Raw genomic sequence first — 56131 nt, forward strand, 5'->3', positions numbered from 1 at the left:
AGAAAGAAGACGTCGCGGCCGTCGAGGCGCTGGAAGCGCGCCAGCGCGTCGGTGGCGATCAGCTCATAGGCATGGCCGATATGCGGCTTGCCGTTGGGATAAGCGATCGCGGTGGTGATGTAGAACGGAGTTTTTTCGGTCATGTCGGGCAGTGGTCCGCTTTTACTGTTGCGTCTCTGTTATTCTTGGCTCCGCTCGCTTTAGCGCATGTTTGCCGGGAGCGAAACACCAAGTTTCGCGCCCGCAGCATTCGGAAGTTGGGGATGGCGCCTTGCTTGACTTGGCCCCGCCTCGCCTTTACCCCTTCGCAAGACTGGAACGCAGGACTGAGACGGCCGTGAATTTCATTGCTTTATGTATTGGTCTGCCCAACTGCTTCAAGGGCTTGTGAATTTGAGTTTGATCGGTTCCTTTCAGCCGCTTTATTCCTTTTCCGGCTTTTTCGTCGGCATGCTGGTCGGCATAACCGGCGTCGGTGGCGGCTCTTTGATGACGCCCCTCCTCGTCCTGCTTTTCGGCGTGCACCCGGCGACGGCCGTCGGCACCGACCTCCTTTATGCCGCAATCACCAAGACAGCGGGAACGGCCGTGCACGGCATGCATGGGCGGGTCAATTGGAAGGTCGTGAGCCTTCTGGCGTCAGGCAGCGTGCCGGCGGCGCTCGCCATGCTCTGGATCATGGCCGGCGTCAATCGCGAGAGCCCCGCCGTTGCTCATGCCATCACCCTGTCCCTGGGATGTCTCCTGCTTTTGACGGCGCTGATGCTGATCTTCCGTGGCCAGATTCTTCAGGCCATCCGCAAATGGCGCGGCGAACGCGGTACCATATCGCCACGCAACATCGCCCTGCTGACGGTCATCCTCGGCCTCATGCTCGGCACTCTCGTCACCATGACATCGGTCGGCGCCGGCGCGCTCGGTGTCACCGTCCTGCTGGTGCTTTATCCGCAGACGGACGTGCGCGAAATCGTTGGCTCGGATATCGTCCATGCCGTGCCGCTGACCCTGATCGGCGGCATGGGCTATTGGTTCATCGGCGAGATCAACTGGACGATGCTGTTCGCCCTGCTGGTGGGCTCGATCCCGGGCATCGTTGCCGGCAGCCTGCTGGCGCCGCGCCTGCACGAGCGGTCCGTCCGCATCATCCTTGCCGTTACACTGGCTATCGTCGCCTGCAAGCTACTCTTTCCCTGATACGATTCAGAGGAGGCTCCGTGGTGGCTGCCGTTGGGAATTGTGGCCTGTCTATGCCGAAAGCTGTTGCTTGAGCTCGCCGAGGATGGCGATGAGCGTTTGCTTGCGATCGAGATTATAGGCTTGCGACACGTTCAGCCGCTCGGTGGTCTCGGAATGCAGGCGGGCCAGTCTTTCGGCGGCGGCAACGGAACCGTGGAGCGCGGCGGCGCGGGCGCGATCGATGATGTCGTCGCCGATATGAGCGACGAAGAAACCGAAGATCGTGTCGCTATCCTTGGCCGAAAGCGCATCGGCGAGGCGGTGCATCGCCTTGCGGGCCGCGGGTCCATCCGCCGAAAGCACCTGCCTGTAAGCCTCGATGATGTCACCGCCGCCGTAATTCAGGAGCTTGAGCGCCTCGCTGACGCTGCCCTTGGCTGCGGAGAGCAATTCGCTCCCCTGCCCGGCCGGCACGCCCAGATTTTCGAGCGCCATACGCAAGGCATCATCGGGAAGCGGCGCGAGCTTCAAGGGCAGGCAACGTGAGCGGATCGTCGGCAGAAGCCGACCCGGTGCATGCGAAAGCACGAGGAACAAAGCGCGCTTCGGCGGTTCCTCGAGGATCTTCAGAATGGCGTTGGCCGCACTGCGGTTGAGATCGTCTGCGGGGTCGATGACGACGATCCGCCAATTGCCGGTGCCGGAGGTCTGCGAAAAGAATTTTCCGGCGCGGCGCACCTCGTCCACGGTGATTGCGGACTTCACCTTGCCGGTCTTGTCGTCGACCGGCCGGCTTAGATGCAGCAGATTGTGGGAGGCGCCAGCGGAAATCTGGCGGCTGACGGCGGATGCCGGGTCGGGATCGCCGATCGTCTCGGGTGCGGATGCGGGATCGGGATGGGAGAGGACATGATTGGCGAAACGAAAGGCAAGGGTTGCCTTACCAATGCCTTCAGGCCCCTCGATCAGCATGGCGTGATGCCCCTTGCCGGAGCGATAGGATTGGGCGAGGAAGGCTTCCGCCTCCTCATGGCCGAAGAGCCTCGTATTGTCTTGAGGAGGAATGGCGCCGTCGAGGACGCCCGGCCGGTCGTCACTCATTGTGCCGCTTCCGATCCCGAGGCGATATTGGCGGCGCCAAGTCGCTTGTCCACGATCCCGGCTATTTCCGCCGCGATATCGTCTTCGGACCGCTGTGCGTCGATGACGTGGCAGCGATCGGGTTCGCGAGCGGCGATATCGAGAAAGGCCTCGCGGCGTTTCTCATGGGTCTGCATCTCTTCCTTCTCGAATCGATCGGGCGCGGCGACGCCCGAGGCCCGCTTGCGTGCACGCTCCAGGCCCATTTCGGCCGGAATATCGAGAATCAGCGTGCAGTCCGGCACGACACCATTGACGGCGACCCTTTGCAGGGCCTCGATATAGTCGGGCTCGAGATTGCCCGTCACGCCCTGATAGACGCGTGAGGAATCCATGAAGCGATCGCAAAGGACGATGGTGCCGCGCGAAAGCGCGGGGCGAATGACTTCCTCGACATGATCGTTGCGCGCGGCGGCAAAGAGAATGGCCTCCATGCGCGTGCCGAACATTTCCGCAGCACCTGAAAGCAGGACGTGCCGCACAGCCTCGGCCCCCGGTGACCCACCAGGTTCGCGCGTCACCAGAACCTCATGGCCACGCTCGCGCAACCGTTCAGCCAGCCGGCGGATCTGGGTGGATTTGCCGGCCCCTTCCCCGCCTTCGAAGCTTACGAATAATCCGTTTGCATCAGCCAATGATCATGTCCTGCACTTTTCGCGTGCCATCCGTCTGGCATGCGATACGCACCCTGTTTAACCCAAGACATGCCTCGGTGGAACCATGCATGTCTCGATGTGCGTGACTCTATATGGGGTGTGAACAGAGATTTCGCGAGCCGTACGGCCCTCTCAACTCGGCAAAGGCTTGTCCCACAGCCAGGAGAACAGCAGCGACTCGGTCAACTCCATCAGAGCATCGAATGCGCGGCGGCCCAATGTGCCCTGCCCGACCGATTCCTTCGTGTAAAGCGGCAGCTCTCGTAACAGACGTGCGCCCAGGAAGACGCGGAGAGTTCCCGCTTCGTAATCCGCAGCAACCGGCGCCGTCAGCGGCCAGCGATAGACGATGCGGGCGGATAGCCGATCCGGCGTGTCCACAGGGACGTAGACGTCGACTGGTATCTTAGCCCGCAGGCCGACGGTCGATGCGGCGCCGCCATAGACGCTGGCATCGCCGATCACCTCGCCATCGGCAAAGATGCGCTGGCTCTTGAAGTTGCTGAGGCCCCATTCAAGCACGCGTCGCGTCTCCTCAATGCGTTCCTTGTCGCTCTTCAGTCCGCCAAGCGCCAGAAACAGCCGGCGACCATCGCGCTGAATGGAGGCGACGATCGAAAAACCCTCGCCTTCGGCAAAACCGAGCCCCAGGCCATCCACGCCGATATTGAGCAGAAGCATCGGGTTCTTGTTGCGCTGATAGATCTTGTTCCAGGTGAAGTCGGCCTGGCCGAAATACTTATAGAGGTCCGGGTACTTCTGTTGCAGATCCTGTGCCAGCAGAACCATCTCGCGCGCGGAGACCTTGCCGCCGCCATTGGGATCGTTGGCATCGGGAAGTCCGGTGGAATTGGTGAAGGTCGCCCGCGGCATGCCGATCTCGCGCGCCCGTGCCGTCATGCGCCGGGCGAATTCGCGCTCGCTGACGGACATGCCTTCCGCTAGAACGATGCAGGCGTCATTCGCCTGCTGCACGGCAATACCCTGGATCAGATCGCCGACGCGGATGCGCGATTTCAGGGCTGCGAACATCGTCGACGCACGCGAGGGAGCGCCGCCCGTCCGCCAGGCATTTTCCGAGACGGGATATTCCGTATCGAGGCTGATCTGCCCTCGCCCGATCGCGTCGAAAACGACATCCAGCGTCATCAGTTTCGCAAGTGACGCCGGCGAAATCAGCTGGTCCTCGTTCTTGGCAAGCAGGATGGTGCCGGTCGAGGCTTCGATCATGAATGCCTGCGCGGCTTTCGTATCGAAAGTACCGGGTGCCGCCTGCGCAAAGGCGGGGGCGTTGCCGAGCCCGAGGACAAAAAGGAACAAAAGAATCAAACTCTTTGGCATATCGTCCCCTTCATCCGATTACCGGCACGATTATTTTAGTGACGGGTTGAGATTCAGGCAATGATACCGATCAGTCCGCCTGCGTCGTACCCTGATGCTGGCGGCGATAGGACGAAAGGATCGATTCCTGCGTCAGCCCGTCATTGCGAACCATGACGGCATCGAAGGCGAGGTTCACATACGCGGTCTTGACGGGAGCCTCCTGGTAGGCGGCAACGGTCGAGCCCAGGGTTCCATCCGTCAGGCTCGCAAGGCGCCGCGGGAAGTCCGGCCGCTCGTAGGGGATCGGGCCAATTCTCGGCAGAACGACCATGGACGGCTCCGCCGGCTCTGCGGCCGGCATGGCGCCGCCATTCCATTCCATCGGGGGCAGATTGTTGCGCTTGCTGCCATCGTAACCGGCGTCGGGCGTAGAACCGGCGAAAGCCGTCGTCGCATAAGGCGACTGGCGCGGAATGGGAGCGATCGCCGGCGCGGCCTCATAGCTGCGCTGCTGGCGGCTAGCGCGGAAGGGAGTATCCGTTTCGGGCAACTGATCCGCCGTCATGCGGCCGGCGGAAGCAACCATCACACCGGTTGCGATCTGGCCGCCAGGATTGATACTGGGCAGGCGCGAACCCTTCGGAATGTAGGAGGCCATCAGATAAGGCTCGTCATGACCGTCCATGCGGGCGCGGCCGACATATTGCACGCGCACGTCGCCGGTGCCGCTGTGCTGCAGGTCGAGCATCTGCGCGGTCTTGTTGGAAAGGTCGATGATGCGGCCGGGATGGTATGGGCCGCGATCGTTGACACGCACGATGATGGAGGAACCGTTTTCGATATTGGTAACGCGGGCGTAGCTCGGCAGCGGGAAGGTCGGATGCGCGGCGGTCAATGCCTGCTGATCGTAGACTTCGCCATTGGCCGTCAGGCGGCCGTGGAAGGCCGAGCCGTACCAGGAAGCGATACCGACCTTGCTGTAGCTGTAATCTTCCTTGGGGTAATACCACTTACCCTTCACCTGGTAAGGATTTCCGACCATGAAGCGGCCGCCACCCTTCGGCACGGGGCCGTTATTGACGACGCGAGGGCTCGCCTTCACGCCATATTCCTTCTCGGAGAAATATTCCTTGCCGTGCTTGCGCGTCGAAGCAACCTTCTGAGACGTTCCGCACGCCGTGATGGTTGCGCACATCAGGGAAAGAGCAAACCAACGCATACCCGCTGCGCATGTCACCGCACGATTTTCTGATGTCATCTGTCCCAAGCCGCTACTCATTACTCTGACGGAGGTCTGATACCGGTACATCCCTCATTCCGGTATCCTGCTACGCTCCAATCACCTAACGGTGCTTTAATCATGATTGCAGTTTGGCGTTTTTGCGATGCAAATTGAGCTCACTGAAGAAATTCTGAAAGTCATGGTTAATGCATGGTAAAGCGGCGTCGGCTTGAAGTAGTGACGGCAACAATACGCACGCTGAGACACAGGCTCGTCCGCAGATCGTCATCAGCCGTCCAGCTCTGTGACAAACGAGAGCGAGTCGCCACTGGACTCGGGATTTTTTGGATAAATTCGAACAGTGCTTTCAGGCACTTGTATCAAGGCGCATCAGTATCTCGTCGTGATAGACTTCGCCGACCTTCTACGCTTCGGTGTCGACCGCTTTCGTATCTCTCTCTTCGCGCCGTCAATCGTCAATGCGGCAAAGCCTTGATAACGTGCTGCAGCTTGTCCGGATTGCGGGTGCAATAGATGGCGACGACCTTTTCCTGCTCGATCTGCAGCGCGGTCGTCTGCGCGACATTGCCGCCCTCTATCGTCACGAAACCCGGCAGGCCGTCGATGGCGGCATAATGGACCAGCTGGGAGGGCTGCGCGCGGAAAATTCGTGCCAGCTGCTCATGAAGGAGCATGACGGCGGAAAGCCCGACATGCGGCCGCAGCGAGGTCGGTACCTTGCCGCCGCCATCGGCATAGACAACGACATCTTCGGAAAGCAGAGCGCGAAGAGCGGCCATGTCTCCCGTTCTCGACGCCGTGAAGAAGGCGGTGGCGAATTTGAGCCCCTGCTCTTTGCCGATGGCAAAACGCGGCCGCGCTTCGGTGACATGCGCCCTCGCCCGGCTGGCAAGCTTGCGGCAGGCAGCAGCCTCGCGACCGATCGCGAGCGCAACATCGTCGAAATCCATGCCGAACACGTCATGCAGGAGAAAGGCTGCACGCTCCAGCGGCGACAGGCGCTCCAGCGCCAGCATCAACGGCAGCGTGATGTCGTCGGCCGCATCGCCATCGTCCGGATCGAAGATCGGCTCGGGCAGCCAGGAGCCCACATAGGTCTCCCGGCGACGGCGTGCCGATTTCAGCTCGTTCAGGCAAAGCCGGGTGACGATAGTCCGCAGAAACGCGGCAGGCGTGCGAATCGTGGCACGATCGGCCGCCAGCCAGCGCAGCCAGGTATCCTGCACGACGTCTTCGGCATCCGCGACCGACCCGAGCATCCTGTAGGCGAGCCTGACGAGGCGCGGGCGCAGCTCGGAAAAGATCGGGTCGGACGGCATTTCACACATGGACCGCAAGTTCATGTGCGAACGGATTGACGTCGCGACCGCAGACGAACTGCAGCGTCGTCAGCGCCACCCGTCGCCCAAGATGGCGGGCGGTGGCGAGATCGGAAGCAGGCGGTGCGGTCTCCGGCCCTTCATCCGTATTCGCCTGCGCCGCCGCGCCAAGCCAGAAGCCGAGGCGGTTCAGATCCTCTTCCGAGCCCGTTGAAGAACAATTTGCCGGAGGAAGATCGAGGCCGACCCAATGCATTCCGTGCTGGGCTGCGAAAATCACCATCTGCATCAGCGTCGAAAGCTTGTCACCGGATCGTGACCCCGAAGTGGTGAAGCCCGCCGCAATCTTGTCCTTCCACAGATAGCCCCTGGCGAGAACGGCATGCGATGTTGCCTCCTGAAATGCTTTGAACGATGCGGAGACCGAGCCCATATAGGTCGGCGATCCGAAGATGATGGCCTGCGCCGCGTTGAGATCATCCCAGTGGCGCTCCACCTTGTCCACCGTCAACAGCATAGCCTCGACGCCATCCACCTCCTCAACCCCCGCCCTCACGGCTTCCGCCTGACGGCCCGTATGGCCATAGCCGCTGTGATAAACGATTGCGATGCCCTGCCGGATCATTGCCATCTCCTTCGAAATTGGTGTTGCGAAGGACATGACAAGGCATGGGGGAAGGATTGTGACATGCCGGGATTTTACGGGAAGGTGAAAATGGGGGGAGCCTATCGGCTGTATAATCCAGCGATGTCTGGTCTGAGATTGTGAGGGCGGAAAAGGCCGTACGAAGTCGAGTGGGGCCAATCCTGCTGTCTATCGCTGGTCTGGAAGAAAGATCGCGGTTGTCATTCGCCGCATGCTTAGGCGGATTCAAGGCAGCAGGAGCGTCGTCATAGTGCCGCCAAGGGCGGGACGTGGGACCGATCGGCTCCGCCGAAGCATTCCGTTCGTCAGTTCTGCTCGGTTGGCCTGTGTTGTTCTTGCCGCAATACCGTGATGGAGAGCAGCGCGACTATCGAAAGTCCACCCAAGGTCGCCGTGATGCCGAGAGATGACGGTATGCCGATGTTCTCCATCGAGAAGGCAAGCACGAATGGCGCAAGCGCTGAAAGGATCAGGCGCGCTGCCATCATCTTCCCCTGCAGCCTGCCATAGCCCTCACTTCCAAAGAGATGCAGAGGCAGCGTTCCGGTCACGATGCTCAACAGGCCATTGCCCATGCCGAAGATGATTGCGAAGGCCATGGCACCCAGCACGGATGGCGCTGAGAACAGAAGCACAAGGACGCCGCTGGGGATGAGCACTGCTGCGATCATTGCTAGATGGAGCGCGGACAAGTTCTTCCCGAAGACCATGTTGACGAGCCGACTGCTGACCTGCGAGGGGCCAAAAAGCGCTCCAACGAGGGCGGACGTCGCACCGAGTCCAAGACCGGACAGCAATGGGACAAGATGTACCAAAACAGCCGAACTAATGAGCGACATCAAGGAGAAGCCGGTGACCATGACCGCGAAGCCGATACGGCGTCGTGCGGGTGGGAGCATGCCCTCGACAACGGGTGCAGCGGTGGAGGCCTTCACGCGGTTCGAAGCTCCTTCGCGAGACAGCCAAGTGTGAATCGGCATGCAGACGAATAGGTTCAGCGCTGCGAAGACTAGATAGACCTTCTGCCAGCTCAGATGCGCATGGAGCGCGGTTGTGATCGGCCAGAAGATTGTCGAGGCGAACCCGGCGATCAATGTCAGATAGGTAATGCTGCGGGAAGCGACGTGAGGATGGATTTGGACGAGCAACGCGAAGGCGGCGCCATACTGGACCAGATTGGCCGAAACTTCGACAGCAATGAGTGCGGTGACATAGGCCGCCTTGTTAGGCGTGAGGGCACAAACGGTCAGAGCCGCAGCAGCCACGAAGGATCCGATCGTCATCACACGGGCGGCACCGATCCTATCGAATAAGATACCCAGCCATGGGGCAGTCAGCCCGCCGACCAGTAGCGCGACGGACAGTGCGCCGAATACCCATTCGCTGGACCAAGAGAACTGCGCTGCCATGTCCGGTGCAAGGATGCTGAAGGAATAGTAGAGCGTGCCGTAACCGATGATCTGTGTCAGACCGAGCGCAAGCACGGCAAGAACGGGCACTCGCTCAGACAAGGCGCTTCCCATCAGCGTCGAGAATCTTTTCGCCGTCTTCCTTGCTGAACGGTCCTTTATGAGTGTCAGGAAGGATGTCGAGGACGACTTCCGAAGGCCGAGCAAGGCGGGTCCCCAAGGGCGTGATGACGAACGGCCTGTTGATCAGAATCGGATCTTTTATCATCGCATCCAAGAGCTGCGCGCCTGTCAGGTCGGCATTGTCGAGACCCAGCTCCGCATAGGGCGTGCCCTTCTCGCGGATAGCTTCACGGACAGTTAATCCGGCGTCGGCAATCAGTTTCACGAGCTGGGCGCGCGTGGGCGGGTTCTTCAGGTATTCGATAACGGTCGGTTCGATCCCGGCATTGCGGATCATGGCCAGCGTGTTGCGGGACGTGCCGCAATCCGGATTGTGGTAGATGGTGACGTTCATGATGCTGTCTCCACGGTTGGGGTCGGCCGAAGCAGCCAAGTGACCAGAACGAAGGCGCATAGCGCCCCGATGAACTCCGCCGTAACGAATCCCGGAAGATCGGCGGGCCGAATTCCAGAGAAGGTGTTCGTGAAGGCGCGCGCGACCGCGACGGCGGGATTGGCGAATGATGTAGAGGACGTGAACCAATAGGCCGCCGTGATGTACAGGCCGACCAACCAAGGGATTGCCCCTCGATCGAAGCGGATGCCGAGAAGAATGACCGATACGAGCCCAAAAGTGGCAACCCATTCCGCCGACCATTGGCTCTCTCCAGAGCGCTCTTTCAAGGACCATTCGAGGATGGGGTGTGCGAACATCATATGAGCCGCCATCGTACCCGAGACGCCGCCAGCGATCTGAACGATGATGTAGGCAGCTAGGTCGCGCCTAGGCAGCACACGCGACAGGGCGAACACCAGCGACACGGCGGGATTGAAATGCGCTCCCGATATCGGGCCGAGCACCGTGACGAGCACCGCCAGCATCGCGCCCGTCGCCAACGTATTCCCAAGCAGGGCGAGCGCTGTGTCCTGCGTCAGGGAGGATGCCATAATGCCGGAACCGACGACGGTCGCGACCAGCAAGGCGGTTCCGATGGCTTCTGCAGCCAGCCGCCGATGAAGATCGAACTCTTGCATCAGTTCGCCTTCTTCGACATCGACGTCGCCCCGTCCGCGCAACATGCGGCCACGGCTACAGCCGGAGCGCAGATTTCAGGATGTCCGGCGCAGCAGTCTTCCATCAGGAACCGAACAAGTCCCCCAAGAGCATCGTAGGCCGCTGAATAAATGATCGAGCGGGACTCCCGCTGCTGGTTGATGAGACCTGCTCGCTCCAGTTCCTTGAGGTGAAACGAGACGTTCGACGGAGAGACTTCCGCGTTCTCGGCGATCGCGCCTGCGGACATGCCATCGGGTCCGGCGACCACAAGCATTCGGATGATCTGTAGACGCGTCTCCTGCGACAGGGCGCCGAACGACGCCAGGGCTTGACGTTGATCCATATTTCAATAATCCTTGAATTGTTGAAACAAGGATTACCGGAAATGAATGCCATCGACAACAGCAAAATACAGACGGACGACATTAGCCTGGGCGCCCTCGTCTCAATTCTTTCCAGAGCGAAGGATTCTCCTCTGGTGTTCTACTATGACGGACATCCGGTGAAGTCCGGTTATCACGTCACAGAGGTCAAGGCCGGACAGTTCTCGGCTCTCGACTGCGGTGCCAATCCGGAGGCCTGGTCAGAGATATTCATCCAGCTCTGGGACATCGATGAAGCCGATCGCACGCACATGGCTGTGGGCAAGTTCCACTCGATTATCCGAAAGGTGACCGAGCACGTGCAGCTCGACGGATCGGCGAAGCTAACCTTCGAAGTCAGCGACGGCGTGCGACCGATGCAGCTCTACTGCGCATCTTTACCGACACTCCGGGGCGGAGCTGTCCATGTCGAACTCCTGCCGCGCCCGGCGAGCTGCAAGCCACGTGACCGCTGGTTGGTCGAGAACGCAAAGGGGGGCGCTGCCTGCTGCGGACTAACCGCCTCCCAAAGCGGTTGCTGCGCCTAGTCTCGAAAACGAAGAAAAAGGACATGGGAGGGGCGGATTCTGCCGCCTCTTATCAAGCTGCCCGCTGCAACCGAATCGGGCGCTCCTGCAACACGTATGCAGTTACGGCATTGTTGCAGCTAGCTGTTGACAATGTTGCAGATCAGCCTCGATCAACACTCACTATGCCAACAAAATTTGCCAAAAATATCAATGACTTATGGCGGAAGAGGTGGGATTCGAACCCACGGTACGGTTTCCCGCACGCCGGTTTTCAAGACCGGTTCCTTAAACCACTCGGACACTCTTCCAAGCAATTGAAAAGGCTGAAAAATCCATGCAGTACTGATTTTTCGGAACCGGGTGGTGCTACCGGTTTTCTACCCAATCACTCGACGGCTGGCTTTTTAGCAGCTTTGGTCGCCGCGTCAACTTGTTCCGCCGCGCTCTCCCGCATTCTCGATATCAGATGGAATTGTGGTTGAGGGATATCGGCCGAGTGCGCGGCAGCATGCGCGATTCGTTTCGCCAAAGTGCCGGAAATAAGGTGGTACGGCCGATGGAGACGGCCGGGCCACCTTCGCCTGGTCAGGGGTCAAATCTGACTGAAGCAAGTTATTAATAAGCTAAGCTTATAATTTGTCAATTATCGACATCGGCTGTGAAGGTCTTGCTTTGCGAACGTCGTGTTGATGGCTTCGACTATCCGGGATAGTTTCCTCGCCATGACTTCTGATGATCATTCCCTGTCGCTCGGCACCAAGCCCCTCGCCGGCCCTGCCCTCACCGCCTTTTTCAGCCGCGATGCCGTCGTGGTCGCGTCCGACCTGATCGGGGCGCGTTTCACGGTCGCCGGCATAGGCGGTCGCATCGTCGAGACGGAGGCCTATCTACCCGATGACGAGGCTTCTCATGCATATCGGGGACCGACGCCGCGCAATACGGCCATGTTCGGACCGGCCGGCCACGTCTATGTCTACCGCTCCTACGGTATTCACTGGTGCCTGAATTTCGTTTGCACCAAGGGAAGCGCTGTGCTCATCCGGGCGATCGAGCCGGAAAACGGCATCGAGGAGATGATACGGCGGCGCGGACTTGCCGATATCGCCTCGCTCTGCAACGGGCCGGGCAAGCTGTCGCAGGCGCTTGCTATCGATATAAGCCTCGACGGCCGCTCGCTGGATGCGGCGCCGTTTTCGGTGTCTCGGGCGGAACCGGTGCCGGTCGTCTCCGGCAAGCGCATCGGCATCACGAAGAATGTCGATCCGCTCTGGCGTTTCGGAGCTGCCGGCTCGCGCTTTGTCAGCCGCCGTTTTCCGTGATTGAACAAAAACGGCCACCGGGGTGGTGCCCGGCAGCCGCTGAGCCACGCAGTGAAACTGGAAAGGCTGCGTGGCAAGCATTTTCGCTTCTCTTCGAATCGCGAAACGCTTGTCTTATGATTTCTCAATGCATTCCGGACGGAAAACCGCTTCGCACTTTTCCTGGAAATGCTCTATTCCATCGCGACGCTGTGGTCGACCGCCGGCGGCGCCTTCGGCTTGCGGAGCAGCACCAATAGCGGCATGGCGAAGATCGACATCAGCATCAGCAGTTTGAAGTCGTCGATATAGGCGATGACGGTTGCCTGGGTGGTGATCATGCCGTCGAGCGTCGCGCGTCCCACAGCCGTCAAGGGGCTCACGCCCTGTGCGGCCGCCGCATCGAAATAGCGGTTGAACGGCGTCACATAGGCGGCAATGTTGGCATGATTGACCTGCGTGTTCTCGGTGATCAGCATCGAAACGACGGAAATGCCGACGCTGGAGCCGATATTGCGCGAGAGGTTGTAGAGGCCGGTCCCTTCACCGCGCATCTGTGCCGGCAGCGTCGCAAAGGCGATCGTCGTCAGCGGCACGAAGAGGAAGCCGAGGCCTGCGCCCTGGACGAAGCCGACCGATATCAGCGTCCATTGCGAAACATCCGGTGTCCAGCCGGTCATGTCGTACATGGCCCAGGCCGTCAGCGCGAGGCCGATGAACAGCAGCCAGCGCGTGTCGACCTTGCCGATCAGGCGTCCCACCAGGAACATGCAGAACATGGTGCCGAGGCCGCGCGGTCCCATGACGATGCCCGCGGTCACGACCGGATAGCCCATCAGCGTCTGCAGATAGGGTGTCATCAGCGCCAGCGAAGCCAGATAGGTCACGCCGACGATGAAGATGAACAGGATGCTGACGGCAAAGTTCTGGTCCATGAACAGGCGTGGATTGACGAAACTCCGCTCGGCCGTGAACATGTGCACGAGGAAGAGATAGAAGGCGCTGACGCAGACGAGCGCCTCGATGATGATCTCGCTCGAGTAGAACCAGTCGAGCTGCTCGCCGCGGTCGAGAAAGAGCTGCAGCGCCGCAATCGCGATCGAAAGCATGCTGAAGCCGAACCAGTCGAGCTTCGCCAGCGCATCGAGCTTCGTTTCCGTCACATAGACGACAATGCCGAAGAAGGCGAGCGCCCCGATCGGCACGTTGATGTAGAACACCCAGCGCCAGCTGATATTGTCGGTCAACCAGCCGCCGATGACGGGTCCCAGCACCGGACCGACCATGACCGAGACGCCGAACAGCGCCATGGCGCGGCCGCGCTCCTCGATATTGTAGATATCGAGCAGAATGCCCTGCGACAGCGGCACCAGCGAGGCGCCGAACAATCCCTGCAGCAGGCGGAATCCGACGATCTGCACCAATGATTCCGACAGGCCGCAGAGGACGGAAGCGGCGACGAAGCCGGCGATCGCGACCAGCAACACTCGCTTGCGGCCGAATTTTGCCGAGAGGAAACCCGAGGGTGGCGTCATGATGGCGGCCGCGACGATGTAGGACGTCAGCACCCAGTTGATCTGGTCGGCGCTCGCGGAAACGTCGCCCTGGATATGCGGCAGCGCGACGTTGGCGATGGTCGTGTCCAGCGCCTGCATGATCACGGACAGGATGACGCAGGCGGTGATCGCACCGCGATTGGCGACGGGTGCCGCCGGCGAAGAATTGGTCGCGCTACTCATGATCCTGACCGCGGGAATGGCCGAGCAGGTTGGTGATGAAATCAGGCAGGCCGCGGGCATGGCCGGTCTCGACATCGGCGACGACGCTCATTCCGACGCGCAGCGGCGGTTTGCCCTGCATGTCGTCGATGCTGATGATCATCGGAATGCGCTGTACGACCTTGACCCAGTTGCCGGTCGTGTTCTGGGCCGGCAGCAGCGAGAAGCTGGAGCCCGATGCCGGCGAGATGCTGGCGACCGTACCCTTCCACGTCACGCCCGGATAGGCATCGACCGAAATGTCGACCTTCTGGCCGGGACGCACATAGGTAAGCTCGGTTTCCTTCGGGCTCGCATTGATCCACACATGGCTCGTGGAAACCAGCGAGAATCCCTGCTGCGCGGCCGTCAGGTAGGCACCGACCTGAAGCGAGGGCACGTTCGCGGTGATGCCGTCGAACGGCGCGCGCACCACGGTATCGTCGAGCTCGCGCTGTGCGTTGTCGACCGCGGCCTTGGCCTGGAGATAGAGCGGATTTTGCTCGACGGGCAGATCGGCGGCACCCTCGCCGCCCAACTGCGCAAGGGTCGTTGCCGCCTGGGCCTGTGCGACCGATACCTTCTGCTGCGCGGCTTCCAGATTGTGCTTGGCCTGATCGAATGCCGCCTTGGAGGCAACCGAGCTGTTGATCAGGTTCTGCTGGCGCGTGAATTCCGTCTGGTAATAGGGAATGTCGGCCTGTGCCTGGGCGATTTCGGCTAAGGCCTGTTTGTAGCTCGCCTGCAGGTTCAGGATCTGGTTCCTGGCGTTGCCGAGCTGTGCTTTGGCACCGTCCAGCGCGATCCGGAAGGAGTCGGGCTTCAGGCGAAAGAGCACCTGGCCTTTCTTCACCACCTCGTTTTCATGCACATCCACCGAGATCACCGTGCCGGATACGTCGGTCGAAACACCCACCATGTCGGCCTGGATATAGGCATTGTCAGTGAACATGATCTGTCCGCCGGTGACGTAGTAATAGCCGCCGATGACGAGCGCGACAGGCAGTAGTGCAAACAGCACCGGTCGCGTCAGGTTGCGGCGTTTGCGCGGCGTTTCCGGGGGTGCGACCGGGGCCGCCGCTGCAGCTGCTGCGGGCTGCGGTGGGGGATTGGAGGACGGGGCCTCGGCCACCGGGGCCTCGGTCTGTTCAGCGGAATTTGCGTTTGCAGGCACGCGGAGTGAGGAAGATGCATCAGCCATGTTGTAACTCTTTGTCGACCGCCTTTGAACGGCAGGCGCTAAGCAGGTTCGATTTCATGAGGGTAAGCAATTCGTAGAGGCGCTCTTGATCCTCCTGCGAGGTTCCTTCGAGCGCTTCCTTACGTGTCTGGTCGCCCATGTTGCGCATGGTCTCGATCAGCGGACGGGCTTCCTCGCGCATGTAAAGAAGCCAGCTTCGTCGATCGCTCGGATGCTGCCGGCGCTCCACCAGACCGCGTTCGCTCAGCTTGTCGAGGATGCGGACCAGCGTAATCGGCTCGATCTCCAGCATTTCCGCGAGACCGGCCTGATGGATACCTTCATTGTTCGCGAGGTAGGCGAGCGTCTGCCATTGCGAACGCGTCAGGCCCAAATCCTTTGCGCGCTGCTCGAACCGCTTGCGAAACAGCCTGGCAACGTCATGAAGGAGAAAGCCGAGAGTGGGTGTCGAATTCATGGTATGAAAAGCCTGCTATTGATAAGCAACCTTATAATGATTAACACATATAGTAAGCGCCCATGCGATACAAGAGGCGGGCAATCAAGAAATGGCAGTTGTCGAAGATGTCGCAGGGCTGTCACAAAGATGCCGCAGTGGCGAGTTGCCGATCGCCAATTGAAAAGGCGCGGGCCGATTCGCCCGCGCCTTTTCGGCAGTTTCGCAGCAGAGGTGGTACGTAGGGGGCGTCCCACCCGTCAGAGTTCGACCTGAAGCTAGCGTCGGCTGAGAAGACCGATGAGATAGCCGATGCCAGCTGCGGCAGCGACCATGAAGATCGGCTCCTCGCGAACTCTTTCGCGCAACTGCTCGGTGATCTCCTGGGCTTCTTCCGCGACGACAGATTTCGCTCCCTGCCCCACGGCTGCCATGCTCTGCGACAACCTCGACAGATCTTCGCGCAATGCGGCGACCTGCGCGGCAAGGTCCTCCATTGCCATTTCGGTCTGTGCTCGCGCGGAAGAAGATTGGGCGGAAGCTGATTTCGTTTCTGCCATCGTATGCTCCTTTGTCTTCTGGTTCCTAGAACGCCGCTGCCTGTCAAAGGTTCCGGCGTCTTTGCCCGCCGTCCGGCGATTTCCCCAGTGGCTCTTCAATTCCGGTTCGGATTGTTCTAAGGAACTCCGATTGTTTCGCCCGCGTGCGAAGACTTGATGATGACGAGGTTTGCTTTCCGATGTTCGACGTGCTGAGAAAAATCGCCCAGACCTGGCTTGCCAAGGGCCTGTTGCTTCTTCTTGCGGCAGCCTTCGGTGTATGGGGTGTCGAGCGGTCCCTCATCACCGGCGGCAGCAGCAATACGGTTGTCACGGTTGGCGATCAGCACATCGATACCAATGAATTCCGTCTTGCCTACCGTCGCCAGATCCAGGCGATCAGCCAGCAACTGCGCATGCAGATCACGCCTGAGCAGGCCCGTGCGTTCGGGATCGGACAGCAAACGGTGGCGCAGCTCGTCGCCGGCGCCTCGCTTGACCAGCTTGCCGCCGATATGGGCCTCGGTCTTTCGCAGGACCGGCTGGCCAAGCTGATCGGCGACGATCCGGCCTTCAAGGCGACGAACGGTGCTTTCGACCGCCAGAAATTCGACTTGCTGCTGCGCAACAGCAACATTTCGCCTGACGATTACATCAAGGAGCGCAGCAAGGTTGCGATCCGCGGCCAGATCGTCGAGGCGGTATCGAACGGCTTTACTGCGCCGCAGGTCCTGGTCGACGCCGTCAAGCAATATCACGACCAGACCCGCAGCATCGATTATCTGCTGCTGACCAATGCCAATATCGATCCGGTCAAAGCGCCGGCCGACGATGTCTTGCAGAAGTGGTTCGACGGCGTGAAGTCGAAGTATCGCGCTCCGGAATATCGCAAGTTCGGCTATGTCAAACTGCAGGCCGAGGATATCGCCGATCCGGCGAGCGTGTCCGACGACGAGGTGCGCGCGCAGTTCGACAAGCGCAAGGACAGCTTCACGACGCCGGCGACGCGCACGATCGAGCAGCTGACCTTCCCCAACAAGGATCTCGCCAACGCCGCAGCCGATGCGCTGAAGACGGGAACCACCTTCGATCAGCTCGTCTCCGACCAGGGCAAGAAGCCTTCCGATGTGCTGCTCGGCACCTTCACCAAGGACCAGGTTCCGGACAAGACCGTCGCCGAAGCCGCGTTTGCCGTCGCCAAGGAAGGCGGCACGAGCCCTGTCGTCGACGGTTCGTTCGGCCCGGTCATCCTGCGCGTGACCAACGTGAAGAATGAGACTGCGAAGAATTTCGACGAGGTCAAGGAAGATATCCGCAAGCAGATTGCGCTCAGCAATGCCGCCAGCGAAATCACCAGCGTCCACGACAAGTTCGAGGACCTGCGCGGTTCCGGCGCCTCGCTGCAGGAAGCCGCCTCGCAGCTGAAGCTGAAACTGGTCACCGTCGATGCCATCGATCAGACCGGCCTCGACCAGAATGGCAATGAGATCAAGGATCTGCCGGCGCGCCAGCAGCTGCTTTCGGAAGTCTTCAAGGCCGACCAGGGTGGCAACCCTGCTCCACTGACGGTCGGCAATGACGGCTATATCTGGTACGACGTCATGAACATCACGCCCGATCACGACCGGCCGCTTGCGGAAGTGCGCGAAAAGGCCGTTGCCGATTGGACTGCCGAGCAGCAGAGGATCGCGCTTGCCGCCAAGGCGACCGAGCTGAAGCAGGAAGCACAGAAGGGCAAGTCGCTTGCCGATATCGCCGCGCCGCTCGGCATTGCCGTTGAAAACAAGACGAGCATCATGCGCTCGACCGATGATCCGGTTCTGGGTCGTGGCGGCGTCGCAGCCGCCTTCTCCGGCCCGGTCGATGCGGTCGCCACTGCCGTCGGCGCCGATGATACGACGCAGATCCTGCTCAAGGTCACCGATGTCAACGACAATCCGACGACGGACGCGCTGAGCAATGATGATCAGCAGGTTGCCCAGATTGCCAATGCCGCCGGCGACGATATCCTCGATCAGATGGTGAGCCAGTTGCAGGGCAAATATGCCGTCACGGTCAACCAGAGCCTCGCCGAACAGGCGATGTCTCGCTAGGCCCGGTCGGGAGGATGGATAGTCGATGAGCGAATTGAAGCCTTTCCTCGCCAAGGTCGCCAATCGCGAGGCATTGACGCGGGATGAGGCCCGGCAGGCATTCGAAATCCTGATGTCGGGTGAGGCCACGCCATCTCAGATCGGCGCGTTCCTGATGGCTCTGCGGGTGCGCGGCGAAACCGTCGATGAAATCGTCGGCGCCGTGACCACGATGCGCGCCAAGATGCTGCCGGTGAAAGCCCCGGCGGATGCCATCGATATTGTCGGCACGGGCGGCGATGGCGTCGGCACATACAATATCTCGACGCTGGCGGCATTCATCGTTGCCGGCGCGGGCGTGCCGGTTGCCAAGCACGGCAACCGCGCTCAAAGCTCCAAGGCCGGGACCGCCGATACGCAATCCGTGCTGGGCATCAAGCTCGACATCGGACCGGAGACGATCGCCCGCTGCATTCGCGAGGCCGGCATCGGTTTCATGTTCGCGCAGCTGCATCATTCTTCCATGCGCCATGTTGGCCCCTCCCGCGTCGAGCTCGGTACGCGGACGATCTTCAATCTCCTTGGGCCTCTATCCAACCCAGCCGGCGCGCGCCGGCAGCTGCTGGGCGTCTTTGCGGCGCAATGGGTATTGCCGTTGGCCGAGGTGCTGAGGGATCTGAACGCTGAGAGCGTCTGGGTTGTGCACGGCGACGGTCTGGACGAGATCACGACGACCGGCAAGACCTCCGTCGCAGCGCTCGAGAATGGCAATATCCGCACCTTTGAACTGACGCCGGCCGACTTCGGCCTGCAGCATGCCGACCTCGCCGACCTCAAGGGTGGCGATGGCATTGCCAATGCGGCGGCGCTCCGCGGCGTGCTCGGCGGCGCAAAGAATGCCTATCGCGATATTGCCCTCGCCAATGCTGCTGCCTCGCTGGTCATTGCCGGTAAGGCGGAAACGCTCCATGATGGCATGAAGCTCGCCGCTCATTCGCTCGATAGCGGCGCCACGGCCGTTGCTTTGGAAAAGCTTATCGCCGTTTCCAATGAGGAAGAACAGGACTAGGACGTCATGACCGATATCCTCCAAAAGATCGAGGCCTACAAGCGCGAGGAAATTGCCGCCGCCAAGGCCAAGCTCTCTCTTGCCGATCTCAAGGCCATGCAGGCCGGACAGTCCGCGCCGCGCGGCTTCCACAAGGCGCTGCTCGCCAAGAAGGATGGCGGCGCTTTCGGCCTGATTGCCGAGATCAAGAAGGCAAGTCCGTCAAAGGGACTCATCCGCCCTGATTTCGACCCGCCTGCCCTCGCCAAGGCCTATGAAGCCGGGGGAGCAGCCTGCCTTTCGGTGCTGACCGATACGCCGAGCTTTCAGGGCGCTCCGGAGTTCTTGACGGCGGCCCGCGCCACCTGCTCGCTGCCGGCGCTGCGCAAGGATTTCATGTTCGATACCTATCAGGTGCAGGAAGCCCGCGCCTGGGGTGCCGACTGCATCCTGCTCATCATGGCGTCGCTCTCCGATGACGATGCCAAGCGCCTCCAGGATGAAGCGTTCGGCCTCGGCATGGATGTACTGGTGGAAGTCCACGACGCCGAAGAGATGGATCGCGCCCTAAAACTCTCCTCCCCGCTAATCGGCATCAACAACCGCAATCTCCGCACCTTCGAAGTAAGCTTGACGGTCAGCGAGAAGCTGGCGCCCATGGTGCCGGAGGACCGGTTGCTGGTTGGCGAAAGCGGCGTCTTCACACACGCCGACTGTAAGCGCCTTGAGGCCGTCGGCATCAGCACCTTCCTTGTCGGCGAGAGCCTCATGCGCAAGGACGACGTGACGGCGGCGACGAAACTGCTGCTGAACGGCGAAACCGGCATTCTGGCGGCCGAGTGAAATGAGCATCGAGAAGGCCGGCCTGACCCATATCGACGCTTCGGGCGAAGCGCATATGGTCGATGTTGGTGACAAGGCAGAGACGGCACGCAGCGCTACCGCGACCGGTTACGTCAAGATGAAGCCTGAGACCTTGACGCTAATTCGCGAAGGCAACGCCAAGAAGGGCGACGTCATCGGCACAGCGCGGCTTGCCGGCATCATGGCTGCCAAGCAGACGAGCAGTCTCATTCCGCTCTGCCATCCCCTCATGCTGACCAAGGTTGCCGTCGATATCGCGGAGGATGCCGCCCTGCCCGGCCTGCGCGTGACGGCGACGGCGAAGCTGACCGGCCGCACCGGCGTCGAGATGGAAGCGCTGACGGCGGTTTCCGTCGCCTGTCTGACGATCTATGACATGGCCAAGGCCGCCGATCGCGGCATGGAAATCGGTGGCATCACTCTATTGGAGAAATCCGGCGGCAAATCGGGGGATTTCCGCCATCCGGGGGCCTGATCTATGAGCCTATTGCCCGTTGCCGAAGCGCAGGCACGCCTGTTGGACAGTGCCGCGCCGATCCATCGTGTTGAAAGCGTTCCGCTCGATATGGCCGAAGGCAGGGTTCTGGCCAAGGATCTTGCCGCCCGCCTGACCCAACCGCCCTTCGACGCCTCGGCGATGGACGGTTACGCGCTGCGCTTCGAGGATGCTGCAACGCCTGGCTCGGAGCTGCAGGTCATCGGTGCCTCCGCAGCGGGTCATGCCTTTGAGGGAGCCGTCGGCAAGGGAGAAGCGGTTCGCATCTTCACCGGTGCACCCGTTCCGGCCGGCGCCGATTCGGTACTCCTGCAGGAGGACGCGGAGCGCCTGGAGAGTGATCGCATCCGCACGACCTACCCCTTGCGCAAGGGGCAGCATATACGCCCGCGCGGACAGGATTTCCTGGAAGGCGAATCGGTGCTTTCCGCCGGCATCGTCATGGATTTTTCGCGGCTCACCGTCGCTGCCGCCATGAATCATCCGGCCTTGGCTGTCTATCGGCGGCCGCTGGTGGCGATTCTCGCGACCGGCGACGAGCTCGTGGCGCCTGGCAATGAACCGGGGCCATCGCAAATCATCGCCTCGAACACGTTCGGCATTGCTGCACTGGCCCGCAACGCCGGCGCCCATGTGCTCGATCTCGGTATCGTTTCCGACGACAGCGACGAGATTACCGCCGCCATCGGCCGTGCGCAGGTGGCCAAGGCCGACATCATCGTCACGCTCGGCGGCGCCTCTGTCGGTGATCACGACCTGGTGCAGGCGACAATGGTGGCTGCAGGCATGAAGCTGGATTTCTGGCGCATCGCCATGCGTCCCGGTAAGCCGCTGATGGTCGGCAGCCTCGGCGAGATGCATGTCCTCGGCCTCCCCGGCAATCCCGTCTCCAGCCTCGTTTGCGGACTGCTCTTTCTCGAGCCATTGATAAGAAAGCTCGCATCCCTGCCTCCGGTAAAGCGTGAAGGCATTGCGCGTGCTGCCGTGCCCTTTGCTGCAAACGATCAGCGGCAGGATTACGTCCGCGCGACACTGACGAAAGCTGCCGACGGCGGCTGGCTCGCCGAGCCCTTCTCGAAGCAGGATTCGTCGATGATGAAGGTCTTTTCGCGCGCCGACTGCCTTGTCGTTCGCCCGCCGCATGCCTCGCAGCTGGAAGTCGGTTCGCCCACTCCGGTCATATTCTTACGGCCCGATCTGCTGGGCTGAAGGTGCCCCGGAAGGGTGAACGGGGTTTCCGGCTCAACTCAGGGGGACGATCAAAGCGGGCAAGCAAAAGCCGGGAGGTTTGACCCACCCGGCTCGCGATCATTACATCGACAGAGCGAAATTTATTTCGCCGGCTTCTCATGGTGGCCGCCGAAGCCGGCGCGCATGGCAGAGAGAACCTTGTTGGCGTAATCGTCATTCCCGCGCGAAGCGAAACGGCCATAAAGCGCAGCGCTCAGCACCGGCGTTGGAACGCCTTCGTCGATCGCCGCCGAGATCGTCCAGCGGCCTTCACCCGAGTCGGAAACGCGGCCGGCATATTGCGAAAGGGCTGCGTCGCCATGCAGCGCGTCGGCCGTGAGGTCGAGCAGCCAGGAGGTGATCACGCTGCCGCGGCGCCAGACTTCCGAGATTTCAGCGATGTCGAGATCATACTGGTAATATTGCGGATGGGAGAGCGGCGCGGTTTCGGCATCCTTCTCCGCGTCCTGCTTGCCGATGTTGGCATGGCGCAGAACGTTGAAGCCCTCGGCATAGGCAGCCATCAGGCCATATTCGATGCCGTTATGGACCATCTTGACGAAATGGCCGGCGCCGGATGGGCCGCAATGCAGATAGCCCTGCTCTGCCGTGCTCTTCTTGGCAGCCTCTTCCGAGCGCATTGCCGACGGAGCGACGTCGCCGACGCCGGGGGCAAGCGTTGCGAAGATCGGCGACAGATGCTGTACGGTTTCCTTCTCGCCACCGATCATCAGGCAATAGCCGCGCTCCAGACCGAAAACGCCGCCGCTGGTGCCGACGTCGACATAGTGGATGCCCTTCGGCTTCAGCTCTTCGGCACGGCGGATATCGTCGTGATAATAGGAATTGCCGCCATCGATGACGATGTCGCCCTCTTCCAGCAGTGGGACGATCGCCGCCAGTTCCTGATCGACGATTGCCGCCGGCAACATAAGCCAGACGACGCGGGGCTTAGCGAGCTTCGATACGAAATCCGCGAGAGACTTGCTGCCGGTGGCGCCGAGCTGCTCAAGCCCGGCGATGCTTTCCGGACGCGCATCGAAAACAACCGCGCTGTGACCGCCTCTCATCAGGCGCTGCACCATGTTGTTGCCCATACGGCCAAGGCCAATCATTCCGATTTGCATATTTCAGTCTCCTAGGACGGTTTTAATCGTTTGAATGTTCAATAGAGACATTTCGCAGCATTTTCCAATGAACAAATGACGGGCGAGCTATGCATAAGCCGGTCAGCGAAGGAAAATTCGCCCGTTCACGCATCTGTGATGTCGCCTGGTCAGACCTCCCGCTTTTCGCCATGATCGCGCTTTGCCGGTTTCGAGGAAAGCTGTATTTTGCGCTTCATTCATGTTGATGGACTTAGCATCGATCTCGGGTTCTTTGCATCATTCTCTTTCGGGCGGCGCTCACAGAGGGCGTCAAAAGGAGGCATATGGCCGCGTCTTTGAAACTGCCGCTGATTCCAGCTTCTTTTTTCGGGGTGGTTCTGGGGCTTTCCGGTCTCGCCAATGCCTGGCGCGTGGGTGCCCGCATCTGGCATCTGCCGGTACTGATCGGTGAAGTTCTGACCTTTATTGCACTGGCCGTCTGGTTGGTGCTGATCGTGCTCTACGCTTTGAAATGGATGCTAGTGCGCGAGGAGTCCTTGAAGGAGGCGGCGCACCCAGTCCAGTGCTGCTTCATCGGCCTCATCGGTGTCGCAACCATGCTGGTGGCCGGTGGCCTCTTGCCTTATTCGCGTATCGGTGCCGAAACCATATTCCTGATCGGCGCCGTCTATACCCTGGCATTCTCCGTCTGGCGCACCGGAGGGCTCTGGCAGGGTGAACGCGATATCGCCACGACGACAGCCGTGCTCTATCTGCCAAGCGTCGCCGGCAGCTTCGTGACTGCTATCGTCGGCGCGGCGCTTGGCTTTCCGCAATGGGCGCAGCTTTTCTTCGGCGCCGGCTTCTTCGCCTGGCTTGCCATCGAATCCGCCCTGCTGCATCGCCTGCTGACGGGGCCTGCGCTGGCACCGCCACTAAGGCCGACCCTTGGAATTCAGCTGGCTCCCCCGGTCGTTGGTGCGCTTGCCTATATCAGCGTCACGCAAGGCCCTCCTGACATGCTCGTCCATGCAATGATCGGCTACGGCTTGCTGCAGGCCCTGATCATGTTGCGCCTCCTGCCCTGGATCATGAAAGAAGGCTTCAGCCCCGCTTATTGGGCCTTCACCTTCGGTGCGACTGCACTGGCAACGGCCCCGATGCGCCTTGTCGAACGCGGCGATGTCGGCCCAGTGACGCAACTTGCTCCCATTCTCTTCGTCACCGCCAATATCGTTGTGGGTTTGATCGCGCTGGTGACGATCTGGCTGATTGCCAACCGCAAACTCGTTATTGGCTGGGTCGAGCTTGCCGACCGAGACGCTGGTGCCGTTGGCCAGCGATAATAGAGTTCGATCCTACTTTTGGAGGGTGATATGCTGGATCATGTCACGATCGGGGTTTGCGATCTCGAGCGATCGAAGGTCTTCTACGACACGATATTGCGCTCCATAGGCATAGAACGCCTTTATGCCGAAGGCGAAAGATTTGCGGGTTACGGCATTGGACAGAAGGCTTTCTTCTGGATCGGTCAGCGCGATGCTTTGCAAACAGGCACGCATATCGCCTTTGCCACTCCAAACAGGGAACTCGTCGATAATTTCCATCGGGTCGGGATCATTGCCGGGGGCACCGACAACGGTGCTCCAGGTCTGCGCCCTCATTATCATCCGAACTACTATGGCGCTTTCATTCTCGATCCTGATGGCCACAATATCGAAGCCGTTTGTCACCTACCGGTGAGTTGAGCAAAAAGCGCCCGCTGTCCGGTAAGAATGAGATCATGGTATCGGAGGACCGACATAGCGCGCACGCGGGCGAATGAGCCTGCCGCTGGTGGCCTGCTCCATGGCATGCGCAAGCCAGCCGACCGTCCGTGCCAGCGCGAAGATGATCAGCGGTGCATCCTCCGGCAGACGATAGGCGTGGGTCATCGCTGTCAGGGCGAAATCAACATTGACGCGCTCACCGACCAATTGCTCGCCGACATCGCGAACCCTGGCGAAGAGCGGAGGCAGTTTGAAGCAGCCAAGCAGCGCCTCGCCACGGATATCGACATCAGGATAAAGCTGATGGCCGAAAGCCGGCAATGGCCGTCCTTCCGCCAGATAGCTGCGGACCGCTTCGTCCACCCCCGTCGTGGCTGCCCGCGCGATCAGCGTGCGCACGCTCTGCCATGCGCCGCCATGCAGCGGACCGGTCAGCGTCGAAAGGCCGGATAGAGTGGCCGCAGATAACGTCGCGCCTGCCGATGCCGTGATCCGCGCGGTGAAGGTCGAAGCGTTCAGCTCGTGATCGGCAAGCAGCACAAGGCTGCGGCGGATCATATCGGCGGCATCGGGACGGTCCCAGGCAGCCGCGAGGCGCCGATGCAGCGGTTGATCCCACGCGCCCGGTGCCAGGGCTTCAGCCACCGTACCGAGCACGCTTTCAGCTTCGTTCTGCAGGGCCGGAAGCGAACGCCCGAGTGATGGCAGGTCGCTTGTTATGCGCTCTGCCAATGTTGAGAACGCAGCATTCAGAGAAGGAAGTTTTTGCTGAGCCGTACTTTGCTCGAATCGCAACGGCCGCTTCATGTCCCAAAGCAGCCGCGCGATATCTTCGAGGCTTGCGCTTTCGGCAAGCCGCGCCGCATCCTGGCCGCGATAGAAAAGCCTGCCGCTCGAAACCGTCGACAGCGCCGATGGCAATACCGGATCGCCCCATTGAATAGCCTCGGCGGCCACCGTCTCGGTCTTGCGCCGTCCGGCATGACGCATGGCCAGTCGCTTGACGTCATCGGTGAAATAGAGGCTGCGTCGTGTATCGGCAGGATCCGGCTTCGCGCGAATGCGCCCGCGGCTGACATTGGCGTATAGCGTCTGTGATTTCGTTCCCAGCAGGTTCAGCGCCTGCTCTGCCGTCAGCCAGCTCATCGGTCCTCATGTTGATCAATTGCATCAAGATTGACGTCAATAGGAATAGATCCGATCTAATCGGATAGTCAAAGGAGGTGACATGAAAGAGGCCACCTCCGCCGATAGAACGGATGACTGAGATGCAGGTGATGATCGAGGGACAGTCACACTTCCAGCCTTTCGGCTTACCTTATTGGGGTTCGCAAGATCTCAACAAGGGAGTTGGAAGCATGACTGCCTCTTATGAATACCATATCGGGGTCGATTATCACAAATCCTATAGCCATCTGGTGGTGCAGGACTCAGCCGGGAAGACGTTACGATCCGGCCGGGTGAAGAACGACCGCCAGTCGCTTGGCGGGTTTCTCGAACGCTACCGGGAAAACAGCCATGCGGTTGTCGAAGCGACGCGCAACTGGATGATGATCTACGACTGGCTCGACGACATTTGTGATGATGTCGTTCTCGCCCATCCGTTGAAGGTGAAGGCGATCGCCGACGCCAAGATCAAGACGGACAAGATCGACGCGACGGTGCTGGCGCATCTGCTTCGAGCCGACCTGGTTCCGGAGGCCTGGGCTCCGAGCGACAAGGCCCGAGAGCTGCGTGTCGCGCTGCGCGAGCGGATGTTTTACGTGCGGCTGCGCACGATGACGAAGAACCGCATCGTGACGGTGTTCGATCGCTATCCGGAGCAGACGGCGCAGTTGAAGAAGCTGAGCGACCTGTTCGGCAAGGCTGGACGCCAGCAGCTCGCCGCGCTCAATGTGTTGGAGATCGACCGTATCCAGATCGACCGTGGTCTCGACTTCATCGGCGACATCGACGGCCGGATCAAGCAGTCGGAAGCCACGATCCGGGCGTTGACGAAGACCAATGGCAACGTCAAGCTGTTGAAGACGATCCCCGGTATCGGCGAGTTCTTTGCAAGGCTGATCGATGCCGAGATCGACGACATCAAGCGGTTCCGCAACCCGAAGAAGCTTGCTGCCTATGCCGGGCTTGTGCCCTCGACCTATTCCTCCGGCGGCAAGACCTTCCACGGCAAGATCATCAAGCAGGGCAACAAGTGGCTGCGCTGGGCTTTCGTGGAAGCGGTCGCTCCCGCTGTCGCCAGTGATGCGCAGCTTCGCGGCCAATACGACCACCTGAAGATCAGAGGAGTAAACAAGGCGCGTGTTGCCATCGCGCGCAAGCTTTTGACGATCGCCTTCCAGATCCTGCGTGACCAGCGCGCTTACGAGCCGCGCAGCACCACCGCCATGGAAGCGACGTCGACGATATCCCGGTTGTCCTGATTGCTGGCTAGTGAGCCCGGTAGAACTGGGCTGCGCTCTTAAAGGAGAATGGGAAACCGGGAGCCGAACGTCACTCTGTGACCGAAGCCAAGGCATCAGGTCACGCATTGGAGATTGGTTCAAGAACCGAAGGACAACTCCGTCCTGCGGACGGAAGAGATTTAGCCGATCGGCGCAAACGCCGGTCAAAACATAACCGAACCCAAGGAAATTCCCGCAAATGCTGGTGTTTTGCCCCTTGAGTTCTTTCATTGGAGAACCGTAATGAAAAGTGGTCTTGAAGATGTCATTGCCGCAGAAACCAAGCTGTCCGACGTCGACGGCGCTGCCGGTCGCCTGATCATCCGTGGCGTGTCGCTCGATGATCTGGTGGCGACCAGCCGCTTCGAGGATGTTGCGGCGCTGTTGCTTGACGGCCTGTTCGACGAGCATATCGACGCAGTCTCCATCCGGACGCAGCTCGGCATGGCCCGCGCTGCTCTCTTCACGCATGTCGAGGCTGCCGATGCTGCCGTCCTTGCGCTGCCGCCAGTGGATGCCGTGCGTGCCTTGCTGGCACGCCTCGGCGACGGCGAGGATTTTGCAACGGCGATCCGCCTGATGGCGGCGCCCGCCGTCTTCCTGCCGGCAATCTTACGGCTGCAGAAGGGCGACGCGCCGATCCAGCCGGATGCATCGCTTTCCCAATCGGCCGATATCCTACGCATGTTGACGGGCCGCGTTCAGACGGCAGAGCAGACGGCGGGTCTCGATGCCTATCTGGTGACGATTTCCGATCATGGCCTCAATGCATCGACCTTCGCCGCGCGCGTCATCGCCTCGACCCATGCGGGTCTCACCTCCTCCGTGCTTGCGGCGATCAGCGCCCTCAAAGGTCCTCTGCATGGCGGCGCTCCCGGCCCGGTTCTCGATATGCTCGACGGTGTCGGCAAGCCTGAAAATGCCCGCGCATGGCTGTCACAGGCGCTCGATCATGGCGAGCGATTGATGGGTTTCGGCCATCGCATCTATCGCGTCCGCGATCCGCGTGCCGATGCGCTGAAGGCGGCGTTGAAGCCGATCTTTGCGAGCGGACAGGCCGATGCCGGACGTATCGCCCTGGCCGAAGCCATCGAGGCGGCAGCACTGGCACTGCTGAAGGAACGCAAGCCGGATCGGCCCTTGGACGTCAATGTCGAATATTATACCGCCCTGCTGCTTGACGCGCTCGGCTTCCCGCGCAGTTCCTTTACCGGCGTTTTCGCGATCGGCCGCACAGTCGGCTGGATCGCCCATGCGCGCGAACAGACGCTCGACGGGCGTCTGATCCGCCCGCAGTCACGCTATGTCGGCCCCTTGCCGAAAGCGGCGTAGCGGTTCCGATAAGCGCTCAGGCGGCCGCGGATTGGCGCGGCCGCATCATGCCTTCGCGGATGTGGCGAGCAAGCTCCAGCGTCTGCGGCGTTGCGTTCACCTTGGGCAAATGCAGGTTGATCGCAAAGATCGGCAGTTCTGGCAGCCCTTGGTCGACCGTGAGGATATCGAGATCGGCCGGAACGGTGGAGGCGAGCCAGGCAGTGACCGCGAGATCCGTGCGCACCGTCGCCGTGGTCGCCTCGATATTTCCATTCTCGAAAACGGTCCGCCAGCGCAGGCCATCCTTGCTGAGTGCTGCAAAGACTGATGACCGGAAGGCACAGGTATCGGCCACCATCGAGATCGGCAACGGCACCTTGCGATGGGCACTGCCTGCCTTGGCGCCGACCCAGACAAGCCGCTCGACGGCGAGGCATTCGCCCTGCGACGTTCCGTATGGTTCCTCCACGACACAGAGATCGACGGTTCCCTTTCCCAACTCTTCGAGCAGTTCCGGTGATGAGGCGCAGACCAGCGAAATCTCGATCTGCGGATAGCGCTCGGCATAGGATTTCAGCACCGGTGCCAGCGTTGCTCCCACGAGATCATAGGGAACGCCGAGCCGCACGCTGCCGCGAACGCTCCTCTCCGTCATATCGTCCCAGATCTCGTCGTTCAAAGCCAGCAGGCGGCGGGCATTGCCGAGCAATCGTTCACCCGCTTGCGTCAGCCGCAATCCGCGCCTGTCCCGCTCGAACAGGGGCCAATCAAGCATGTCCTCCAGGCGCTTGATCTGCTGGCTGACGGCGCCCTGCGTCATATGCAGCATATTGGCGGCAACTGTCATGCTGCCCTTGTCGGCAACGGCAGCGAAGGTTCGGATGAGGGCTATGTCGAAATTCCGGATCATGGTCAGCATTATAAATGCTAATGCTGCGATCCTTCAATATTCGTTTTCCTGATGAGGCCCATCCTTCTATCCCTCCTCTCAAAATCGAGAAGTCTCAAAATCGGGAAAAGGCTAGATGACTGTCGAAACCCTGTTGCCGCTGATCCTCTTCGCATTGGTTTCGACCATAACGCCGGGAGGCGCCACGACGCTTGCGACCGCATCTGGCGCGCATTTTGGCTTTCGCCGGTCGATACCGGTCATGGCCGGTTTTGCCGTCGGTCTCGGCTCCATGGCTGGCGCGACGGCCGCCGGCCTTGGTGGGGTATTGCTGGCGCTGCCGGTGCTGCAGATCGGCATGAAGACACTCGGTTCGCTTTACCTGATCTGGCTTGCCATCCGCATTGGCAGGAGCGGCCCACCAGGCGCGGCCGGGCAGATGGCGAGGCCTACCGGCTTCGTCGCAGGTCTCTGGATGCTCTGGCATAATCCCAAGGGCTGGGCGATGACCATGGGTGCCGCCGCATCTTTCGCCGCGCTGGCGGAAAATCCTGTCAGGCTCGCGATCCTGCTTGGCGGAACCTTCTGCCTTATCGCCGCCTTCTCGCTCGCCGTATGGTGTCTACTCGGACAAATGCTCGGGCGTTTGCTGAAAACCGCATGGCAGTGGCGCGCGGTCAATATCTCACTCGCCTGCCTCTTGATGATCTCGATCATTCCCATGTGGCACGAATGAAATCTGATAGGCAGAGGCCGGTTTGATCACGGCCGGCTGCGCCAGAGCCATGTGGTCAAAGTTCCGGCGCGGCCACGCAGGCTTGCTTCGATCGGACCGTCGAGGTTCCCTTCCCTGAAAGGAGTGCTGTCCCGGCCGGCGGAAAACAGCAGCTCGTCGCTGATGGCGATCTCGGCGCGATTACCGACCGCGACCTCCATCAGACGACTGGCGATGTTGACCGTGTCGCCGGTCGCAGTGATCTGCTGGCGTCCGCCACCGCCGAGCCTCGAGGCGACGATGGTGCCGAAATGCGCGCCGATCTTGAAGCCGATGCGGGACGCGACCGTCTCCGGCAGCGCCGAGAGCCAACCTCTCATCCGCTCGGCCAAACGAATGCAGCAGTGCGCGGCATCGGCAGGATCGCTCGGCTTCGGTTGCGGCAGGCCGAAAAGGATCATCGCTCCATCGCCCATGAAGCTGGTGATGGCACCGCCACATGCAGTCACTTCCTCGTCGACGAGGTTATAGAAGCCATTCAGCAGTTCCCGAACGGCAGCTGGGCCGACCGTTTCGCTGAGACCCGTGAAACCATTGATATCGATGAAAACCACGGCAGCTTGCTGATGCACCGGGCTTGCGAGGAAATCGGGATCACGGGCGAGATGCTCGGCGAGGCCGGGCGCCTCGATGCGCTGCAGCAGCTCGCTTTGCTCGGCGAAGCGCGTTGCCCGCCTGCGGTCGAACCAAAGCTGTGCCGCGCCGAACAGCAGCGCCGGCGGCACGGTCGCGGTAATCGGCAGGGCGGCACTCAGCCAGATCCCGTGCTTGAAGGCGCTGACATTGACTGCGAACCAGATGAGCACGACGCCGAGGACTGTTATCAGCCCGATAGTACTGCGCTGCCAGGAGAGAAGGCCAACAACAAGCAGCGGCAAACCGATGGCGAAATAGAGATCGATGAAGCGAATGTTGCGGTCGCGCACCAAGCCGTCTCCGGCAATCAGATGTGTGATCGAGGTGGAGATAACCTCGACACCCGGCAGGACGGGATCGAAGGGCGTTGGAAAGACATCGCCGCCACCGGTGACGGTTGCGCCGATGACGACGATATGATCCCTGACCGCGGCTTCCGGCAATTGACCGTTGAGCGCCGCGCTGGCGCTGATGGTGCGGATCGTGCCGCGCGGCCCGTAGAAAGCGAGTGGCAGGAGATAGCCGGTATCGGTCTGGATGGATCGGTCACCGATCTTGATGCGATCGGAGATGACGGTTGTCTGCTCATCGGTTGCAGCGGAAACGACGCGCAGCGAAAAGGACGGCTCGATCCGCTCGCCGCTGCGAAACAGCATCGGAACAAAACGCGGCGTTCCAGTCTTGTCGGTCTGGACATTGACGACGCCGTAGCTTGCGGCTTCGGCAAACCGCTGCTGCGGTTCGAGGAATTGCAGCGCACTCGGCACACGGGCAAGAGGTTCCCTGCTGTCGTCAACGACACGCTGTCGGCTTTCCGGGAAAATGCCGGCTGCAGCCAGCACGACTTTGGTTCGCTTCAGCGATTGCTCCAATGCCGCATCGCCGGCCTCATCGCCGGAATCGAGCAGAAGCAAGTCGAGACCGATGGCTTTTGGCCCCAACGCGGCAATGGCGTCGATGATTTTGGCGAGCGTGGCGCGCGGCAGCGGATAGTGCCCCGCCAGACGCGACGTGTCGTCATCGATGGCTACGATCGTGACGAGATCGGGTGGTTGATGGCTGCCGCCAAGCGTATTGCGGAGGTTCGTGAGCGTCGCCTCGGCGCCGTCGACAAAGGGGATGTCACCGCGACGATGCGCGATGCCAAGACCCAATCCCCAGACGGCAGTCAAGAGAAGCGCAATCAGCGTCTGCAGCGGTGGTCGGCGCATGGCGTCGCGATCTCACTGGCCGAGGCGGGCCATCAAAGCGTTTATGCGCGGTTGTCGCCATTGGGTGACGCGCAATGCGGAGCGGCTGCGGTCGACATCGACGCCTTGCCCTTTGCCGAGCGTGACCCCCTGCCCGGTCGATACCTTGTTGACCGCGACACGGCCGCGCAAGACAAGTACGGATGTGTTGCTCCGTTTCACGTCAACGGCCCATCGTGTGCCGCGCACGGCAGCGATTGCCTGTGGCGTCACCACTTCGAATCCACCCTGAATGCGGCTGGCATCCACATCGATCAGCGCTGCCTTGCCGTCGAGCACAAGAGCATCCACACTGCCGTCATGGTTCCGGTCCGCAAGCCGGTAGTGCGCGCCGCGCTCGACAGTAATGCTAAGCCCAGCGGCGCAATTCAGCGTCTGGCGCACGGCGCTGACCGTGGGCCGCAACGGACAATTCGCGACGGCTTGCGCGGAAGCGGCGCCGGCACCGATGATGCACAATGTACCTGCCGCCAGCGCCAGACTACGAATATTGTTTGCTTGGATCATGATTGTGGCCCCTCATCGCCTATAACTGGAGCCGCGGACGGCGATTTCCAGTCAGGGTATGCCCGATCCCTGGGACGATGATGCGTCATGGGCGATTGATCTGCAAGTTGTCGTAGCCTCTGGCTTTGTAGAGCACGCTCGAAATCAGCCAGCTCAGCAGGAAAATGCCGACGACGGCGACACCGAAATTGGCAAGATTGTCATTGAGTTCGCCGATGAAGCTCCAGAAGCCGCCTTCGAGGCCGAGCTTGTCGGAAATCAGCCCCAGCGCTTCGATGCCGCCGATAAAGATGGCGACGACGACCGAGGCTGCCGTGATTGTCAGATTGTACCAGAGCTTGCGCACCGGCTTGACGGAAGCCCATCCATAGGCACCGGTCATTAGCGTGCTGTCGAGCGTATCCATCAGCGACATGCCGGCGGTGAAGAGTGCCGGGAAGACGAGGATGGTCCAGAAGGACATGCCCTGCGCAGCTTGAGCGGCGGAAATGCCGAGAAGCCCGATTTCCGTCGCGGTATCGAAGCCGAGGCCGAAAAGAAAGCCGATCGGATACATGTGCCATGAGCGGGTCACGACCTTGAACATCGGCCGGAAGATGCGCGCCAGAAAGCCGCCGCCGGCAAGCAGCGTATCGAGATCCTCGTCCGCGATCCTCTCGCCTCTCTGTGCCCGCCTGAAGGCGGACCACACGCCTTTGAGGACAAACAGATTGGCAACGCCGATCAGAAGCAGGAACACCGCCGAAACCGTCGTCCCGATGACGCCCCCCATGTCGTGGAAGGAATCGAGCTGGCTCTGCATGGCGGCCGCCGTCGCGGCGATCAGGATCGAGGCTATCACGACGATCGAGGAATGGCCGAGAGAAAAGAAGAAGCCGACCGCATAGGGCTGCTTCTTTTCCTGAACGAGCTTGCGCACGACATTGTCGATCGCGGCGATATGATCGGCATCGAAGGCGTGGCGAAGCCCGAACATATAGGCAAGAAGCGCAATGCCCAGCAGTGAAGGCCTGTCGGCGAAAGCGGCCCAGGCCCAAATCCACGCAGCGATATTGAACGCGATCAACAGCGCAAAAGTGAAAGCGATCTTGGCTCTCGGTCTTTCCGCCCGATCGTCAAATGGATTGAGGATCATACTTTTCTTCCCGTTATGCTTACTCGCACAGTGTCACGGAACGGGAAGCGACGCGATAGTCAAATGACGTAGGTGCCGAAGTTTTTCGCAGTGTCACAAAAATGAGCAAACCCGTCGCAACCGGATCTGCTCCGCACCTGATTAGCCTCTCTCGAACGGGTATCCCTCGTCGGCCCATCCCGTCATGCCGCCGATCATGACCTTCACGCGCCTGCCCAGCGAGCCGAGGCGCCAAGCCGCCTTGTCGGTGCCGTTGCAATGCGGCCCGGCGCAATAGACGACAAACAGCGTATCCTCAGGCCATTCCGCCATCTTCCGCGCGGTCATCTTGCCATGCGGCAGATTGATCGCGCCGGGGATATGTTGCTCCTGGAACATGGTGGGACCGCGAACATCGAGTAGGACGAAATCCACATTTCCCGATGTCATTGCCTGGCGCACATCGGAGCAATCGGTCTCGAAGGCAAGCCTGCGGGCATAGTGTTCTGCGACAAGGCTCGGGACTGCTGCGGGGATTTCATTGACTAGGGACATGGAACGCTCCTTCTTGGGTTCGGTGCATTCATGCCTGAGTGATCTCGCAGTTGAAATTGGCCGAAATGCCATATAGCGTCAACATCATGCCAAACTCGGATAATCCCAATCTTCACGGTCCGCATGTCGTCACCCTCGTCTATGACGGGCTGTGCACGTTCGAATTCGGCGTCGCCTATGAAATCTTCGGCCTGCCACGGCCCGAGATGGGCGATCACTGGTATCGCTTTTCCGCCTGTGCGATCGAAGGCGGTCCGCTTCGCGCCGCCGGCGGGCTGACAGTGCAGGTCGATCATGGGCTCGAGGTTCTTGCCGATGCCGATCTGATCGTCGTGCCGGGTTGGCGCGGGATCGGGACGTCTGTCCCTGCCCCGCTGATCGCCGAACTGCAAGCGGCCAGCCGCCGTGGCGTGCGCATCATGTCGTTGTGCTCGGGCGTGGCGGTCCTTGCGGCCGCCGGATTGCTCGCCGGCCGCAAGGCGACGACGCATTGGCGCTATGTCGATTCCATTGCCGCGCGCTATCCGGACATATCAGTGGATGCCGACGTCCTTTACGTTGACGAAGACAGCGTCCTGACAGCCGCCGGCAGCGCCGCTGCCATCGACCTTTGCCTGCATGTCGTGCGCCGGGATTTCGGGCCCGATATCGCCAACAGCGTCGCGCGCCGGCTCGTAGTGCCGCCGCATCGCGAGGGCGGCCAGGCGCAATACATCGAGACCCCGGTTCTCAAGCAGCGGGAAGGAGCGCGTCTGGGGCCGCTGCTTGAATGGATGCGGGAGCGTTTGCAGGAAGAGCAGTCCATTGCTGCGCTTGCAGCGCGGGCCGGCATGAGCGTGCGGACTTTCCAGCGCCGCTTCGAGGCGACCACCGGCATGTCGCCGGGCGAATGGCTGCTCAGCGAACGGCTGCGGTGCGCCCGCGATCTCCTCGAAAGGCAGATCGCCATTTCGCTTGACGATGTGGCGGTGGCGAGCGGATTTGGATCGCTCGCCACCATGCGCCATCATTTTCGGGAGAGGCTTGCGGTCAGCCCGAGCGACTACCGCAAGCGATTTGCCGTTCTTAAACCAGGCGGCTCTGTTCCGTTGCCGCTTCGATGAAGCTCGAGAACAGCGGATGCGGTTCCAGCGGGCGCGACTTCAGTTCCGGGTGATACTGGACGCCGATGAACCACGGGTGATCCGCATATTCGATCGTTTCCGGCAGCACGCCATCCGGTGACATGCCGGAGAAGGTCAAGCCGCATTCTTCGAGCTTGTCCTTGTAATCGACATTGACCTCGTAGCGGTGACGATGGCGCTCCGAAATATCGGTGGAACCGTAGATTTCCGAAATCTTGGTGCCCTTCTTCAGGGCCGCCTTGTAGGCGCCGAGACGCATCGTGCCGCCGAGATCGCCGGATGCCGTGCGCTTCTGCAACTCGTTGCCCTTCAGCCATTCCGTCATCAGGCCGACGACCGGCTCCTTGGTCGGGCCGAACTCGGTCGACGAAGCATGTTCGACACCGGCCAGATTGCGAGCCGCTTCGATGACGGCCATCTGCATGCCGAAGCAGATGCCGAAATACGGCACCTTGCGCTCGCGCGCGAAACGGGCTGCCAGGATCTTGCCTTCCGAACCGCGCTCGCCGAAGCCGCCAGGCACGAGGATGCCGTGAACCTTCTCGAGATAAGGTGCCGGATCTTCCTTTTCGAAGACCTCGGATTCGATCCATTCGAGCTTGACCTTGACCCGATTGGCGATGCCGCCGTGATGAAGCGCCTCGATCAGCGACTTATAGGCATCCTTGAGCCCGGTATATTTGCCGACGATGGCAATGGTCACCTCGCCTTCCGGCGTGCGGATACGGTTACAGACTTCTTCCCACTGGTCGAGACGCGGCTTCGGAGCCGGCTCGATGCCGAAAGCGGCCAGCACTTCGTCGTCGAGGCCTTCCTTGTGATAGGCCATCGGCACGTCGTAGATGTTGGCGACGTCGAGTGCCTGGATAACCGCGGACGGACGGACGTTGCAGAACAGCGAAAGCTTGCGGCGTTCTGCTTCCGGGATCTCGCGATCCGCACGCACAAGCAGAATGTCCGGGTGAATACCGAGAGCCTGCAGTTCCTTGACGGAATGCTGCGTCGGCTTGGTCTTCAGCTCGCCGGCGGCCGGAATGTAGGGCATCAGCGTCAGATGAACGTAGATCGCCGTGCCGCGCGGCAGGTCGTTGCCGAGCTGACGGATCGCTTCCATGAAAGGCATGGCTTCGATGTCGCCGACGGTACCGCCGATCTCGCAGATGACGAAATCATACTCGTCATTGCCCTCGGTCACGAAATCCTTGATCTCGTTGGTGACGTGCGGGATGACCTGGACGGTTGCGCCCAGATAGTCGCCACGACGTTCCTTGTCGATGATGTTCTTGTAGATGCGACCGGTGGTGATGTTGTCGGTCTTGGTGGCCGAGCGGCCGGTGAAGCGCTCGTAGTGGCCGAGATCGAGGTCGGTTTCCGCACCGTCATCGGTGACGAAGACCTCGCCGTGCTGGGTCGGGCTCATCGTGCCCGGATCCACGTTCAGATAGGGGTCGAGTTTGCGCAGGCGGACTCGATAACCACGAGCCTGCAACAACGCTCCGAGAGCCGCAGCCGCAATTCCTTTTCCGAGGGAAGAAACCACGCCGCCAGTGATGAATACATATCGCGCCATGGGAGTCACCGGATACCTTTTCACAAATGATTCCGCTAGCCCTAAAATTCGTTTCCGGAATTTTGGCTACAGAACGCGGAATATGGACAAAACAAAACCGGCAGATCCAAGGACCTGCCGGGGATGATCTTCGGCGACCGGAATTACTTGCCGGTCGGAACGCCGCCGTTGTCGGCCGGCGCAGGAGTCGTCGTTGCCGGCGCGGTCTGCTGACCGGTCGCGGCCGGTGCCTGCTGAGCAGGCGCCGTAGCGGCGGGCTGGCTCGTCGTTGAAGGCGGCGTCGCCTGCGACTGCGGAGCGACTGCGCCGCTGTTCGGAACGCCGCTATTGTCGGCTGGCTTCGGCTGGGTGGTCGCCGGCGCCGGGCTCTTCTGCCCGCCGAGCGAATCAAGAATGCCGTTGCCCTGGCCCGCCGTGCTCGGAATGCGGTTGAGAATGTCGGTCGGGCGCGCTTCGAAACGCGACAGCACGTTCATGCCGAGCGCGAGCGCGAAGAACAGTGCAGCCAGAATGGCCGTGGTGCGCGTCAGCGCATTGGCCGTACCGCGCGCAGACATGAAGCCCGATCCGCCGCCTATGCCGAGGCCGCCACCTTCGGAGCGCTGAATCAGCACAACACCGATAAGGGCGACGACGATCATGAGATAGATGACAAGCAGTACGGTTTGCATAGGTCCAGTCCTGCCCGGTGCGGGCATCAAAAAGAAAAGCTTGCGGCTCTTTACATGAGGCTCTCGCCTATTCCAAGCCCCTTTAAGGCTGGAATACCGGGCAAGTTGTTGCTTCAGGCGAACTGCCGTTCGAATGCGGCATAAATGGCGAGGAAGTCGACCGCTTTCAAGCTCTGCCCGCCGACAAGAACGCCGTTGACATGGGGAATGTCCAGGAGATCACGCGCATTCGCACCGCTGACCGATCCGCCATAGAGGATTCGCATGTTCGCGCCTTCCCTGCCGAAGCGTTCGATAAGCTCGGCGCGGATGAAAGCATGCGCCTCCTCGACGTTTTCCCGGGTCGGAACGACACCGGTGCCGATCGCCCAGACCGGCTCATAGGCGATTACCGTCGCCGCCGCCGTCGAGCCGTCCGGGACGGAACCGATGAGTTGCCGCTTCAGCACATCGAGCGTCCGGCCGTTATTTCGCTCGTCGGCGGTCTCGCCAATGCAGATAATGGCGATGAGCCCCGCATCATGCGCCGCCTGCGCCTTGGCGCGCACCAGCATGTCGCTTTCCGCATGGTTTCTGCGGCGCTCGGAATGGCCGACGATCACATGGGTGCCGAAGCAGTCCGCGATCATTTCCGCCGAAATATCACCGGTATGCGCACCGCTGACCAGTTGGTGGCAATCCTGCGCGCCGATCGCAAGTGGACTGTCGTCGCAAAGTGCGGTCGCGACATAGAGCAATGTGGCGGGGGGGCAGAGCAGCGTATCGATTTTCTCCGACAGCGGCGCCTTGACGCCATCCGCGATTGCCTTGATCTGATCGAGGCTCGCACGCGTGCCGTTCATCTTCCAGTTTCCGGCTAGAAGCGGCCGTATGGTCTTCGTCATTCCGAGTGTCTCCCCCTTATTTCATCAGTCGGACTAACAAAAAGGGGGAGGAAAGGAAAGTTATCGAACAGGGGCGGAACCAGTTAAAATCGTTTGAAAAATGCTTATCCGGAAAATAATCCGATGCCTGAGCATTTTAGGATGCCTGCGGATCGACGATCCAGTTGAGCACCTTGCGCCAATCGGTCATGCGAACGGGCGTTCCGTGGTTCCCGGTTTCGAAAAGCGTGAAGCGCGTCGGATAATGGGTCTTGTAGAGTTTCTCGAACAATGCCTGTTGGTCCGCCGCCGCATAGACGGGGTCCTTGCTGCCATGCGTGAACCAAAGCGGCAGCTTTGCCTTGTAGAAGGCGCTCTTGGTGAAATCAGGGTCTGTGACCCCGCTCAAGATCGCCATGCCCTTCAGGCGCTTGACGCTTTCGGCATCGCGGGTGATGCCCCAGCAGACGAAGCTGCCCATGGAGGCGCAGGTCAGGATGACGGGCTTGCCGCCCGACTGCTCAAAGGAATAGCGGATCAGCGCGGCGACATCGGCAACGCCATTGCTGTCGAAACCTTTCACGCTCGGGGCATAATAGGTGCCGCCGTTGCGATAGGCGAGGTTTTTCAGCCGGTTGAAGTTGCCGCCGAACGTATAATCGTTGGAACCCAGCCGGCGATCGCCGCCGCGGCCGTGAATGAAAATGACCGTAAAGGCCTGTTTCGAGGCCGGACCGATACGAGTAACGTCGACCTTGCGGTCACCGAGCTGCAAGGTCTCGTCTTCCTGCGCCTTCCAGCGCACGCCGGTGTCGATATAGGCTGGCTTGACGCGCTTTTCCGGAATCTGGTCGCGGCCGTTGATGTCTAGCATTTCCTGGTAATCGATCGTCTGGAAAGCGCCGTTGTCGTGGCTTTCGATGACGGTCTGGTTGGAAAACAGCTCGTCCTTGAAGGGCTTCAGCATATCGGCGGAGGCGCCTTGGGCGGCCGCAAGAAGCAGAATGCCCGAAATTGCAGACGGGATGGGCAAATGAGCTGTGGACATTCGCATGCGGATACTTCCTCCGATCGGCCATCGGGCTTGCCATTCGTCACCCGGCAACGCAAATCTCATCTATGAATCTGCCCCGTCATGGGGCGCCATCGCTCTTGTGCGCCGTTTCTGGCAGAATCACGGTGATTCGCGAATACCGGTCATAAATGCGACAATAAAGGGATCTGGCCCCACCAGGACAAATCTAGCAGCTTGAAGTTCTATGGATAACAGCAACGATCTCTTCTCCGGACTACCCCGCTCGCCGAAACCGGAAGTGGCGGAAAAAACCGTCGCAAAGGCAGAAAAGCCCGCAGCAGCGCCGGCTCCGCGCGCGGTCCCGGCAACTTCGTCGTCGGAAGAATATGGCGCAAGCTCCATCCGCGTTCTCGAAGGGCTCGAGCCCGTTCGCATGCGTCCCGGCATGTATATCGGCGGCACGGATGAAAAGGCGCTGCACCACCTCTTCGCCGAAGTCATCGATAACTCCATGGACGAGGCTGTGGCCGGCCATGCGAATTTCATCGAGGTCTATCTCGACCGGGAAGGCTACCTGACGGTCACGGATAACGGCCGCGGCATTCCCGTGGAAAACCATCCGCAGGTTCCCGGCAAGTCGACGCTCGAAGTCATCATGACGAAGCTGCATGCCGGCGGTAAGTTCGATGGCAAGGCGTATGAGACCTCGGGCGGTCTGCACGGCGTCGGCGTGTCCGTCGTCAACGCCCTGTCGGATGATCTGGAAGTCGAGGTTGCTCGTAACCGCAAGCTCTATCGCCAGCGATTCTCGCGCGGCCTGCCGATCGGCGGCCTGGAAGAGCTGGGCGATGTGCATAACCGGCGTGGCACTCGCGTCCGCTTTCATCCGGATCCGCAGATCTTCGGCGATCACGCCCGCTTCGATCCGGCCCGCGTCTTCCGCATGGCTCGCTCCAAGGCCTATCTGTTCGGCGGCGTCGAGATCCGCTGGGCTTGCGATCCTGAGCTGGCGCCGGAAGGTGCCGACGTTCCGGAAAAGGCGGTTTTCCACTTCCCCGGCGGCCTGAAGGACTACCTCAAGGCGACGATGGGCAACGAGTTCACCGTTACCCGGGAGATTTTTGCCGGTAAGTCTGAGAAGGAAAGCGGCCACGGCTCGCTCGAATGGGCGATCACCTGGTATGGCGGCGACCCGCAAATCCACTCCTACTGCAACACGATTCCGACCCCGGAAGGCGGCACCCATGAAGCGGGCCTCCGCATCGCGTTGACCAAGGGCCTGAAGAGCTACGCCGATCTCACCCAAAACAAGCGCGCCGCCAATATCACGACGGATGACGTGATGATTTCAGGCGTCGGCATGCTGTCGATCTTCATCCGCGAGCCGGAATTCGTCGGCCAGACAAAGGACAAGCTCGCAACGGTCGAAGCCCAGCGCATCGTCGAAAACGCCCTGCGCGATCCCTTCGATCACTATCTCGCCGATAATCCGGCCGAAGCCGAAAAGCTGCTGGAATGGGTGATCGAGCGTTCCGAGGAGCGCCTGCGTCGCCGCAAGGAAAAGGAAGTCAACCGCAAGACGGCCGTGCGCAAGCTGCGCCTGCCCGGCAAGCTGGCGGATTGCTCGCAAAGTGCTGCCGAAGGCGCGGAACTCTTTCTGGTCGAGGGCGATTCGGCAGGTGGCTCGGCCAAGCAGGCGCGAAACCGCACCAACCAGGCGATCCTGCCGCTGCGCGGCAAGATCCTCAACGTGGCGAGTGCCGGCCGCGAGAAGCTGTCCGCCAATCAGCAGATTGCCGACCTCGTGCAGGCGCTCGGCTGCGGCACGCGCACCAAATATCGCGAGGAAGATCTTCGCTATCAACGCATCGTCGTCATGACCGATGCCGACGTCGACGGCGCACACATCGCCTCGCTGCTGATCACTTTCTTCTATCAGGAGATGCCTGAGCTGATCCGGCAGGGGCATCTCTTCCTGGCCGTGCCGCCGCTCTACAAGATCACGCAGGGCTCGAAATCCATCTACGCGCGTGACGATGCCCATCGTCTTGAGCTGATGGAGACGGAATTCAAGGGCAAAGGCAAGGTCGAGATCAGCCGCTTCAAAGGTCTGGGCGAAATGCTGCCGGCGCAGCTCAAGGAAACGACGATGGATCCGTCCAAGCGCACCCTGCTGCGTGTCGAGATCGACGAGGTGGATTTCGAAGGCACGCGCGATGCCGTCGACAACCTGATGGGTACGAAGGCCGATGCGCGCTTCCGCTTCATTCAGGAACGGGCCGCTTTTGCCGAGGATCTGGATATCTGACGGCGAACCGACCGCCGATTGCTGAAGCCGTCAGGCTTCGCGATATTTTACCGGATTGTCCGATATCCGTTACGAAAGCGTCATGGATCGATGTGTAGATGGCGGCATTGCCTTGAATGCCGCCATTTCATCATTCAGATTGACGATTTCGCCATGTTGAAGCCATTTCTGACGGCAGCCGCCGTTCTCCTCTTCAGCCATGCCGCCCATGCGCTCGATATCGGCACGACGATCGACGTGCCCTGCCCCTTCGGCGACTGCAGGGCCGGCATCGGCCTTTCCTATCTCGGCAATTACGATATTGCGACGGGATTCATGGAAAACGGTGTGGAAGTCGGCGGCCTGTCGGGCATCGACTTCGATCCCGCTACCGGCCGCTATATCGCAATCAGCGACGACCGCTCCGAAAAGGCGCCTGCCCGTTTTTATGATCTCGACATCGATATCGAAGCCGGCGGCCTGAAGAGCGTGACGGTGGTCGATCATGTCACGCTAAAGGACAAGGATGGCCAGCCTTTTGCTCTTAGGAAGGTTGACGGCGAATCCATCCGCCTGGGCAAGGATGGCATTTATTGGAGTAGCGAGGGCGACGGCAAGGCACTGCTGCCGCCTTTCGTGCGCGTCGCCAATCGCGACGGCAGCTTCGTCCGCGAGTTTTCATTGCCCGATGGTTTTGCCCCGGCGGCCGACAAGCATACGGGTATTCGCGACAATCTGGCGTTTGAAGGCCTGACCTTCCTTTCAGGCGGCGACCTTCTCGTCACCACCGAATCTGCGCTTTATCAGGATGGGCCGATCACGACGCTGACCAACGGCGCGCTCGCACGCATCATTCGGTATGACACCGCGACGGGCGAGCAGAAGGCGCAATATGTTTATCCGGTCTCGCCGATTCCGCAGGCACCCTCGATGGCGAGTGGCTGGAACGACTTCGGCCTGTCCGAGATCCTGGCGCTCGACGATCATCATCTGCTCTCGGTCGAGCGCGGCTATGCGCAGGGCGTCGGCAACTCGGTTGTCATCAACATGTTCGATCTCGACGGCGCCACTGATGTTGCGAACATCCCGTCGCTCATGGCAACCGATCAGCGGATCGTGCCGGTGCGCAAGACGGAGATCATGGATTTGCGTGCGCTCGGTCTTGCTCCCGACAATATCGAAGGCGTTACCCTCGGCAAATCCAGGGACGGCAGCGACGTGCTGATCTTCGTAGCGGACAGCAATTTCAATTCGACGCAAAAGACGCAGTTTTTCGCGTTCAAGGTAATCCGCCGCCCCTCGTAATACCGTGCCTTCGGCCGCGCGCCACTCGCTTGCCCGTCGTGCTAATGTCATGGCCGCATAATAAAGAGGCTTTCCGGCTGTTGCTCTTGAAACAGCCAAGATCATACCCCATAACCGGGTGATCTAGTAAAAGGGGCGAAGTAAGTCCGGTGGGTGTATTTGAACGTCATAAGCCGAAGGAACACCGGTGGCTGGGGTCGAGTGCGCACGCGCGCATGCCTTTGATACCATCCATCTCCGCTGCGCGCTGGCTGCTGATCCTGATCGCTGTCGCCGGCATTTATTTCTTCTATGGCTTCCTCGTTCCAGTCCTGGCCGCGGCTGTCATCGGCTTCGCCACATGGCCGCTTTACAGCGATGTCGTGCGCCGCACGGGCGGAAACACGACGCTTGCGGCGACCATCGCGCTTGCGTTCATCGTAACTTTTCTCGTGCTACCAATTGTCCTCTCGGCCATTTATATGGCCGGCGAGGTACGTGAATGGTTCGGCTGGGCCGTGCACGTCAACCGAGATGGCGCGCCGCCGCCGCAATGGATTCTGGCTCTGCCTGTCGTAGGTTCGTGGCTCGGCGAGCAATGGACGCAATATGTCGGCAGCCCTGGCTCGCTCGGCGAACTGGCGCAGCTCGTAAGCGGCGCTCACATCGGCAATATCTACCGCGCGGTGCTCGCGGCCGGCGGCGGGGCGTTCCACGTCATCCTGACCTTGCTGTTCATGCTGATCGCCTTGTTCTTCATCTATCGCGACGGCGCGACCTTCGTTCGGCAAGTCGATCTGCTCGGCGAACGCATCCTGCCCAACCGCTGGGAACGCATTTCCCGGGTTGTTCCCGCGACCATCAGCTCGACCGTCATGGGCATGACGCTGATTGCCATTGGCGAAGGTATCGTTCTTGGCGTCGCCTATTGGATCGCCGGCGCACCGTCCGCCATCACGCTCGGCGTCCTCACGGGTGTCATGGCCCTGGTGCCGGGTGGCGCTCCGCTTTCAATGTCGCTCGTCTCGATCTATCTCGTCGCGAGCGGCTCGCTTTGGGCAGGCATTGCCCTCTTCCTCTGGGGTACGATCGAGCTCTTCATCGTTGACAAGACGCTTCGCCCGAAGCTTGTCGGCGGCCCGATCAAGCTGCCTTTCCTGCCGACCTTCTTCGGTCTCGTCGGCGGCGTGAAAACCATGGGCTTTCTCGGTCTCTTCATCGGGCCGGTCCTGATGGCGATCATCGTCGCGATCTGGCGCGAATGGATCCGCGAAGCCGAACTGACCGAAGAGCAGCAAGCTCAGGAACCGGAATTGCAGCTCCATGTTCGGGATGCCGCCGAACGCTGACTCCTTGCCTATTTCGACGTCAGCCGCTTTTCCATGAACAGGCTGAGCGGGTCGGGCTGGTAGTCGCCGAAGGCAGCGATGTCGACATAGCCGAACCTCCGATAGAGACCGATTGCCTCCGGCTGGTATATGCCTGTCTCCAGTCGGATCGCTGAAAGGCCCTTTTCCAGCGCCGTCGCTTCGAGCGCTTCCATCAATTTGCGCGCGACGCTGCGCCCTCGGGCCGCGGGATCGACGAACATGCGCTTGATCTCGGCCGTGCCGTCACCGGTCTCCACCAGGGCGCAACATCCGACGATGGCTTCCTCCAGCCTTGCGACCCAGAAGCTTACGTCCGGTTTCTCCAGCGAAGCCAGATCAAGGATATGATTGCTCTCTGGCGGATAAAGCGATTCCGCATAGGCGCTCGACATGTCGAGAAGGCGGATAACACCGTCCTGGCGCGGGGATTCCATGGCGATGGTCAGTGGCAAGTTGAACCTCGGAAAAATGAACCGAGCGCTGGATATCACGCAGCGGCGAGCGTCGCCAGTGCCGCGAAGCTGCGCGCGGCCTGTCGTCGTTCGGCATTCGCCAGCTTCTCCACCATGTCGAGCAGCTGCGCGGCGGCGGCTGGGGGCTGCCCGGTAAGGCGGAATTTACGCATCAGCTGCGAAGAGACGTTCTCCAGCATGGCAGCGGCGTTCTTGCGGGATGCATCGCGCCAGATCAGTGTCGCTTCGACGAAGATCGTGCTGATGTCCCGGGTCAGTCCGGCGCTTTCGTAAAGCGCCCGGATGGCATGGACGCGGCCTCTGGAGATGATCGAGCGCACGCGTCGCTCATCGCAGCCGGAAAGATTGGTGATCGCGCAGGCGAAGAAATCGACCTTGCCGGAACACAGCGCATGCATCAGGAAGGCGGGCGTCAGCCAGCCGCATTGCCTGAGATGCTCGACGAGATCAGGCAATTGCTCATGCTGTGCCGTTCCCGCAATGGCAACGGTCGCGGATTCGGTCGCTTCGCGCGTCACCTGCTGCAGCCTGCCGCTGCCGATGAAACTCTGAACGAGCGTCGATTCGGATAGCGCCTCACTGACCCGCCGCATCAGCAGGTGTCTGACATCCGACGACAGGGCGTCACGCGAAAGAAGAAGGCCGCGTATATCGGCGCAATCGCCCATGCGCTCTGCGATACGTTTAAGCGAGGCCTGCGAAAGCAACGCGCCGTCATTTTCGAGCAGACACAGGATTTCCGCCTCACCGCCGATCTCGGCAATCGCTGCGCAGACAGAACGCGACACCTGGCCGCGAGAGGCGATCAGGACGCGCGTCACATCGCTGCCATGTAGCGCCAGATCGACAAGATCGGCATCGGTGAACACCGGCGAAAGCAGAATGATCTGTCCCGCTATTTCCGGCTGGTCCCCAGCCAGAGACACAATGACATTGCGCGGGGCGTCAGCCGAGCGGGCCACCGCTTCGGCAAGCGCAAGCCGCACGCGCGGCGACGGATCATCGAGCAGATAGGTCATCGCCATTTCCGCGGCGGCACGCTCTTCATCGGGCATCTGCGACTGCAGATAGGCTCTGCCGAGCGCATTGGCCGCCCTAGCCCTGCTTTCTGCCTTGGCGGTCTCAGCCCAGCGAAGGAATGCTTCTATGATCACTTAATGCCCCGATATCGGCAAGGCGATTCCCGCCCCGCAAACTCATATCGCTCACGCTAGCGAGGAAAGGTTTACGGGACGTTTACTGTATTCATTAACCTCTTGCAGATCAGTGCGATGGCTCCATTCAGGGAGTCCTTGGCCGCATCATCTCGAAGACGTCGCTTCCCTCGCTATAATCCATGTAGCCCATGCGCGCGACGGGCCGCGCCAGCGCCATGTCCAGCCTGCCGTCACAGATGATCGCCTCGTCGATGTGGATACCCACGACCTGACCGATGACCATGATGTTTTCCGACACCTCGCCATCGAGGCCCTTGGGCTGCAGCACCTGGGTCATGCGGCATTCAAGGACCGCGAAGGCTTCGCCCACATAGGGAGCATCCACCAGCTTGCCCGGGGTTGCCGTCAACCCGGCCAGCTCGAATTCGTTGATGCCGTAGGGAACGGCAATCGACGAATGGTTCATCTTTTCCACGATATGGCGGCTGACGAGATTGGCGGTGAAAACGCCGGTTTCCTCGACATTGCGCACGCTGTCCTTTCGGCCGGCGGAGGAAAACATCACCAGCTTCGGCCGGTCGCTGACTGCGTTGAAAAAGGAATAGGGCGACAGGTTCAGCGAACCATCCCTGCCCTTGCTGCCGATCCAGCCGATCGGTCTTGGCGCGACGATGGCCTTGAAAGGGTCATGTGCCAACCCGTGGCGATTGGTATCAGTCGTGTAGAACATCACGCGTCCTCCCCACCGACCCAGCTCACGGTCTCCGACAGTTCCGGGCGCGGGCGCTCGACGGGGGGGAAACTGGAGGAGCCGATATGGATGAATCCGGCTACCTTCTCGCCCGGCTCAACGCCGAGCAACGGATAGGCGCGCTCATCATAGGCGAACCATTCCGTCAACCAATTGGAGACCCAGCCATGAGCATTCGCTGAGATCAGCAGGTTCAGGCAAAGCGCGCCCGCCGACATCAGCTGCTCCCATTCCGGAATCTTGAAATGCGGCGCCGCTTTGCTGACGACGGCGATGACGACCGGCGCGCGGGTGAAGCGCGTGCGCTCGACCTGGATCATCTCCTCGGAAAGATCCGGCTTGGCTTCCAGCGCGAGCTTCAGCAGCTCCTCGCCAATACGCGCCCGCTCCTCGCCACGGTAGACAATGAAGCGCCAGGGAGCAAGCTTGCCATGGTCCGGCACGCGCGAGGCCAGCCGGATGATCTCCTCGATTTCAGCCTTGCCCGGCCCCGGCTCCGACATTTGAAACGCGGGAATGGATCGGCGCACAGCGAGATAATCGACCAGCTTGATATCGGTTTTCATTGAGGAACTGCCTTCATTTTGGCTTGTGCTAGGAGGTAGGTCTTGAATTTGCCATTGCATTGGTTTTGAAGTGGCTTGTGTTTTATCGGAAGTCAATCGGTTGGGTATCCATGTCAGGCATTTCATCCGCTCTCCGATTGAGTGCTGTTATCGCAATCTTCGCAAGCGTGAGCACGGTCGCCTCGGCGCAGGAAGCCTTCAAGGAATTCAAGCAGCTGGACGGCAGCGTAAAGATGCCGAAGCTCAACGCCTTCGTAGCGCCCGATGGCGAGAATTCGGCCTCCCGCACCCTGCGTGACGTTTCGCTTGAAGCGAAGATGACGCCTCAGAGCAGCCCACAGCAGCAAGGCCTCTCCTGGTATGTTTTCAGCCCAGTTGCCGGTGCCGACGGCAAGCTGCCGCTTGTCGCCAGCTCCCGAGGAGGCTCGGCCTCATTCCACCTGCTGCCTGGCGACTATTTCGTCAATGTCTCCTTCGGTCGTGCTGGCGTCACCAAGAGATTGAGCGTAGCGGCAACCGGCGAAACCCAGAAGCAGACGATGGTGCTCGACGCCGGCGGCATGGTGCTGAATGCCGTGTCCGGATCCGACGTCCGTATCCCGCCGAACGAGCTCAGCTTCTCGATCTATTCCAGCGAAGCCAAGGAAGACGGGGAACGCGGCCTTGTCATGGACGATGTGAAGCCGAATACTCTGGTCGGCCTCAGCGCGGGCACCTATCACGTCGTTTCCGAATATGGCGAGGTCAACGCCGTCATCCGCGCCGACATCCAGGTGGAGGCCGGCAAGGTGACGCAGGCGACCATCCAGCACAGGGCAGCCAAGATCACGCTCAAGCTGGTGTCGGATGCCGGCGGCGAGGCGATCGCCGATACCGCCTGGTCGGTCCTGACATCGGCGGGCGATATCGTCGGCGAAAGCGTCAGCGCCTTCCCGACCATGGTGCTTGCCGAAGGCCGCTATACCGCCGTCGCCCGCAACAAGGACAAGATCTATCAGCGCGACTTCACCGTCGCGGCCGGCATGAATACGGATGTGGAAGTGCTGATGAAGCAGCAGCAGCCGCAGGATGCCGATACCGAGCAGCCGGCCCGCCAGCTTCCGATCCAGATGCCGCCGATGCGCCAGAGCCAGACACCGCCGGCAACGACCAGTCAGCAGCCTCTGCCGACCTATGAACAATTGGCGCCCGCCGCTGGCGACGAAGGCGATAGCATGGATTGACGGCGGCGGTCGCCTTGGATCACAGGCTGAATTCTCGGAACGATCACCCATTGGTGATCGAATCCGGTGCTCTTCCCGCTCAGCCAACCTTGCGCCGCAGCATCTTTCTTGGCGGCGCCATCGAGAACACGGCCCCATAGAGTTTCGTCAGCAGATCCTTGCGATCGCTGCCTTCACTCAGTGCCTCCCAGCTTCTGAGCGCGCCGATATGGGCTGTTATGGTGCTGCCGGAGAGGCGCCGGAATTCACGGATCAGCAGCGAGATGCGCAAGGTCATCGAGATCCGGCTCGCGAGATGGAACAGCCTGCCGTTCTGCCCTTCGAAATAGACGGGAATGACACTCGCACGCGCCGCCTGGATGAGTTTCGCCGGGAATATCTTCCAGGGCAGATCCTCTGCCCGGCCGAAACCCTTCTTGGCGGTTGCGACGCCGCCGGCGGGAAAGACGATGATGGTCGTGCCTTCCTTCAGCAGGCGGACCGCCTCATGCCGGGTCTTCATGTTGATCGCCATCGCTTCCTTGGTTTCTTCGAAGGAGACCGGCAGCGAATAGTCGTGCATCTCGGGCACTTTCAACAATTCATTGTTGATGAGAACCTTGAACGGGCGCCCCAGTTCCTCGGCAAGCGCCAGCACAGCAATTCCGTCGCCGATGCCGTAGGGATGATTTGCGACGATGACGATGGGCGCCTCGGGAATCCGGCTCGGCGGCCATTCGCCCTTGATGAGCAGCCGCACATCGATGAGATCGAGCATCTTGCCGAAGACGCGCTCGCTCTTGCCGACGATATCGGTACGCCAGATATCGTAAAGCCGGGTGTAACGGTCCCGGCCGGACAGACCCTCGATGGAGCGGATGAACCAGCGCTTGAGACGCGGATCCCGTTCATTGGCGTAGGATAGTTCTTTGAATTCCAAGTGCGCGACGGGGCTGCCCCGCTCCTATGATTCGGTTGCGCCACATGTCGCAGCCGCAGCAACGCTTTGATTCATCAACTATATGAATGCTGTATGACAGTTGTCTGACGGCGCCCTGAAACGCCGTCAGATGTCTGTAGCCCGTCAGGCGGCCTTGGAGCGCTTGGCTTCGCGCTTGCGCAGGATATCCGGCGCAGTGGCCTCGAGCGAAAGCGACTCGATCGCCTCATCGAGCGACATGGACGTCTGAAGCTGGCTGCCGAGGCGGCGGATATTGACCGAACGTTCTTCGGCTTCCTTCTTGCCGCAGACGATAATGACAGGCACCTTCGTGACCGAATGCTCGCGGATCTTGTAGTTGATCTTCTCGTTGCGGAAGTCGGTCTCGACCGTGAGACCGGCATCGCGCAGCGATTCCGCCACCTCTTCGCCATAGGCATCGGCTTCGGAGGTGATGGTCGCGACGACGACCTGCAGCGGCGAGACCCAGAGCGGCATGTGGCCGGCAAAGTTCTCGATCAGGATGCCGAGGAAACGCTCCATCGAGCCGCAGATGGCGCGATGGATCATGACCGGCTGCGTCTTTTCGGAGTGCTGGTCGATGTAGAACGCACCGAAGCGCTCCGGCAGGTTGAAGTCGACCTGCGTCGTGCCGCACTGCCATTCACGGCCGATGGCGTCCTTGAGCGTATATTCGAACTTCGGACCATAGAAAGCACCCTCGCCCGGCAGAATGCCGGTCTTGATGCGTCCTTCGGATTGCGCCTCGATCGTTTTCAGCACGTCCATCATCACGCTTTCGGCGCGATCCCAGAGCTCGTCCGAACCAACGCGCTTGTCGGGGCGGGTCGAAAGCTTGACGACGATCTCCTTGAAGCCGAAGTCCTCATAGACCGACAGGATGAGATCGTTGATCTTCAGGCACTCGGCCGCCATCTGCTCGTCGGTGCAGAAGATGTGCGCATCGTCCTGCGTGAAGCCGCGCACGCGCATCAAACCATGCAGCGCGCCCGAGGGCTCGTAGCGATGTACGGCACCGAATTCCGCAAAGCGGATCGGCAGTTCGCGGTAAGACTTCAAGCCATGCTTGAAGATCTGGATGTGGCCCGGGCAGTTCATCGGCTTCAATGCGAAGACGCGATCGTCGTCGGTATCGTCGCCGGCGACAGTGACCTTGAACATGTTGTCGCGATACCAGCCCCAGTGGCCCGAGGTCTCCCAAAGCGACTTGTCGAGCACCTGCGGCGCGTTGACTTCCTGGTAGTCGCCCTGCAGCCGCCGGCGCATATAGGACACCAGCGTCTGGAACATGCGCCAGCCCTTGCCGTGCCAGAAGACGACGCCAGGGCCTTCTTCCTGGAAATGGAACAGGTCCATTTCGCGGCCAAGACGGCGATGGTCGCGCTTTTCGGCTTCGGCAAGAATGTGCAGGTAGTTATCGAGATCCGCCTGCTCGGCAAACGCCGTGCCATAAATGCGGGTCAGCATCGGATTGTTGCTGTCGCCACGCCAATAAGCGCCGGCAACCTTCATCAGTTTGAAGGCATTGCCGATCTGGCCAGTCGAGGCCATGTGCGGACCGCGGCAGAGATCGAACCAATCGCCCTGGTAATAGATCTTCAGATCCTGACCTTCGGGAATGGCATCGACCAGCTCCACCTTGTAGTTCTCGCCCTTGGCGGCAAAGACTTCCCTCGCCTTCTCGCGCGACCAGATTTCCTTGGTGAACGGCTTGTTGCGCTGGATGATCTCGCGCATCCGCTTTTCGATCACAGGCAGATCATCGGGCGTGAACGGCTCGTTCTTGGCGAAATCGTAGTAGAAGCCGTTTTCAATGACCGGACCGATCGTCACCTGCGTTCCCGGCCAAAGCTCCTGTACGGCTTCGGCAAGCACGTGTGCGGCATCGTGGCGGATGAGTTCCAGCGCCCGATCGTCCGAGCGGGTGATGATCTCGATCTTGCCGTCCGACACCGGATCGGAAAGGTCGCGGACGGTGCCGTCAAGCGCAATGGCGACAGCCTTCTTGGCCAGCGACTTGGAAATGGATTCGGCGACATCGCGACCGGTCGTGCCGGCAGCGAAGCTGCGCACGGAACCATCGGGAAATGTCAGGGAAACGGATTGGGACATCGATATTCTCCTTGTCCAGTCCCGCCAACGAATGCGGGTGGTTTCGAAAGATACGGACTAAGTAAATACGTACTTATGTCCGCGCGCCTGATAGCTGTATTTCGTGATCTAGTAAAGAAAAAGCGGCGTCAGCGGCGGATCATCTCGGCCAAACCGCGTACCGTGTTCCAATTCCGCATCGTTCCGATGCCGAGTCGCCTTGTCGTCAGGGCCGGCAACATTTTGGTTTCGCTGGCCTTGAGGCCGAAATCGATCCACAGGTCGCCGTCGACGACTGCCATGCGCTCGCCTCGACGGTATTTCGCAAGCGTGTCGAGGATTTCCGATCCGAGCGGCTGCCGCATGACGCGAACGATGACCTCACTGCCGATCCCGTCGACGAATGGATTGCCGTCCGCAAGCTTCAGCCATGTCTCGACGCCGCGGGCGATGATATCGACATGCTTGCCAAAAACAGCGGCAAAGCCGGCTTCGAGCTGCGCCTCGACGGACGCGACCGGCTGCTCTTCCGCTTCGAAAACGAGATTGCCGGTTGCCACCAGCGTGCGGACGTTACGAAAGCCGAGCCCTTCAGCCATCGTCTTGAGATCACTCATGACCACCCGGCGGCCCGGCCCAAGAACGATGCTGTGCAGCAGCGCGACGTAGACCGCCATACAGTCAGGCAGCCTTTCGGCCGAGGCGGAAATAACGCCAGGGTGTCCACCAATGATAGCGGCGCTCCAGTTCGCCGGGCACTGGATCAAGCCCGCTCGTGCCTCCTGGCCCGCAGCGCGCCACACGAAACAGCGTCATCCAGCCGCCTGCCCAAAGGCCGTGGCGGGCGACCGCCTCATAACCATATTCCGAACAGGTCGGGATGTGGCGGCACGAGTTGCCGATGAAGCCTGAAAGCGTCAGTTGATACAGACGAATGAGCCCCATGCCGAAGAGCCGGTCCGGTGTTTTGCAGAAGGGACCGGTATAATTGCGCGATTTAATCACCCTGTCTGCAGCCAGCGACGGATCCCGCCGCGCTCGCCGGGAGGGAGCAGCACCGCCCTCGTCTTGATCGTCGTCCTGCATGAGGCAGAATTGGCACATGGTCAGCACTCGCTCAGACGGCTTCGGCTGTCTTGGCGCTTCCGCCCTCGCGCGCCGCCTCGATCTGCCCGATCGCATCGACCACGGCATCGAAAGTCAGCATGGTCGAGGCATGGCGGGCTTTGTAGTCCCTGACAGGCTTGAGATAGCGCATGTCCTCGAACCGCCCGCTCGGTCCCTCGCCGTCAGCCTTGAGCATCGCAAGCATGTCTTCACGAGCCTTGCGAATTTCGTCAGCCGAAGCGCCGACGACATGGCGAGCCATGACCGAGGACGATGCCTGGCCAAGCGCGCAGGCCTTGACGTCGTGGGCAAAATCGGTCACGACATCGCCGTCCATTTTCAGCCAGATTTTTACGCGAGAACCGCACAGTCTGGAATGGGCTTGGGCAATGGCATCGGCGTCAGGAAGACTGCCGATACGGCCGATATTGCCGGCAAACTCCAGGATTTTGCTGTTGTAGATGTCGTCCATCACAGATTCTGCTCCGATGCACCCGTTAGAGCATGATTTAGCATCATGCTCTATTTTATTCGATTCTAGAGCAGATTGAGATTTCAGGTCGAGCAGACCTAAAATCATCAAGGCTCTAATGTTTCGTAACAAAAAACACAGCGTGTCCGTTTAGGACACTTTCACAGGGACAATGCCATACTATATGTATGTCGTTCGAAGACCATCGAAATGCAATGGTCTTCTGTAAGTTTGATGGGAAACCGTGCAGGACGGCAGGCTTGTCCGCCAGCCAGAACGCCCCGGAGCCCGCCAAAGGTACGTAAGCCCCTTATGTGGGGCCCCTTATATGGGAAATGCCAGTGGCGAGTCCGACAAAATGATATCCGCGTAGCGGGTCAGGAGATCCACAGGTAATGGACGCCATTGTAAAGAACTTTCCGCAAGTCGTTGATTCCGAACGTCCGACGCAGAAGGAAGCCGAGGACGCAGTTCGCGTTCTGTTGCGCTGGGCCGGCGACGATCCGCAGCGCGAAGGCCTGCTTGATACGCCCGCGCGCGTCGCGAAGGCTTATCGCGAACTTTTCGCTGGCTACGACATGAATCCCGAAGACGTGCTCGGTCGAACCTTCGAAGAGGTTTCTGGCTATGACGACATCGTCCTCGTGCGTGACATTCCGTTTTTCTCCCATTGCGAACACCACATGGTGCCGATCATCGGCAAGGCGCATGTCGCCTATCTGCCGAACGGCCGCGTTCTCGGTCTTTCCAAGATCGCGCGCGTCGTCGATATATTCGGTCGCCGCCTGCAAACGCAGGAAGCCATGACCGCCCAGATCGCCAATGCGATCGATGACACGCTGCGTCCGCGCGGCGTTGCGGTGATGATTGACGCAGAGCATATGTGCATGGCCATGCGCGGCGTGCAAAAGCAAGGCTCCTCGACATTGACGATGACCTTCACGGGCGCCTTCAAGGCCGATCCGGCCGAGCAGGCCCGTTTCATGTCTTTGGTCCGGGGTCGCTGACCGGGCTTCAACGAAAGAGCCGGAGATGAATCTGATTTTCAACGCTCCCTCCGAAGATAAATCCGAGTTGGAGGATGCAGGCGATTTCACACCTCGTTTCGACGATCGCGGCCTGATCACCGCGATCGTGACCGATGTGCATGACGGCGAACTCCTCATGGTCGCCCATATGAATGCCGAGGCGCTCGCCCTGACGATCAAGACGGGTACGGCGCATTATTTCAGCCGGTCACGTGGAAAAATCTGGAAAAAGGGCGAAACCTCGGGAAACCTTCAGACGGTGAAGGAAATCCGAACGGATTGCGATCAGGACGCCATCTGGCTGAAAGTGGAGGTCGCCGGACATGACGCGACGTGCCATACTGGGCGGCGTTCCTGCTTCTATCGAACGGTTGAGCTTGAAGATGGCAAGCCCGTGTTGAACGTGGTCGACGATCATCTGCATTTCGATCCGGAAGAAGTCTACAAGCAGTAGACCCAAAGGCGAAACGATCGATGATGCCACAACCGATATACGATTTGGAAACGAAAAAGGGACAGTATTTTAGCGGAGGCACCTGGGGCCTCGAAGGAGGCTTCAAATGCTGAATTGGGGGTTGAATCGTCATAACGGCGGACAGAACTTGACCGGTTCAAGCCTCTCGCAGGATACCTCCAATCCGCTTCTCCCTCCCGCACCACCCAAGAAAGTCAAGATCGCCCTGGCGCTTGGCGGCGGTGCCGCGCGCGGCTGGGCTCATATCGGCGTTCTGCGCGCGCTCGACGAGGCAGGTATCGAAGTCGGCATGATCGCCGGCACCTCGATCGGCGCCCTGGTCGGCGGCTGCTATCTCGCCGGCAAGCTCGATGAGCTCGAAGCCTTTGCCCGCTCTTTGACGATGCGCCGCATCGCCAGCCTTCTCGATCTGACCATCGGCGGCAGTGGGCTGTTCGGCGGCATGCGGTTGACCAAGCGCATGCAGGAGCATTTGGAAGGCCTCTCCGTTGAGGATTTGGACCGTCCCTTTGTCGCCGTCGCCTCGGAATTGAATACCGGCCATGAAGTCTGGATTGCCAATGGCTCCCTGATCACGGCACTCAGGGCTTCCTATGCCCTTCCCGGCATTTTCGAACCGGTGCGAACCAATGGCCGTACACTGGTCGACGGCGCTCTCGTCAATCCCGTACCGGTTTCGGTATGCCGCTCGTATGAACAGCCACTCGTGGCGGCGGTCAATCTAAACTATGACCTCTTCGGTCGCTCTGCCGTGGTCAAGCACAATGTCGGCCCGTTGAGCGGCGAGTTGGTGCGGCGTGAAGACACGCCGCCCATGAAACTTGGCATGACCGGCGTCATGGTCCAGGCTTTCAATATCATCCAGGATAGAATAGCCCGTGCTCGTCTGGCCGGCGATCCGCCCGATCTTGCGCTGCATCCGCGCCTTAGCGATATCGGCCTGTCGGAATTCCATCGCGCCGGCGAGGCCATCGAACGCGGCTATGAGGAAGCTCTGGCAAGATTGCCGGAAATCCGCCGCATGCAGGAAGCATACGCGCGCTAGAGAACTCCAGGAAAAGTGCGAGGCGTTTTTCCGTCCGGAATCGCTGGAAAATAATGAGACAGAGCGGATCAGCGATTTCGTGAAAAGCTGAGCCTCTCCGCCGAGAGCGAAAGAGGCTCTATCGATACCGGACAATCCGGCCCTTCATCTTGAGGCTCAGCGCATTCATCGCCGCAAGCGACCCGATGGGTCGATTGCTCCGGGCGCCAAACCGCTCCTCACCTCACCCGGCGATATAGGCTTTGATCTGCTCTGCCTCGAGTTCGATCTCGCGGATACGCCATTTGACGACGTCGCCGATCGAGATGATG

The 56131-nt window shown here is 60.5% G+C and carries 57 protein-coding genes and 1 tRNA gene (2 of these 58 running past the window's edge); 21 read left to right on the top strand and 37 right to left on the bottom strand.

Annotated features, from left to right (window positions below; translation table 11 throughout):
• Positions 1-143, bottom strand: the 5' portion of a protein-coding gene (metG, locus tag PH552_RS13495) for a methionine--tRNA ligase (RefSeq protein ID WP_112340748.1). The gene continues 1411 nt to the left of window position 1, outside the view; only the first 143 of its 1554 coding nucleotides appear in the window; the start codon lies at positions 141-143; its stop codon lies off the left edge, out of view.
• 211 nt (positions 144-354) lie between these two features.
• Between metG and PH552_RS13500 the strand changes: the two genes are divergently transcribed.
• Positions 355-1194: a sulfite exporter TauE/SafE family protein gene (locus PH552_RS13500; RefSeq protein ID WP_183763381.1), complete on the top strand. Its 840-nt coding sequence runs from the start codon at positions 355-357 to the stop codon at positions 1192-1194.
• Between the two features lie 51 nt (positions 1195-1245).
• Here PH552_RS13500 and PH552_RS13505 read toward each other — a convergent pair whose 3' ends face one another.
• The 10 genes from PH552_RS13505 to PH552_RS13550 all read right to left on the bottom strand — a co-directional run bounded on the left by PH552_RS13505 (position 1246) and on the right by PH552_RS13550 (position 10474).
• On the bottom strand, positions 1246-2277 hold the full coding sequence (locus tag PH552_RS13505) for a DNA polymerase III subunit delta' (protein ID WP_112340747.1): 1032 nt from the start codon (positions 2275-2277) through the stop codon (positions 1246-1248).
• Positions 2274-2951 carry a dTMP kinase gene (gene tmk, locus PH552_RS13510; RefSeq protein ID WP_112340746.1) on the bottom strand — a complete coding sequence of 226 codons (678 nt, stop codon included), beginning with the start codon at positions 2949-2951 and terminating at the stop codon, positions 2274-2276. Before tmk ends, PH552_RS13505 begins: the two co-directional genes overlap by 4 nt.
• A gap of 153 nt (positions 2952-3104) precedes the next feature.
• Complete coding sequence (locus tag PH552_RS13515) at positions 3105-4313, bottom strand: D-alanyl-D-alanine carboxypeptidase family protein (protein WP_112340745.1); 1209 nt, start codon at positions 4311-4313, stop codon at positions 3105-3107.
• Positions 4314-4383: 70 nt separating this feature from the next.
• Complete coding sequence (locus PH552_RS13520) at positions 4384-5553, bottom strand: septal ring lytic transglycosylase RlpA family protein (RefSeq protein ID WP_169646075.1); 1170 nt, start codon at positions 5551-5553, stop codon at positions 4384-4386.
• A gap of 440 nt (positions 5554-5993) precedes the next feature.
• Positions 5994-6866, bottom strand: coding sequence for a sigma-70 family RNA polymerase sigma factor (locus PH552_RS13525; protein ID WP_112340743.1), 873 nt, complete (start codon positions 6864-6866; stop codon positions 5994-5996).
• The gene (locus PH552_RS13530; RefSeq protein ID WP_112340742.1) at positions 6859-7482 is read right to left on the bottom strand and encodes a flavodoxin family protein; all 624 of its coding nucleotides are present in this window, start codon (positions 7480-7482) and stop codon (positions 6859-6861) included. Before PH552_RS13530 ends, PH552_RS13525 begins: the two co-directional genes overlap by 8 nt.
• A 326-nt stretch (positions 7483-7808) precedes the next feature.
• On the bottom strand, positions 7809-9026 hold the full coding sequence (gene arsK, locus PH552_RS13535; protein WP_112340741.1) for an arsenite efflux MFS transporter ArsK: 1218 nt from the start codon (positions 9024-9026) through the stop codon (positions 7809-7811).
• On the bottom strand, positions 9007-9429 hold the full coding sequence (gene arsC / locus PH552_RS13540; RefSeq protein WP_112340740.1) for an arsenate reductase (glutaredoxin): 423 nt from the start codon (positions 9427-9429) through the stop codon (positions 9007-9009). Before arsC ends, arsK begins: the two co-directional genes overlap by 20 nt.
• Complete coding sequence (locus PH552_RS13545) at positions 9426-10109, bottom strand: aquaporin (RefSeq protein ID WP_112341050.1); 684 nt, start codon at positions 10107-10109, stop codon at positions 9426-9428. The genes arsC and PH552_RS13545 overlap by 4 nt, the downstream gene beginning before the upstream one ends.
• Positions 10109-10474, bottom strand: a complete 366-nt coding sequence (locus tag PH552_RS13550; protein WP_112340739.1) for an ArsR/SmtB family transcription factor — start codon at positions 10472-10474, stop codon at positions 10109-10111. Before PH552_RS13550 ends, PH552_RS13545 begins: the two co-directional genes overlap by 1 nt.
• Positions 10475-10516: 42 nt before the next feature.
• On the opposite strand from PH552_RS13550, the gene PH552_RS13555 reads away from it, so the two are divergent.
• Complete coding sequence (locus PH552_RS13555) at positions 10517-11041, top strand: DUF6428 family protein (protein ID WP_112340738.1); 525 nt, start codon at positions 10517-10519, stop codon at positions 11039-11041.
• Between the two features lie 200 nt (positions 11042-11241).
• Here PH552_RS13555 and PH552_RS13560 read toward each other — a convergent pair.
• Positions 11242-11331: transfer RNA gene (locus PH552_RS13560), tRNA-Ser, on the bottom strand.
• Positions 11332-11745: 414 nt separating this feature from the next.
• Here PH552_RS13560 and PH552_RS13565 point away from each other — a divergent pair.
• Entirely contained in the window at positions 11746-12342 is a 597-nt protein-coding gene (locus tag PH552_RS13565) for a DNA-3-methyladenine glycosylase (RefSeq protein WP_112343076.1), read from the top strand.
• 173 nt (positions 12343-12515) lie between these two features.
• Here PH552_RS13565 and PH552_RS13570 read toward each other — a convergent pair whose 3' ends face one another.
• The 4 genes from PH552_RS13570 to PH552_RS13585 form a co-directional block, all read right to left on the bottom strand.
• Positions 12516-14060, bottom strand: a complete 1545-nt coding sequence (locus PH552_RS13570) for a DHA2 family efflux MFS transporter permease subunit (RefSeq protein WP_112343077.1) — start codon at positions 14058-14060, stop codon at positions 12516-12518.
• A complete protein-coding gene (locus PH552_RS13575) occupies positions 14053-15279 on the bottom strand; it encodes an HlyD family secretion protein (protein WP_285166070.1) in 1227 nt (408 codons plus the stop codon). Before PH552_RS13575 ends, PH552_RS13570 begins: the two co-directional genes overlap by 8 nt.
• Positions 15272-15736: a MarR family winged helix-turn-helix transcriptional regulator gene (locus PH552_RS13580; protein WP_112343079.1), complete on the bottom strand. Its 465-nt coding sequence runs from the start codon at positions 15734-15736 to the stop codon at positions 15272-15274. Before PH552_RS13580 ends, PH552_RS13575 begins: the two co-directional genes overlap by 8 nt.
• Before the next feature lie 257 nt (positions 15737-15993).
• Positions 15994-16275 carry a hypothetical protein gene (locus PH552_RS13585; RefSeq protein ID WP_112343080.1) on the bottom strand — a complete coding sequence of 94 codons (282 nt, stop codon included), beginning with the start codon at positions 16273-16275 and terminating at the stop codon, positions 15994-15996.
• Positions 16276-16454: 179 nt separating this feature from the next.
• Here PH552_RS13585 and PH552_RS13590 point away from each other — a divergent pair, with 179 nt between their 5' ends.
• The 5 genes from PH552_RS13590 to PH552_RS13610 are packed head-to-tail and all read left to right on the top strand — an operon-like array spanning position 16455 to position 21943.
• The gene (locus PH552_RS13590; protein ID WP_113249943.1) at positions 16455-18347 is read left to right on the top strand and encodes a peptidylprolyl isomerase; all 1893 of its coding nucleotides are present in this window, start codon (positions 16455-16457) and stop codon (positions 18345-18347) included.
• A gap of 25 nt (positions 18348-18372) precedes the next feature.
• The gene (gene trpD / locus PH552_RS13595; RefSeq protein WP_112343082.1) at positions 18373-19395 is read left to right on the top strand and encodes an anthranilate phosphoribosyltransferase; all 1023 of its coding nucleotides are present in this window, start codon (positions 18373-18375) and stop codon (positions 19393-19395) included.
• A 6-nt stretch (positions 19396-19401) separates the two neighbouring features.
• Positions 19402-20217, top strand: coding sequence for an indole-3-glycerol phosphate synthase TrpC (gene trpC, locus PH552_RS13600; protein WP_112343083.1), 816 nt, complete (start codon positions 19402-19404; stop codon positions 20215-20217).
• Position 20218: 1 nt separating this feature from the next.
• Entirely contained in the window at positions 20219-20713 is a 495-nt protein-coding gene (moaC, locus tag PH552_RS13605; RefSeq protein WP_112343084.1) for a cyclic pyranopterin monophosphate synthase MoaC, read from the top strand.
• 3 nt (positions 20714-20716) lie between these two features.
• The gene (locus PH552_RS13610) at positions 20717-21943 is read left to right on the top strand and encodes a molybdopterin molybdotransferase MoeA (RefSeq protein ID WP_112343085.1); all 1227 of its coding nucleotides are present in this window, start codon (positions 20717-20719) and stop codon (positions 21941-21943) included.
• Between the two features lie 122 nt (positions 21944-22065).
• On the opposite strand, the gene gnd is transcribed toward PH552_RS13610, so the two are convergent.
• Positions 22066-23091: a phosphogluconate dehydrogenase (NAD(+)-dependent, decarboxylating) gene (gene gnd / locus PH552_RS13615; protein WP_112343086.1), complete on the bottom strand. Its 1026-nt coding sequence runs from the start codon at positions 23089-23091 to the stop codon at positions 22066-22068.
• A gap of 305 nt (positions 23092-23396) precedes the next feature.
• Between gnd and tehA the strand changes: the two genes are divergently transcribed.
• Both tehA and PH552_RS13625 read left to right on the top strand, forming a co-directional pair.
• The gene (gene tehA / locus PH552_RS13620; RefSeq protein ID WP_112343087.1) at positions 23397-24398 is read left to right on the top strand and encodes a dicarboxylate transporter/tellurite-resistance protein TehA; all 1002 of its coding nucleotides are present in this window, start codon (positions 23397-23399) and stop codon (positions 24396-24398) included.
• A 30-nt stretch (positions 24399-24428) separates the two neighbouring features.
• Entirely contained in the window at positions 24429-24800 is a 372-nt protein-coding gene (locus tag PH552_RS13625; RefSeq protein WP_112343088.1) for a VOC family protein, read from the top strand.
• A gap of 33 nt (positions 24801-24833) precedes the next feature.
• Here the strand turns inward: PH552_RS13625 and PH552_RS13630 are convergent, their stop codons facing one another.
• Positions 24834-25967, bottom strand: a complete 1134-nt coding sequence (locus tag PH552_RS13630; RefSeq protein WP_112343089.1) for a citrate synthase — start codon at positions 25965-25967, stop codon at positions 24834-24836.
• A 212-nt stretch (positions 25968-26179) separates the two neighbouring features.
• Between PH552_RS13630 and PH552_RS13635 the strand changes: the two genes are divergently transcribed.
• Positions 26180-27247: an IS110 family RNA-guided transposase gene (locus tag PH552_RS13635; RefSeq protein ID WP_113249967.1), complete on the top strand. Its 1068-nt coding sequence runs from the start codon at positions 26180-26182 to the stop codon at positions 27245-27247.
• Positions 27248-27511: 264 nt separating this feature from the next.
• Positions 27512-28600: a citrate synthase/methylcitrate synthase gene (locus PH552_RS13640; RefSeq protein WP_112343090.1), complete on the top strand. Its 1089-nt coding sequence runs from the start codon at positions 27512-27514 to the stop codon at positions 28598-28600.
• 16 nt (positions 28601-28616) lie between these two features.
• On the opposite strand, the gene PH552_RS13645 is transcribed toward PH552_RS13640, so the two are convergent.
• On the bottom strand, positions 28617-29492 hold the full coding sequence (locus tag PH552_RS13645) for a LysR family transcriptional regulator (protein ID WP_113249968.1): 876 nt from the start codon (positions 29490-29492) through the stop codon (positions 28617-28619).
• A 115-nt stretch (positions 29493-29607) separates the two neighbouring features.
• On the opposite strand from PH552_RS13645, the gene PH552_RS13650 reads away from it, so the two are divergent.
• Positions 29608-30207: a LysE family translocator gene (locus PH552_RS13650; RefSeq protein WP_112343091.1), complete on the top strand. Its 600-nt coding sequence runs from the start codon at positions 29608-29610 to the stop codon at positions 30205-30207.
• Between the two features lie 26 nt (positions 30208-30233).
• On the opposite strand, the gene PH552_RS13655 is transcribed toward PH552_RS13650, so the two are convergent.
• The 4 genes from PH552_RS13655 to PH552_RS13670 all read right to left on the bottom strand — a co-directional run bounded on the left by PH552_RS13655 (position 30234) and on the right by PH552_RS13670 (position 34308).
• Positions 30234-32093, bottom strand: a complete 1860-nt coding sequence (locus tag PH552_RS13655) for a CHASE2 domain-containing protein (RefSeq protein WP_285166071.1) — start codon at positions 32091-32093, stop codon at positions 30234-30236.
• Positions 32094-32105: 12 nt separating this feature from the next.
• Complete coding sequence (locus PH552_RS13660) at positions 32106-32639, bottom strand: FecR domain-containing protein (protein WP_112343093.1); 534 nt, start codon at positions 32637-32639, stop codon at positions 32106-32108.
• An 85-nt stretch (positions 32640-32724) separates the two neighbouring features.
• Positions 32725-33774, bottom strand: a complete 1050-nt coding sequence (locus PH552_RS13665) for a HoxN/HupN/NixA family nickel/cobalt transporter (RefSeq protein WP_112343094.1) — start codon at positions 33772-33774, stop codon at positions 32725-32727.
• 141 nt (positions 33775-33915) lie between these two features.
• Positions 33916-34308 (bottom strand): rhodanese-like domain-containing protein, encoded by a 393-nt coding sequence (locus PH552_RS13670; RefSeq protein ID WP_112343095.1) that lies wholly within the window; start codon positions 34306-34308, stop codon positions 33916-33918.
• A 65-nt stretch (positions 34309-34373) separates the two neighbouring features.
• Here PH552_RS13670 and ftrA point away from each other — a divergent pair, with 65 nt between their 5' ends.
• Positions 34374-35411 (top strand): transcriptional regulator FtrA, encoded by a 1038-nt coding sequence (gene ftrA, locus PH552_RS13675; RefSeq protein WP_112343096.1) that lies wholly within the window; start codon positions 34374-34376, stop codon positions 35409-35411.
• Here the strand turns inward: ftrA and PH552_RS13680 are convergent.
• The 4 genes from PH552_RS13680 to PH552_RS13695 form a co-directional block, all read right to left on the bottom strand.
• Positions 35374-37002 carry a CTP synthase gene (locus PH552_RS13680; RefSeq protein ID WP_112343097.1) on the bottom strand — a complete coding sequence of 543 codons (1629 nt, stop codon included), beginning with the start codon at positions 37000-37002 and terminating at the stop codon, positions 35374-35376. The genes ftrA and PH552_RS13680 overlap by 38 nt on opposite strands.
• A gap of 143 nt (positions 37003-37145) precedes the next feature.
• Complete coding sequence (gene secG / locus PH552_RS13685; protein WP_112343098.1) at positions 37146-37673, bottom strand: preprotein translocase subunit SecG; 528 nt, start codon at positions 37671-37673, stop codon at positions 37146-37148.
• Positions 37674-37786: 113 nt separating this feature from the next.
• A complete protein-coding gene (tpiA, locus tag PH552_RS13690) occupies positions 37787-38557 on the bottom strand; it encodes a triose-phosphate isomerase (RefSeq protein ID WP_112343099.1) in 771 nt (256 codons plus the stop codon).
• A gap of 136 nt (positions 38558-38693) precedes the next feature.
• Positions 38694-39590 carry an alpha/beta hydrolase family protein gene (locus tag PH552_RS13695; protein ID WP_112343100.1) on the bottom strand — a complete coding sequence of 299 codons (897 nt, stop codon included), beginning with the start codon at positions 39588-39590 and terminating at the stop codon, positions 38694-38696.
• 205 nt (positions 39591-39795) lie between these two features.
• On the opposite strand from PH552_RS13695, the gene parE reads away from it, so the two are divergent.
• From parE to PH552_RS13710, 3 genes are all read left to right on the top strand, one after another.
• Entirely contained in the window at positions 39796-41859 is a 2064-nt protein-coding gene (gene parE, locus PH552_RS13700; RefSeq protein WP_112343101.1) for a DNA topoisomerase IV subunit B, read from the top strand.
• A 153-nt stretch (positions 41860-42012) separates the two neighbouring features.
• Positions 42013-43143 (top strand): esterase-like activity of phytase family protein, encoded by a 1131-nt coding sequence (locus PH552_RS13705; protein WP_112343175.1) that lies wholly within the window; start codon positions 42013-42015, stop codon positions 43141-43143.
• Between the two features lie 149 nt (positions 43144-43292).
• Entirely contained in the window at positions 43293-44471 is a 1179-nt protein-coding gene (locus PH552_RS13710; RefSeq protein WP_112343102.1) for an AI-2E family transporter, read from the top strand.
• Between the two features lie 8 nt (positions 44472-44479).
• On the opposite strand, the gene PH552_RS13715 is transcribed toward PH552_RS13710, so the two are convergent.
• The 4 genes from PH552_RS13715 to PH552_RS13730 all read right to left on the bottom strand — a co-directional run bounded on the left by PH552_RS13715 (position 44480) and on the right by PH552_RS13730 (position 47439).
• Complete coding sequence (locus tag PH552_RS13715; RefSeq protein WP_181592385.1) at positions 44480-44944, bottom strand: GNAT family N-acetyltransferase; 465 nt, start codon at positions 44942-44944, stop codon at positions 44480-44482.
• Positions 44945-44979: 35 nt separating this feature from the next.
• Positions 44980-46119 (bottom strand): DUF2336 domain-containing protein, encoded by a 1140-nt coding sequence (locus tag PH552_RS13720; RefSeq protein ID WP_112343103.1) that lies wholly within the window; start codon positions 46117-46119, stop codon positions 44980-44982.
• A 127-nt stretch (positions 46120-46246) separates the two neighbouring features.
• On the bottom strand, positions 46247-46852 hold the full coding sequence (locus tag PH552_RS13725; protein ID WP_112343104.1) for a flavin reductase family protein: 606 nt from the start codon (positions 46850-46852) through the stop codon (positions 46247-46249).
• Positions 46852-47439 carry a nitroreductase family protein gene (locus PH552_RS13730; RefSeq protein WP_112343105.1) on the bottom strand — a complete coding sequence of 196 codons (588 nt, stop codon included), beginning with the start codon at positions 47437-47439 and terminating at the stop codon, positions 46852-46854. The genes PH552_RS13725 and PH552_RS13730 overlap by 1 nt, the downstream gene beginning before the upstream one ends.
• A gap of 110 nt (positions 47440-47549) precedes the next feature.
• Here PH552_RS13730 and PH552_RS13735 point away from each other — a divergent pair, with 110 nt between their 5' ends.
• Positions 47550-48662, top strand: coding sequence for a hypothetical protein (locus tag PH552_RS13735; RefSeq protein WP_169646091.1), 1113 nt, complete (start codon positions 47550-47552; stop codon positions 48660-48662).
• Positions 48663-48741: 79 nt separating this feature from the next.
• Here the strand turns inward: PH552_RS13735 and PH552_RS13740 are convergent, their stop codons facing one another.
• From PH552_RS13740 to PH552_RS13760, 5 genes are all read right to left on the bottom strand, one after another.
• Positions 48742-49581 (bottom strand): lysophospholipid acyltransferase family protein, encoded by an 840-nt coding sequence (locus PH552_RS13740; RefSeq protein WP_112343106.1) that lies wholly within the window; start codon positions 49579-49581, stop codon positions 48742-48744.
• A 144-nt stretch (positions 49582-49725) separates the two neighbouring features.
• Positions 49726-51714 carry a threonine--tRNA ligase gene (gene thrS, locus PH552_RS13745; RefSeq protein ID WP_112343107.1) on the bottom strand — a complete coding sequence of 663 codons (1989 nt, stop codon included), beginning with the start codon at positions 51712-51714 and terminating at the stop codon, positions 49726-49728.
• Between the two features lie 128 nt (positions 51715-51842).
• Positions 51843-52370, bottom strand: a complete 528-nt coding sequence (locus PH552_RS13750; RefSeq protein ID WP_112343108.1) for a DUF1697 domain-containing protein — start codon at positions 52368-52370, stop codon at positions 51843-51845.
• Positions 52371-52374: 4 nt separating this feature from the next.
• Positions 52375-52797, bottom strand: coding sequence for a membrane protein insertion efficiency factor YidD (yidD, locus tag PH552_RS13755; RefSeq protein WP_285166073.1), 423 nt, complete (start codon positions 52795-52797; stop codon positions 52375-52377).
• 13 nt (positions 52798-52810) lie between these two features.
• Positions 52811-53272: an iron-sulfur cluster assembly scaffold protein gene (locus PH552_RS13760; RefSeq protein WP_162736973.1), complete on the bottom strand. Its 462-nt coding sequence runs from the start codon at positions 53270-53272 to the stop codon at positions 52811-52813.
• Between the two features lie 395 nt (positions 53273-53667).
• Between PH552_RS13760 and folE the strand changes: the two genes are divergently transcribed.
• The 3 genes from folE to PH552_RS13775 all read left to right on the top strand — a co-directional run bounded on the left by folE (position 53668) and on the right by PH552_RS13775 (position 55820).
• Positions 53668-54279 (top strand): GTP cyclohydrolase I FolE, encoded by a 612-nt coding sequence (folE, locus tag PH552_RS13765; protein WP_112343111.1) that lies wholly within the window; start codon positions 53668-53670, stop codon positions 54277-54279.
• 25 nt (positions 54280-54304) lie between these two features.
• Positions 54305-54754: a phosphoribosyl-AMP cyclohydrolase gene (hisI, locus tag PH552_RS13770; RefSeq protein ID WP_112343112.1), complete on the top strand. Its 450-nt coding sequence runs from the start codon at positions 54305-54307 to the stop codon at positions 54752-54754.
• A 106-nt stretch (positions 54755-54860) separates the two neighbouring features.
• Positions 54861-55820: a patatin-like phospholipase family protein gene (locus PH552_RS13775; RefSeq protein WP_112343113.1), complete on the top strand. Its 960-nt coding sequence runs from the start codon at positions 54861-54863 to the stop codon at positions 55818-55820.
• Positions 55821-56043: 223 nt separating this feature from the next.
• On the opposite strand, the gene PH552_RS13780 is transcribed toward PH552_RS13775, so the two are convergent.
• Positions 56044-56131, bottom strand: partial view of a CBS domain-containing protein gene (locus PH552_RS13780; protein WP_112343114.1) — the end only. Its footprint extends 347 nt past the window's final position; the window shows 88 of its 435 coding nt (coding positions 348-435); the start codon falls outside the window, past its right edge — the gene reads right to left on this strand; the stop codon is at positions 56044-56046.

Source organism: Rhizobium aureum (genome assembly GCF_030182495.1).
Lineage (GTDB): Bacteria > Pseudomonadota > Alphaproteobacteria > Rhizobiales > Rhizobiaceae > Rhizobium > Rhizobium tropici_C.

Bases quoted from the DNA above. Each gene is read 5' to 3' on its own strand.
- PH552_RS13500 (WP_183763381.1), top strand. From the start codon at position 355: ATGTATTGGTCTGCCCAACTGCTTCAAGGGCTTGTGAATTTGAGTTTG.
- PH552_RS13505 (WP_112340747.1), bottom strand. From the start codon at position 2,277: ATGAGTGACGACCGGCCGGGCGTCCTCGACGGCGCCATTCCTCCTCAA.
- PH552_RS13515 (WP_112340745.1), bottom strand. From the start codon at position 4,313: ATGCCAAAGAGTTTGATTCTTTTGTTCCTTTTTGTCCTCGGGCTCGGC.
- PH552_RS13520 (WP_169646075.1), bottom strand. From the start codon at position 5,553: ATGACATCAGAAAATCGTGCGGTGACATGCGCAGCGGGTATGCGTTGG.
- PH552_RS13525 (WP_112340743.1), bottom strand. From the start codon at position 6,866: ATGTGTGAAATGCCGTCCGACCCGATCTTTTCCGAGCTGCGCCCGCGC.
- PH552_RS13530 (WP_112340742.1), bottom strand. From the start codon at position 7,482: ATGATCCGGCAGGGCATCGCAATCGTTTATCACAGCGGCTATGGCCAT.
- arsK (WP_112340741.1), bottom strand. From the start codon at position 9,026: ATGGGAAGCGCCTTGTCTGAGCGAGTGCCCGTTCTTGCCGTGCTTGCG.
- arsC (WP_112340740.1), bottom strand. From the start codon at position 9,429: ATGAACGTCACCATCTACCACAATCCGGATTGCGGCACGTCCCGCAAC.
- PH552_RS13545 (WP_112341050.1), bottom strand. From the start codon at position 10,109: ATGCAAGAGTTCGATCTTCATCGGCGGCTGGCTGCAGAAGCCATCGGA.
- PH552_RS13550 (WP_112340739.1), bottom strand. From the start codon at position 10,474: ATGGATCAACGTCAAGCCCTGGCGTCGTTCGGCGCCCTGTCGCAGGAG.
- PH552_RS13555 (WP_112340738.1), top strand. From the start codon at position 10,517: ATGAATGCCATCGACAACAGCAAAATACAGACGGACGACATTAGCCTG.
- PH552_RS13565 (WP_112343076.1), top strand. From the start codon at position 11,746: ATGACTTCTGATGATCATTCCCTGTCGCTCGGCACCAAGCCCCTCGCC.
- PH552_RS13570 (WP_112343077.1), bottom strand. From the start codon at position 14,060: ATGAGTAGCGCGACCAATTCTTCGCCGGCGGCACCCGTCGCCAATCGC.
- PH552_RS13575 (WP_285166070.1), bottom strand. From the start codon at position 15,279: ATGGCTGATGCATCTTCCTCACTCCGCGTGCCTGCAAACGCAAATTCC.
- PH552_RS13580 (WP_112343079.1), bottom strand. From the start codon at position 15,736: ATGAATTCGACACCCACTCTCGGCTTTCTCCTTCATGACGTTGCCAGG.
- PH552_RS13585 (WP_112343080.1), bottom strand. From the start codon at position 16,275: ATGGCAGAAACGAAATCAGCTTCCGCCCAATCTTCTTCCGCGCGAGCA.
- PH552_RS13590 (WP_113249943.1), top strand. From the start codon at position 16,455: ATGTTCGACGTGCTGAGAAAAATCGCCCAGACCTGGCTTGCCAAGGGC.
- trpD (WP_112343082.1), top strand. From the start codon at position 18,373: ATGAGCGAATTGAAGCCTTTCCTCGCCAAGGTCGCCAATCGCGAGGCA.
- trpC (WP_112343083.1), top strand. From the start codon at position 19,402: ATGACCGATATCCTCCAAAAGATCGAGGCCTACAAGCGCGAGGAAATT.
- moaC (WP_112343084.1), top strand. From the start codon at position 20,219: ATGAGCATCGAGAAGGCCGGCCTGACCCATATCGACGCTTCGGGCGAA.
- PH552_RS13610 (WP_112343085.1), top strand. From the start codon at position 20,717: ATGAGCCTATTGCCCGTTGCCGAAGCGCAGGCACGCCTGTTGGACAGT.
- gnd (WP_112343086.1), bottom strand. From the start codon at position 23,091: ATGCAAATCGGAATGATTGGCCTTGGCCGTATGGGCAACAACATGGTG.
- tehA (WP_112343087.1), top strand. From the start codon at position 23,397: ATGGCCGCGTCTTTGAAACTGCCGCTGATTCCAGCTTCTTTTTTCGGG.
- PH552_RS13625 (WP_112343088.1), top strand. From the start codon at position 24,429: ATGCTGGATCATGTCACGATCGGGGTTTGCGATCTCGAGCGATCGAAG.
- PH552_RS13630 (WP_112343089.1), bottom strand. From the start codon at position 25,967: ATGAGCTGGCTGACGGCAGAGCAGGCGCTGAACCTGCTGGGAACGAAA.
- PH552_RS13635 (WP_113249967.1), top strand. From the start codon at position 26,180: ATGACTGCCTCTTATGAATACCATATCGGGGTCGATTATCACAAATCC.
- PH552_RS13640 (WP_112343090.1), top strand. From the start codon at position 27,512: ATGAAAAGTGGTCTTGAAGATGTCATTGCCGCAGAAACCAAGCTGTCC.
- PH552_RS13645 (WP_113249968.1), bottom strand. From the start codon at position 29,492: ATGATCCGGAATTTCGACATAGCCCTCATCCGAACCTTCGCTGCCGTT.
- PH552_RS13650 (WP_112343091.1), top strand. From the start codon at position 29,608: ATGACTGTCGAAACCCTGTTGCCGCTGATCCTCTTCGCATTGGTTTCG.
- PH552_RS13655 (WP_285166071.1), bottom strand. From the start codon at position 32,093: ATGCGCCGACCACCGCTGCAGACGCTGATTGCGCTTCTCTTGACTGCC.
- PH552_RS13660 (WP_112343093.1), bottom strand. From the start codon at position 32,639: ATGATCCAAGCAAACAATATTCGTAGTCTGGCGCTGGCGGCAGGTACA.
- PH552_RS13665 (WP_112343094.1), bottom strand. From the start codon at position 33,774: ATGATCCTCAATCCATTTGACGATCGGGCGGAAAGACCGAGAGCCAAG.
- PH552_RS13670 (WP_112343095.1), bottom strand. From the start codon at position 34,308: ATGTCCCTAGTCAATGAAATCCCCGCAGCAGTCCCGAGCCTTGTCGCA.
- ftrA (WP_112343096.1), top strand. From the start codon at position 34,374: ATGCCATATAGCGTCAACATCATGCCAAACTCGGATAATCCCAATCTT.
- PH552_RS13680 (WP_112343097.1), bottom strand. From the start codon at position 37,002: ATGGCGCGATATGTATTCATCACTGGCGGCGTGGTTTCTTCCCTCGGA.
- secG (WP_112343098.1), bottom strand. From the start codon at position 37,673: ATGCAAACCGTACTGCTTGTCATCTATCTCATGATCGTCGTCGCCCTT.
- tpiA (WP_112343099.1), bottom strand. From the start codon at position 38,557: ATGACGAAGACCATACGGCCGCTTCTAGCCGGAAACTGGAAGATGAAC.
- PH552_RS13695 (WP_112343100.1), bottom strand. From the start codon at position 39,590: ATGCGAATGTCCACAGCTCATTTGCCCATCCCGTCTGCAATTTCGGGC.
- parE (WP_112343101.1), top strand. From the start codon at position 39,796: ATGGATAACAGCAACGATCTCTTCTCCGGACTACCCCGCTCGCCGAAA.
- PH552_RS13705 (WP_112343175.1), top strand. From the start codon at position 42,013: ATGTTGAAGCCATTTCTGACGGCAGCCGCCGTTCTCCTCTTCAGCCAT.
- PH552_RS13725 (WP_112343104.1), bottom strand. From the start codon at position 46,852: ATGTTCTACACGACTGATACCAATCGCCACGGGTTGGCACATGACCCT.
- PH552_RS13730 (WP_112343105.1), bottom strand. From the start codon at position 47,439: ATGAAAACCGATATCAAGCTGGTCGATTATCTCGCTGTGCGCCGATCC.
- PH552_RS13735 (WP_169646091.1), top strand. From the start codon at position 47,550: ATGTCAGGCATTTCATCCGCTCTCCGATTGAGTGCTGTTATCGCAATC.
- thrS (WP_112343107.1), bottom strand. From the start codon at position 51,714: ATGTCCCAATCCGTTTCCCTGACATTTCCCGATGGTTCCGTGCGCAGC.
- PH552_RS13750 (WP_112343108.1), bottom strand. From the start codon at position 52,370: ATGGCGGTCTACGTCGCGCTGCTGCACAGCATCGTTCTTGGGCCGGGC.
- yidD (WP_285166073.1), bottom strand. From the start codon at position 52,797: ATGTGCCAATTCTGCCTCATGCAGGACGACGATCAAGACGAGGGCGGT.
- PH552_RS13760 (WP_162736973.1), bottom strand. From the start codon at position 53,272: ATGGACGACATCTACAACAGCAAAATCCTGGAGTTTGCCGGCAATATC.
- folE (WP_112343111.1), top strand. From the start codon at position 53,668: ATGGACGCCATTGTAAAGAACTTTCCGCAAGTCGTTGATTCCGAACGT.
- hisI (WP_112343112.1), top strand. From the start codon at position 54,305: ATGAATCTGATTTTCAACGCTCCCTCCGAAGATAAATCCGAGTTGGAG.
- PH552_RS13775 (WP_112343113.1), top strand. From the start codon at position 54,861: ATGCTGAATTGGGGGTTGAATCGTCATAACGGCGGACAGAACTTGACC.